Annotated in this window: 49 protein-coding genes and 3 pseudogenes (1 of these 52 only partly in view); 25 read left to right on the top strand and 27 right to left on the bottom strand. The window is 72.5% G+C overall.

The window, feature by feature from the left end; translation table 11 throughout:
• Positions 1-28: the final stretch of a hypothetical protein gene (locus tag ACFV04_RS05320; protein ID WP_380526945.1), read on the top strand. The gene continues 455 nt to the left of window position 1, outside the view; only the last 28 of its 483 coding nucleotides appear in the window; its start codon lies off the left edge, out of view; it ends in the stop codon at positions 26-28.
• A 271-nt stretch (positions 29-299) separates the two neighbouring features.
• On the opposite strand, the gene ACFV04_RS05315 is transcribed toward ACFV04_RS05320, so the two are convergent.
• The 3 genes from ACFV04_RS05315 to ACFV04_RS05305 all read right to left on the bottom strand — a co-directional run bounded on the left by ACFV04_RS05315 (position 300) and on the right by ACFV04_RS05305 (position 2797).
• Complete coding sequence (locus ACFV04_RS05315) at positions 300-1118, bottom strand: glycoside hydrolase family protein (RefSeq protein WP_380526943.1); 819 nt, start codon at positions 1116-1118, stop codon at positions 300-302.
• 73 nt (positions 1119-1191) lie between these two features.
• Positions 1192-1992 (bottom strand): thaumatin family protein, encoded by an 801-nt coding sequence (locus ACFV04_RS05310; protein WP_380526941.1) that lies wholly within the window; start codon positions 1990-1992, stop codon positions 1192-1194.
• A 16-nt stretch (positions 1993-2008) separates the two neighbouring features.
• On the bottom strand, positions 2009-2797 hold the full coding sequence (locus tag ACFV04_RS05305; RefSeq protein WP_380526939.1) for a chitinase: 789 nt from the start codon (positions 2795-2797) through the stop codon (positions 2009-2011).
• A gap of 245 nt (positions 2798-3042) precedes the next feature.
• Between ACFV04_RS05305 and ACFV04_RS05300 the strand changes: the two genes are divergently transcribed.
• From ACFV04_RS05300 to ACFV04_RS05285, 4 genes and pseudogenes are all read left to right on the top strand, one after another.
• The gene (locus ACFV04_RS05300; protein ID WP_380526937.1) at positions 3043-6006 is read left to right on the top strand and encodes an AAA family ATPase; all 2964 of its coding nucleotides are present in this window, start codon (positions 3043-3045) and stop codon (positions 6004-6006) included.
• Between the two features lie 124 nt (positions 6007-6130).
• Positions 6131-8572, top strand: coding sequence for a penicillin acylase family protein (locus tag ACFV04_RS05295; RefSeq protein WP_380526935.1), 2442 nt, complete (start codon positions 6131-6133; stop codon positions 8570-8572).
• 157 nt (positions 8573-8729) lie between these two features.
• Positions 8730-8885, top strand: a complete 156-nt coding sequence (locus ACFV04_RS05290; RefSeq protein WP_380526933.1) for a hypothetical protein — start codon at positions 8730-8732, stop codon at positions 8883-8885.
• Positions 8831-9020 (top strand): annotated as a pseudogene (locus ACFV04_RS05285) (transposase); the annotation flags it as partial. The gene ACFV04_RS05290 and the pseudogene ACFV04_RS05285, both read left to right, overlap by 55 nt.
• Positions 9021-9074: 54 nt before the next feature.
• Here ACFV04_RS05285 and ACFV04_RS05280 read toward each other — a convergent pair.
• Positions 9075-9503 (bottom strand): DUF6210 family protein, encoded by a 429-nt coding sequence (locus ACFV04_RS05280; RefSeq protein WP_380345247.1) that lies wholly within the window; start codon positions 9501-9503, stop codon positions 9075-9077.
• A gap of 103 nt (positions 9504-9606) precedes the next feature.
• Between ACFV04_RS05280 and ACFV04_RS05275 the strand changes: the two genes are divergently transcribed.
• Positions 9607-10197 (top strand): hypothetical protein, encoded by a 591-nt coding sequence (locus ACFV04_RS05275; protein ID WP_380526931.1) that lies wholly within the window; start codon positions 9607-9609, stop codon positions 10195-10197.
• Positions 10198-10410: 213 nt separating this feature from the next.
• On the opposite strand, the gene ACFV04_RS05270 is transcribed toward ACFV04_RS05275, so the two are convergent.
• The 5 genes and pseudogenes from ACFV04_RS05270 to ACFV04_RS05250 all read right to left on the bottom strand — a co-directional run bounded on the left by ACFV04_RS05270 (position 10411) and on the right by ACFV04_RS05250 (position 15057).
• Positions 10411-11094: a hypothetical protein gene (locus ACFV04_RS05270; protein WP_380526930.1), complete on the bottom strand. Its 684-nt coding sequence runs from the start codon at positions 11092-11094 to the stop codon at positions 10411-10413.
• Positions 11095-11401: 307 nt separating this feature from the next.
• Positions 11402-11929 (bottom strand): GNAT family N-acetyltransferase, encoded by a 528-nt coding sequence (locus ACFV04_RS05265; RefSeq protein WP_380526928.1) that lies wholly within the window; start codon positions 11927-11929, stop codon positions 11402-11404.
• Between the two features lie 256 nt (positions 11930-12185).
• A pseudogene (locus ACFV04_RS05260) lies at positions 12186-12980 on the bottom strand (serine/threonine-protein kinase); the annotation flags it as partial.
• A gap of 75 nt (positions 12981-13055) precedes the next feature.
• Positions 13056-13670: pseudogene (locus tag ACFV04_RS05255) on the bottom strand (SPFH domain-containing protein); the annotation flags it as partial.
• A gap of 670 nt (positions 13671-14340) precedes the next feature.
• On the bottom strand, positions 14341-15057 hold the full coding sequence (locus ACFV04_RS05250; protein ID WP_380526926.1) for a DUF6193 family natural product biosynthesis protein: 717 nt from the start codon (positions 15055-15057) through the stop codon (positions 14341-14343).
• Between the two features lie 445 nt (positions 15058-15502).
• Between ACFV04_RS05250 and ACFV04_RS05245 the strand changes: the two genes are divergently transcribed.
• Positions 15503-16693 carry a cytochrome P450 gene (locus ACFV04_RS05245; protein WP_380526924.1) on the top strand — a complete coding sequence of 397 codons (1191 nt, stop codon included), beginning with the start codon at positions 15503-15505 and terminating at the stop codon, positions 16691-16693.
• A 576-nt stretch (positions 16694-17269) separates the two neighbouring features.
• Here ACFV04_RS05245 and ACFV04_RS05240 read toward each other — a convergent pair.
• Entirely contained in the window at positions 17270-18862 is a 1593-nt protein-coding gene (locus tag ACFV04_RS05240; RefSeq protein ID WP_380526922.1) for a hypothetical protein, read from the bottom strand.
• Between the two features lie 211 nt (positions 18863-19073).
• On the opposite strand from ACFV04_RS05240, the gene ACFV04_RS05235 reads away from it, so the two are divergent.
• Positions 19074-19772 carry a glyoxalase gene (locus ACFV04_RS05235; protein ID WP_380526920.1) on the top strand — a complete coding sequence of 233 codons (699 nt, stop codon included), beginning with the start codon at positions 19074-19076 and terminating at the stop codon, positions 19770-19772.
• Between the two features lie 115 nt (positions 19773-19887).
• Here the strand turns inward: ACFV04_RS05235 and ACFV04_RS05230 are convergent, their stop codons facing one another.
• The 4 genes from ACFV04_RS05230 to ACFV04_RS05215 all read right to left on the bottom strand — a co-directional run bounded on the left by ACFV04_RS05230 (position 19888) and on the right by ACFV04_RS05215 (position 27202).
• Positions 19888-21789 carry a TnsA endonuclease N-terminal domain-containing protein gene (locus tag ACFV04_RS05230; protein ID WP_380526918.1) on the bottom strand — a complete coding sequence of 634 codons (1902 nt, stop codon included), beginning with the start codon at positions 21787-21789 and terminating at the stop codon, positions 19888-19890.
• Between the two features lie 226 nt (positions 21790-22015).
• Positions 22016-23059 (bottom strand): aminotransferase class I/II-fold pyridoxal phosphate-dependent enzyme, encoded by a 1044-nt coding sequence (locus ACFV04_RS05225; protein WP_380527031.1) that lies wholly within the window; start codon positions 23057-23059, stop codon positions 22016-22018.
• Positions 23060-23070: 11 nt separating this feature from the next.
• Entirely contained in the window at positions 23071-24411 is a 1341-nt protein-coding gene (locus tag ACFV04_RS05220) for a radical SAM protein (protein WP_380348066.1), read from the bottom strand.
• 337 nt (positions 24412-24748) lie between these two features.
• Positions 24749-27202 (bottom strand): BTAD domain-containing putative transcriptional regulator, encoded by a 2454-nt coding sequence (locus tag ACFV04_RS05215; protein WP_380526916.1) that lies wholly within the window; start codon positions 27200-27202, stop codon positions 24749-24751.
• Positions 27203-27850: 648 nt separating this feature from the next.
• Between ACFV04_RS05215 and ACFV04_RS05210 the strand changes: the two genes are divergently transcribed.
• Complete coding sequence (locus tag ACFV04_RS05210) at positions 27851-28192, top strand: hypothetical protein (RefSeq protein ID WP_380348069.1); 342 nt, start codon at positions 27851-27853, stop codon at positions 28190-28192.
• A gap of 207 nt (positions 28193-28399) precedes the next feature.
• Here the strand turns inward: ACFV04_RS05210 and ACFV04_RS05205 are convergent, their stop codons facing one another.
• Positions 28400-29614, bottom strand: a complete 1215-nt coding sequence (locus tag ACFV04_RS05205) for a HEAT repeat domain-containing protein (protein WP_380526914.1) — start codon at positions 29612-29614, stop codon at positions 28400-28402.
• Positions 29615-30080: 466 nt separating this feature from the next.
• Between ACFV04_RS05205 and ACFV04_RS05200 the strand changes: the two genes are divergently transcribed.
• Positions 30081-30512: a hypothetical protein gene (locus ACFV04_RS05200; RefSeq protein ID WP_380348073.1), complete on the top strand. Its 432-nt coding sequence runs from the start codon at positions 30081-30083 to the stop codon at positions 30510-30512.
• Between the two features lie 18 nt (positions 30513-30530).
• Positions 30531-31139 (top strand): TetR/AcrR family transcriptional regulator, encoded by a 609-nt coding sequence (locus tag ACFV04_RS05195; RefSeq protein ID WP_380348074.1) that lies wholly within the window; start codon positions 30531-30533, stop codon positions 31137-31139.
• A gap of 272 nt (positions 31140-31411) precedes the next feature.
• Here ACFV04_RS05195 and ACFV04_RS05190 read toward each other — a convergent pair whose 3' ends face one another.
• Positions 31412-31918 carry an ArsR/SmtB family transcription factor gene (locus tag ACFV04_RS05190; RefSeq protein WP_380526911.1) on the bottom strand — a complete coding sequence of 169 codons (507 nt, stop codon included), beginning with the start codon at positions 31916-31918 and terminating at the stop codon, positions 31412-31414.
• A 179-nt stretch (positions 31919-32097) separates the two neighbouring features.
• Positions 32098-33318, bottom strand: coding sequence for a hypothetical protein (locus tag ACFV04_RS05185; RefSeq protein ID WP_380526909.1), 1221 nt, complete (start codon positions 33316-33318; stop codon positions 32098-32100).
• Positions 33319-33750: 432 nt separating this feature from the next.
• Between ACFV04_RS05185 and ACFV04_RS05180 the strand changes: the two genes are divergently transcribed.
• Together ACFV04_RS05180 and ACFV04_RS05175 are read left to right on the top strand one after the other, a co-directional pair.
• On the top strand, positions 33751-34236 hold the full coding sequence (locus tag ACFV04_RS05180) for a rhodanese-like domain-containing protein (protein WP_380526907.1): 486 nt from the start codon (positions 33751-33753) through the stop codon (positions 34234-34236).
• On the top strand, positions 34230-34727 hold the full coding sequence (locus ACFV04_RS05175) for a GNAT family N-acetyltransferase (RefSeq protein WP_380526905.1): 498 nt from the start codon (positions 34230-34232) through the stop codon (positions 34725-34727). Before ACFV04_RS05180 ends, ACFV04_RS05175 begins: the two co-directional genes overlap by 7 nt.
• Positions 34728-34862: 135 nt before the next feature.
• On the opposite strand, the gene ACFV04_RS05170 is transcribed toward ACFV04_RS05175, so the two are convergent.
• Together ACFV04_RS05170 and ACFV04_RS05165 are read right to left on the bottom strand one after the other, a co-directional pair.
• Positions 34863-35372 (bottom strand): hypothetical protein, encoded by a 510-nt coding sequence (locus ACFV04_RS05170; protein WP_380526904.1) that lies wholly within the window; start codon positions 35370-35372, stop codon positions 34863-34865.
• Positions 35373-35457: 85 nt separating this feature from the next.
• Positions 35458-35940, bottom strand: a complete 483-nt coding sequence (locus ACFV04_RS05165; protein ID WP_380526902.1) for a DUF6882 domain-containing protein — start codon at positions 35938-35940, stop codon at positions 35458-35460.
• A 319-nt stretch (positions 35941-36259) separates the two neighbouring features.
• Here ACFV04_RS05165 and ACFV04_RS05160 point away from each other — a divergent pair, with 319 nt between their 5' ends.
• Complete coding sequence (locus ACFV04_RS05160; RefSeq protein ID WP_380526900.1) at positions 36260-37549, top strand: alpha/beta hydrolase family protein; 1290 nt, start codon at positions 36260-36262, stop codon at positions 37547-37549.
• A 783-nt stretch (positions 37550-38332) separates the two neighbouring features.
• Here the strand turns inward: ACFV04_RS05160 and ACFV04_RS05155 are convergent.
• The 7 genes from ACFV04_RS05155 to ACFV04_RS05125 all read right to left on the bottom strand — a co-directional run bounded on the left by ACFV04_RS05155 (position 38333) and on the right by ACFV04_RS05125 (position 45594).
• Positions 38333-38773 (bottom strand): hypothetical protein, encoded by a 441-nt coding sequence (locus ACFV04_RS05155; protein WP_380348088.1) that lies wholly within the window; start codon positions 38771-38773, stop codon positions 38333-38335.
• 624 nt (positions 38774-39397) lie between these two features.
• Positions 39398-40099, bottom strand: a complete 702-nt coding sequence (locus tag ACFV04_RS05150; protein ID WP_380348089.1) for a hypothetical protein — start codon at positions 40097-40099, stop codon at positions 39398-39400.
• Between the two features lie 443 nt (positions 40100-40542).
• Positions 40543-41157, bottom strand: a complete 615-nt coding sequence (locus ACFV04_RS05145) for an SMI1/KNR4 family protein (RefSeq protein WP_380526898.1) — start codon at positions 41155-41157, stop codon at positions 40543-40545.
• Positions 41158-41225: 68 nt separating this feature from the next.
• Complete coding sequence (locus ACFV04_RS05140; RefSeq protein ID WP_380348093.1) at positions 41226-41381, bottom strand: hypothetical protein; 156 nt, start codon at positions 41379-41381, stop codon at positions 41226-41228.
• Positions 41382-41595: 214 nt separating this feature from the next.
• Positions 41596-42267 carry a hypothetical protein gene (locus ACFV04_RS05135; protein WP_380526896.1) on the bottom strand — a complete coding sequence of 224 codons (672 nt, stop codon included), beginning with the start codon at positions 42265-42267 and terminating at the stop codon, positions 41596-41598.
• Between the two features lie 644 nt (positions 42268-42911).
• The gene (locus ACFV04_RS05130; RefSeq protein WP_380348097.1) at positions 42912-43844 is read right to left on the bottom strand and encodes a hypothetical protein; all 933 of its coding nucleotides are present in this window, start codon (positions 43842-43844) and stop codon (positions 42912-42914) included.
• A 913-nt stretch (positions 43845-44757) separates the two neighbouring features.
• Positions 44758-45594: a helix-turn-helix transcriptional regulator gene (locus tag ACFV04_RS05125; RefSeq protein WP_380526894.1), complete on the bottom strand. Its 837-nt coding sequence runs from the start codon at positions 45592-45594 to the stop codon at positions 44758-44760.
• Positions 45595-45733: 139 nt separating this feature from the next.
• Between ACFV04_RS05125 and ACFV04_RS05120 the strand changes: the two genes are divergently transcribed.
• The 9 genes from ACFV04_RS05120 (at position 45734) to ACFV04_RS05080 (ending at position 54219) form a co-directional block, all read left to right on the top strand.
• The gene (locus tag ACFV04_RS05120; RefSeq protein WP_380526892.1) at positions 45734-46468 is read left to right on the top strand and encodes an SDR family oxidoreductase; all 735 of its coding nucleotides are present in this window, start codon (positions 45734-45736) and stop codon (positions 46466-46468) included.
• Between the two features lie 23 nt (positions 46469-46491).
• Positions 46492-46986: a nuclear transport factor 2 family protein gene (locus tag ACFV04_RS05115; protein ID WP_380526890.1), complete on the top strand. Its 495-nt coding sequence runs from the start codon at positions 46492-46494 to the stop codon at positions 46984-46986.
• Between the two features lie 343 nt (positions 46987-47329).
• Entirely contained in the window at positions 47330-48040 is a 711-nt protein-coding gene (locus tag ACFV04_RS05110) for a DUF4232 domain-containing protein (protein ID WP_380348105.1), read from the top strand.
• Positions 48041-48499: 459 nt separating this feature from the next.
• Positions 48500-49030 carry an EF-hand domain-containing protein gene (locus ACFV04_RS05105; RefSeq protein ID WP_380526888.1) on the top strand — a complete coding sequence of 177 codons (531 nt, stop codon included), beginning with the start codon at positions 48500-48502 and terminating at the stop codon, positions 49028-49030.
• Between the two features lie 65 nt (positions 49031-49095).
• Positions 49096-50244 carry an isocitrate/isopropylmalate family dehydrogenase gene (locus ACFV04_RS05100; protein ID WP_380526886.1) on the top strand — a complete coding sequence of 383 codons (1149 nt, stop codon included), beginning with the start codon at positions 49096-49098 and terminating at the stop codon, positions 50242-50244.
• The gene (locus ACFV04_RS05095) at positions 50241-50930 is read left to right on the top strand and encodes a cysteine hydrolase family protein (RefSeq protein WP_380526884.1); all 690 of its coding nucleotides are present in this window, start codon (positions 50241-50243) and stop codon (positions 50928-50930) included. Before ACFV04_RS05100 ends, ACFV04_RS05095 begins: the two co-directional genes overlap by 4 nt.
• A complete protein-coding gene (locus ACFV04_RS05090) occupies positions 50927-51862 on the top strand; it encodes an SAM-dependent methyltransferase (protein WP_380526882.1) in 936 nt (311 codons plus the stop codon). The genes ACFV04_RS05095 and ACFV04_RS05090 overlap by 4 nt, the downstream gene beginning before the upstream one ends.
• Before the next feature lie 363 nt (positions 51863-52225).
• Positions 52226-52618 (top strand): nuclear transport factor 2 family protein, encoded by a 393-nt coding sequence (locus ACFV04_RS05085; protein ID WP_380526880.1) that lies wholly within the window; start codon positions 52226-52228, stop codon positions 52616-52618.
• A 107-nt stretch (positions 52619-52725) separates the two neighbouring features.
• Positions 52726-54219 (top strand): FAD-dependent monooxygenase, encoded by a 1494-nt coding sequence (locus ACFV04_RS05080; RefSeq protein WP_380526878.1) that lies wholly within the window; start codon positions 52726-52728, stop codon positions 54217-54219.
• A gap of 409 nt (positions 54220-54628) precedes the next feature.
• On the opposite strand, the gene ACFV04_RS05075 is transcribed toward ACFV04_RS05080, so the two are convergent.
• A complete protein-coding gene (locus ACFV04_RS05075) occupies positions 54629-54802 on the bottom strand; it encodes a hypothetical protein (RefSeq protein ID WP_380526876.1) in 174 nt (57 codons plus the stop codon).
• A 394-nt stretch (positions 54803-55196) separates the two neighbouring features.
• On the opposite strand from ACFV04_RS05075, the gene ACFV04_RS05070 reads away from it, so the two are divergent.
• Both ACFV04_RS05070 and ACFV04_RS05065 read left to right on the top strand, forming a co-directional pair.
• Positions 55197-55610: a hypothetical protein gene (locus ACFV04_RS05070; protein ID WP_380526874.1), complete on the top strand. Its 414-nt coding sequence runs from the start codon at positions 55197-55199 to the stop codon at positions 55608-55610.
• A gap of 1 nt (position 55611) precedes the next feature.
• Complete coding sequence (locus ACFV04_RS05065) at positions 55612-56037, top strand: hypothetical protein (protein WP_380348122.1); 426 nt, start codon at positions 55612-55614, stop codon at positions 56035-56037.
• Positions 56038-57015: the final 978 nt, after the last annotated feature.

The following is a 57015-nucleotide window of genomic DNA, read 5'->3' as shown; positions in this document are numbered from 1 at the left end:
CAGCCACTGGGACATCCTCGTCTACTGACGCCGGCCCCCGGGGCGGCCGGCCACCGCGCCCGCACCGGACTCCTGCGAACGTCGGCCCTGACGGCATCCCGGAAGGGCGGGTCGACGGGCGGGCCGACGGGCCGAGCCGGTCAGCCACGCGGTGTCGCCCGGCGGGTGGTGGACACGGTGATCCACCACCCGCCGGGCTCACCCGCGATCCGAGTCTTCCCTCCCGGGTGACCGGCTTCGCGCCGGTCCGGGCTGCGCGGTCGATCGCGCCTGTCCGCAGGGGCGGGCGGGGCTCGCGCTCAGCCGGCCGCGCGGTAGGCCGTACCCACCCGGTTGGGCGTTGCCCGGTTGTACAGGCCAGTGCCGCCGCGGTCCGCGGAGAGGGTGAACCACGCGTAGCGTTCGACGAAGGGAAGCGCCTGGAGCATGGCGGTCGACTTCGTCACGAACGCGGCCTGCTGTTCCGGCGTCGGATACCTCGGGGTGCCGCCCGAAAAGTCGATCAGGGCGTACTCGGTGAGCCAGATCGGCTTCCGGTAGCGGTCGTAGGTGGCCTGGAGGTAGCTCCGCAGTTGGCTCGTCGCGGCATCGGCACGGAAGTCCGAGCCGTACCAGTGCAGGGGGATGAAGTCGACCTCGTAGCGGCGGGCGGCGGCGCCCTTCATGAACCGGTCGAGCCAGCCGCCCGCGGTGTCGCCGCCGCCGGCCACCGCGGGTGCCCCCAGGCGCATCCCGGTCGACTGGAGCCGGGGCCACAGGTCGAGGGCCTTGGTCACGCTCATGTCGGCCTGCGCCGGCAGGTCGGGTTCGTTGAATCCGAGCAGGGTCGTGCCCTCCTTCCTGGCCGTTCCGAGTTGTGCGTCGGTCACCGAGGCCGCACCCCAGATCATGGGGACGAACTCGACGCCGGCGGGCGACCTGATCTGCTGCCGGTCCGAGGCCCAGGTGAAGTACCAGCCGACCCTGGCGTCAGCCAGTGCCTTGGTGACGTCGGTGAAGTTCCAGGCACTCACGCCCTTCTTCTTCACCGGGGCGGCGGACGCGTCGGCCGGGCTGCCGACGGTGAGCCAGGTCAGCACCGCGAGCAGGACGGTGAACAGGCGTGTTCGACGCGGCACAGCGTTCCTCTCCTTCCACCCCACCGGCATGACGAAGCCGCGGCGGCTCGGACCGGGAACCGGGACCGGTGGCTCACCCGGTGGGCCCGAACGTGACGGTGAAGCCCTTGCAGTGGCTGCACTGCTGCATCACCTTGTTGCCCGGCACCTGGTCCTGCTTGGACCACGTGTAGGCCTTGGGGCACTTCGCGCTGAGCGCGCGGCTGTAGTCGGTGGGGGTGTCCCGGCTGGGGTTGGTGCACAGCATCGGCTTGCCGTCCGGCCCGCGCGTCAGATCGGCGGGCGGGCAGGAGGGCAGCAGGTTCGCCGCGCAGCCCCGCGTGTCGCAGCCCCCGCCGGGCGGAACCGTGGCGTTCACCGGAGTGATCGTGACCGGCAGCGAGAACGCGTTCACGTAGCTCACGTCGTACCAGGGAGCGGCGCCGTCCTTGCTGTCGAAGTTGAACTCCGCCAGACTGGCCGGTTGTTCGCCCGTCGTGCAGTGGTCGGAGAACGGGCCGCAGTCGCCCACCCGGCAGTGGAAGGTGCTGCCGGAGGCGCCACCGCATCCTTGCCGTGCGAAGAACTTTCCACGCCAGTGGAACGGGGCGGCCGTCTCGGGGATCGTCACCGTCGCCGACTGCCCGGGCGCCAGGACCGGTAGCCGGGTGAACTGTTTCGATCCGTCGGCGTTGACGCCGCTTCCGATCCACAGGTTCTGCGGGGAGTGATTCACGAACGTCACCGTGTGGTTGACCGCCGCGGCCGTCGCTGTTGTACCCGTCGCTGCCGAGCCCGTTGCCGTCGCACCCGTTGCCGTGCCTGCGCTCGGCAGTACCGCGGTCAGTGCGGCAGCGGCAATCGCGACGAACAGCCTGGTCAGGAACCTGCGCATGACTTCTCCTTTCCGCTCAGCAGGTCAGGTCGGTGCCGGGGGAGGTGCCGAGGAGCCGTGCGAACCCCTGGTACAGGTTGACCCTGTCCTGCATCTCGGCGGTGTTCCTGCCGTTGCACTCCACGGCGCCGTTGATGCTGCGGATCGTCTGACCGAAACCGGCGCCGGTGACGATCGCCCGGTGTGCCGTCATGGAGCCGGGTCCGGACTGGGTGTTCCAGTACCAGAGTGCGGTCTTCCACGAGACCTCGGGATTGGTCTGGACCAGATGGGGGTTGTGGAGCAGGTCGATGTGCAGGGCGTCCCCTGCCGCCTTGTAGTTGAAGTTCCAGCTGAGCTGGAGCGGCCCCCGTCCGTAGTAGGCCGCGCGTCCCGCCGGGCACCCGTAGGGCCGGGCGGCGTCGCAGTACGTCGGGTAGTTGGCGGTGTTCTGCTCCACGACGTAGCGCAGGCCGCCGGTCTCATGGCTGACGTTCGCCAGGAACGCTGCCGCCTCCCGTCGCTGGAGCGCGTCGTTTCCGGTGTGTGCGAAGCCGGGGTAGGCGCTCATCGCGCCGACCAGCGCCTCGTAGGTGTAGAACTGGTTCCTGTTCGGGAACATCCGGCCGAACTGGGCCTTGCTCACGACGAAGCCGGCCTGGCCCGAGGCCGTCGCCGGTGCCACTCCGGCCTTCGACTCGGCGGAGGTGGCGGCGGGTGTGCCGGCGGGGGTGGAGGTGGCGGCGGTGGCGGAGGTGGGCAGGATGATCGCCGATACGGCTGCCGCTGCCGCGGCGATCCTCAGGGCTGAGCGTCGAAGGGGCATGCAGGGCCTTCCTCGCGTGGTGACGGTGGCGGGTTCCCGTCTGCGTGGCGGACGAGCGCCGATCGCGCAGCGGTGACCGCGCCGGGGCTGCCGGACGATCGTCCGGCAGCGGGATCCGCGGAGACATCCGTGAGCCTCACTGAGATCCCGGACCGCCGTACGGCGTCGGGCCCCGCCCGATCGGTGATCCGGGCGTGACGTGCGCGACGTTTGGCACCCCTCCTGATCCGGTTAGGGTCATGTACATGCTGATTCGGCAGATGGTCGGCGTGACCGGACGGGAAGCCGAACGAGCCGTGCTGGAGGGCCTGGTCGCCGACGTCGCGGCCGGCCGCGGGGGCAGCCTGCTCGTCGAGGGCGAACCCGGCATCGGCAAGTCCGCGTTGCTCGCCGCACCGCTCGCCGCGGCCGGAGCCGCCGGATGCGAGGTGCTGTTCGGGCAGTGCGACGAACTGGGGCAACGGCTTCCGCTCTCGGCCATGACACGGCTCCTCGGCGTGCCCCCGCGATCGTCCGATCCACGGCACGCGCAGGCCGCACCGCCGCGTCGACGACCACCGGACCGCGCGGGCCGGGACCCGCATCCCGGCGGCGCCGATCCGATGGCGGCCGCCACCGAACAGCTGCTGGCCCGGGTCGACCGGCTGTGCGCGTCCGGGCCGGTGGTCCTGGCCCTGGAGGATCTCCAATGGGCCGACGAGGCAACCCTGTTGATGTGGCGTAGCCTCTGCCGAAGCGCGGCTCAGCGGCCGCTGCTGGCCATCGGGACCTGCCGACCGGTGCCGCGCCGCCCAGCCCTGACGCGACTGCGTTGGGAACTCCGTCCCCGGGGCGGGCGGGTGCTCTCACTCGGCGGCCTGAGTGAGGCGAGCGTGTCGGAGCTGGTGGGTGTGCTGGCCGGAGGGACCCCCGGGCCACGGCTCGCCGCACGGCTCGGCTCGGCGGCCGGAAACCCGCTGTACGTCCGGGAGTTGCTGGGCGCCCTGGTGCGCGGCGGATCCCTGGACCGCGCCGCCGGCACGGTGGAGCTGCCCGCGGACGGCCGCGACACGGGGGAGCTGCAGGCCCTCACGGACGTCGTCGCGGACCGGCTGGCCGCTCTCTCGGCCGGGGCCCAGCGGGTGCTGCGCACCGCGTCGTTGCTCGGGCCCGAGTTCTCGGTGGCGGATCTGACGGCCGCGGCGGGAGGCGCCGGCCTCCTCGCGGTGGTGGAGGAGGCTCTGAGCGCGGGCGTGCTGGAGTCGGCCGGGTCCCGGCTGCGGTTCCGCCACGCCGTGCTGAAGGAGGTGCTCCACGAGACCATCCCGTCCGCCCTGCGCGCGGGGCTGCGGCGGCACGCGGTACGGGAGTTGGTCGCCGCCGGGGCGCCGGTCGAGCGCGTGGCCGAGCTGATCCTCCCCGCCGTGCGGGAAGGAGCGGACGGCTGGGAGTGGGAATGGCTCGCCGACAACGCGGCGCGCCTGGTCCACCGGGCCCCGGTGATCGCCGCCGAGCTGCTCGAACACGCCCTGCGGCGGACGGACGCGGACTGTCCGAGGCGTCACGTGCTGGCCAACCGGTTGGCGGCGCTCTACTTCCGCACGGGCCGCGCCGACCGGGCCGGGGAGCTCGCCCGCAGCATCCTGCTGGCGACCTCGGACCGTGAACTCGTTGGCCGGGCCCGATGGTTGCTCACCAGCATCGCGCTGCGGGCCGGCCGCTACCAGGACGTGGAGGCGAACTGGCACGCGGCTCTCGGCGACCCGCGGCTCGCGCCGCCATGGCGGGCAGGACTGCTGGCCCTGCTCGCCACCGCCCGGGGCTTCCAGGGCCGGCTCGTCGCGGGCCGTGCGGCGATGAGCGTCGCACTGGCCGAAGGGGTGCGGCTCGACAACGCCACCACCGTCGGTTACGCCCTGAACGCGGCCGCCCTGATCCGCAGCCGGGAGGGTGACCAGGGCGGTGCGCTGGTCCTGGCCGACCGCGCGCTCGCGCGGATCGGCGACGACCGCGAACTCGTCGACCTGCGGCTCATGTTGCTGGGCCACCGGGCGGTGGCACTGGACAGCCTGGGCCGCCCGCGGGAGGCGGAGGAGTCGCTGGCGCACGCCCGTGCCCTCGCCGAGCGGACCGGACCGGTGCTGCTCTCGATGAGCCTGGTCAGGATCGCCGAGCGGTACTACGAGCACGGTCGCTGGGACGACGCGCAGACGGTCCTGGACGAGGTCACCGACCTTCCGCAGGGCCGCTGGCAACTCGCCCGGCACGGCCTGCGGGCCCTGATCGACGCCCGGCGGGACCGCCTGCAGGAGGCAGCCGGGCATCCGCAGGCCCCGGACACCGAGGTCGCGCCGCCGACCTGGCCCGTGGCGGCCTCGTACCGGATCGTGGCCCGCAGCCTCGCCCTCGAACGGACGGGCCGACCCCGCGAGGCCCTCCAGGTGCTCGCGGCGCTGCTGGCCCCCGCGTACGAGTACGACACCAGGAGGCATCCGGAGTGGCTGGTCGGCCTGGTCCGCCTGGCGCTCGCCGTGGACGACCGGCACACGGCACGGACCGCGGCGCTCGAAAGCCGGCGGCACGCCCACATCGAACCGTTGCCCGCCACGCGGGCCGCCGCCCAGTGGTGCCGCGCACTGCTGCACCACGACCCGGCCCGGCTGCTCGCCGCGATCGACCACCACCGCACCGTGGGCCGGCTCCCGGACCTGGCAAACGCCCTCGAAGACCTCGCCGTGCTCCGGGCCGCGTCCGGCGACCGCGACGCGGCCCGGGCCGCGTTCGGCGAGGCCCTCGCGCTCTACGCCGAGCTGGGCGCGGTCTGGGACGCGCGCCGCGCCGCCGCCCGCATGCGCCCTTGGGGAGTGCGGGCCGGGATCCGGGGACCGCGCTCCCGGCCAGCCTCGGGCCGGGACGCGCTGACCGTGACGGAGCAGCGCGTGGCCGAACTGGTCGTGCAGGGGCTGTCCAATCCCGACATCGCCGCGATGCTGCTGCTCTCGCGCCGCACGGTGGAGACCCATGTCTCCCACATCCTCGGCAAGCTCGGTGTCCGCTCGCGCCGCGAGGTCGCCGCAGTGACCGCGGGCACTGCGGGTACTGCGGGCACCGGGGGCACCGGGGTGGAGTCGCCGGGCCGCGCTCCGGTGACCGTTCGCGGGGCACGCTCCGCGCCGGCCCCGTCCGCGCGGCCGGGAAGTCGACCGAGCCCCTCTCGGAACCGCAGCTGACCCCGGCACCTGCGGGGAGGACGCCGGACTGGCCGGGGGGCGTAATCCCACGGGCTTACGTCGCGCACGAGGTTTCGCCGCCGGGCCGATGCCGGGAAGGTGCCGGCCACGGCACGGTGGTCCCATGGCTCGCACGGAGAAACTCACGACACATCAGCAACGCTCACAGATCAAGCGGTTGGCCTCCGGGGTGGCCGCGCTGTGCCTGGCCTCGGTCATCGCGGGGCTGCTGCCGGCGCCCGCCTCCGCGGCCGACGTGGCCGACGTGGCCGACGTGGCCGACGCGGCCGGTCCGACGGCGGGCGGCGACGGCTACAGTGCGCAGATCCGCCGGACCGAGTACGGCATCCCGCACATCCAGGCCCACGACTTCGGCGGCCTCGGGTACGGCTACGGCTACGCCTTCGCCCAGGACAACCTGTGCGAACTCGCCGACCAGGTCGTGACCCTGCGGGGCGAGCGCTCCCGCTTCCTCGGCCCCGACGCGTTCTACCAGGGCAGGACCACCAACCTGGAGAGCGACACCTACCACCAGGGCCTGCGGCAGGCCGGCACCGTCCGGCGCCTGCTCGACCGGCCGGCCCCGCTCGGCCCGACGGCCGAGCTGCGGCAGATGGTCGAGGGCTACGCGGCAGGCTACAACCGCTACCTGCACGACACCGGCGTGGAGCGCCTGCCGGACGCCTCCTGCCGGGGCCAGGCCTGGGTCGGTCCGATCACCGCCGAGGACATCTGGAGCCTGGTCTACGAGCTGAACACCAGCTCGGGGACCAGCAGCCTCCAGCAGTCCATCGCCACCGCGATCCCGGGCGCCCAGGCCGAGCCCTCGGCGGCCCCCGACGCCGCGGCCGCGCCGGCCGGGGGCCCCGGGCACGGCCCGGACCTCGGCAGCAACGGTTGGGCACTCGGCCGGGACGTCACGCAGAACCAGGACGGGATGCTGCTGGCCAATCCGCACCTGCCCTGGTCCGGCGGCATGCGCTTCTACCAGGTGCAACTGACCATCCCGGGGGTCATGGACGTCTCGGGCGCGGGCCTCTACGGCACGCCGGTGGTGGAGATCGGCCACACCCGGGGGCTCGCCTTCACCGAGACCTCCAGCTTCGCGGACCATGCGACCCTGTACCGACTCCCGCTGGTGCCCGGCGACCCGACCAGCTACCTGGTGGACGGCAAGGCCGTACCGATGGACAGGAGGGACGTCCGGGTCACCGTCCGCGCCGCCGACGGCACGCTGTCGACCGTGAGCCGCACCCTCTACAGCTCCCGTTTCGGCCCGGTGCTGGCCGACCACTGGTCGGGCACCTACGCGTACGCCGTCCGCGACGCCAACGCCGAGAACCTGCGCTCGATGAACCAGTGGTTGGCGCTCGACCGGGCGCAGAGCCTCGGCGAGCTGAAGCAGGCGGCGAACACCTACCAGGGCGATCCGTGGAACTACACGGTCGCCACCGATGCCACCGGGGAGACGTACTTCACCGACGCCTCCAACGTGCCGCACGTGACCGACGAGCAGCTCGAGCAGTGCCGCCTGCCCGAGCTGCACGACCTGCCGACCCTCCTGGACGGCTCGACGGCGGCCTGCGACCCGGGCAGCGACCCGGACGCGGTGGTGCCCGGCATCTTCGGCCCCGCGAACCACCCCGAGCTGGCGCGGACCGACTACGTCGCCAACTCCAACAACAACCCGTACCTCGCCAACGCGAGCGCCCCGCTCACCGGCTACCCGAGCATCTACGGCACCGACCGCGGGCTGGCGCCACGCCCCCAGCTCGGGCTGCAGATGATCGCCGACCGGCGGGACGGCAGCGACGGGCTCGGTGCTCCGGGCTTCACCCTGCCCAGCCTGCAGGCGACCATGTTCGGCGACCGCAACCACGGCGCGGAGCTCGGCCGGGACGACGTGGTCGCGATGTGCCGGGCCAACCCCGTCCTGCCCGCCGGCGACGGCAGCCCGGTCGACGTCGGCGCAGCCTGCGACGTGTTGGCCGGGTGGAGCACGCGGGACGACGCGGACGGTCACGGTGCCGTCCTCTGGGAGAGGTTCTACCGCGGGCTGTTCCGGCACTACGTGGACCCCTTCGTGCGGGTGCCGTACGACCCCGCCCAGCCGCTCACCACCCCGCGCGGTATCAAGGGCGACAGCGTCACCGCCCGACACGCCCTGGCCGACGCCGTCCAGCAGCTCGCGAAGGACGGGACGGCCCTGGACGCCACCATCGGCGACGTCCAGCGGTGGGCAGGTATACCACTGCACGGTTGCGACGGGACCGAGGGCTGCTTCAACGCCGTCGAGGCCTCCGCCACCTCGGGCACCACCGGCGCCGTCCGGCCGGCCGACCTCACCGACGCGTACGGCACCGGCTTCGTCATGGCCACCGAACTGACGCCCGCGGGCCCGCACACCCGCACCCTGCTCACCTACGGAGAGTCCGTGAACCCCGGATCGCCGCACTACACCGACCAGACCGCGCTGTTCTCGAAGAAGCGCTGGGTCACCGAGCGGTACACCGAGGCCGAGATCAAGGCCGACCCGTGCCTGCAGATCACCAGGCTGCACCGCTGAGATCGCCGGTGCAGCTCCCGGTGTGCCCGCCGCTGTTCTGGCCGAGGCTGCCGTGCACCACGCGGCCCGTCCGAGCGTTCGAGCTCGCCGGAACGGTGCCTGCCTGGAGCCGGCGCTGTTCCCGGCAGGGGCGGCACATCCGAGAGCGTGGTGCCGGGTGGCCGACCGGGATGGTGAACTGGTCGGCCACGCCACGTTCGCCCGGGAGTTCTCCACCTGGCAGGCGGCCGAATTCGTCCATCTGGACTGCCTGTTCGTCACCGAGCGGCATCGGGGCATCGCGAGGCGCTCGGCAGGTCCCGGGGCGGGTTGACGACCAAGGTCCACCTGGGTCGACGGCCGGGGTCTGCCGCTGTCGATCGTGCTCAGTGCCGGGAACACCACGGACTGCACCATGTTCTCGTCCGTGATGGACGCGATCCGCGTCCCGCGACCCGGTGCCGGCCGGGTGGGCATTGCGGCACGGATCCTCCGGCTCAGGGCGGGCGACTGATCGCCAGGTTCAGTCCGAGTTGAACCACACCAGCACGGCGGGCCCGTCCGGCGTGATCACCGGCACCCATGCCTCGTCGGCCTCACGGATTCGGCTCTCGTCCAGCCGCAGCGCGTGCGGCTCCTCGGCGGTCCCGTCGCATGCCCAGTACCGGATGGCGCGGATGATCTCGCGCAGCCTGCCCCGCTCGTCATCCGGCCACGGGTAGTTCCAGGTGCCGGCTCCACGGAAGTGCTTCTCGAACAGCTCGCGCAACGAGTCCAGCTCATCAGGGCCGAACAGCGGCACCAGGAAGCCCTCGACCTGCCCGTGCCGGCAGGCGGTTCCGCCGTATTGCTGCTGGTAAATGACTCCCGTCTTCGCCTCGACCATCACATACAGCCAGCCACCGGCACTGCTGCCATCAGGGTCGAGGAAGACGAAGCGTCGAGAGCTCATGGCAGCAGTTTTCCGGCTGCCGTCCACGAGTTCAACGACGTTTCCCAACAGCCTCAAGCAAGATCGACTATGTTGCGGTGTCATGAGAGGCAGAGACCAGTCGGTGGACATTGCTGGACTCGATGGTGCCTGGAACAGGTCGTGGCCCAAGTGCCCGCCGGAGGCCCGCCGTCTGCGTCACCAATTCCCAGAGCGCTGGGTCCGATTCCATGCTCTCCCGGAGGGCAAGAGGTATGCGACCTCGGACGCCGAGCACGCCGAGATCCTGCGGCGTCACCACGCGCTACTGGAGGATCTCCTCGGCGACGTCGCGGTCGGCGGCGGAGGATTGGTGGCGATCACCTGCTCCTGGTCCGCGACCGGTGCCCCGACTCCGCGAGACGCTGCGGTCGCGGCCACCACACCCGGGGCCACGCACTGGCGGAGCGATGACCTGGCCATCGAGCCAGGCTTCCACTCATGGCAGCACCACTACGTCTCCGCGACGGACCTGCACGATCCCGCACTGGACCGGCTACTGCTGTGCGTGGCCGACGACATGACCGCCGGCGTCATTCTGACCGAAGCCGTCTGTGCCTGGGCTGTCCATCCCTATGACGGTGGCGTGGATATTTTCACCGAGAGCACCGAGGTGCGCGACCGACTCGCCGGCAGACATGCCGAGTGGCTGCCATCGACGCGGCAGGGGACGTGAGCTGCAACGGCGTCAGGAAGTTGAGGCTGACCCTTGGCGGCCGGCCGAACCGGTGTGGTTCCTCGGCGAGGAGCCGCACCGGTGGCAGCCGTGCCGGAGGGGGCCGGCCCGGGCCCGGTGCGGGTGCCGTCCTCGCGCCCTGCGGCTTCCGTGCCCGCGCCCTGCGGCTTCCGTGCCCGGGCCCTGCGGGTTCCGTGCCCGGGCGGGTCTGCTTCAGCCGGCCTTCCAGGCAAGGGGCTTGTTGTCCTTGTCGAGCCACACGAGGTACTGGAGGGGCTTGTCGGCCGGGGCGAGGTAGATGGCGCACTCGTGGTCGCTCTGGCCCTTGACGAAGTCCTTGCCGCCGTGGGGGACGTCGCTCTCGCACTTCGGGAAGGCGCTGAGCAGGTCGACCTTGCGGGCTTGGGCGGTGTCGCTGACCATGGCGCGCAGGCGCAGGTTGAAGTAGGGCTCGTAGATCCCGTTGCCACCGGTGTGGGTGTAGGTGACGCGCACGTAGTACGGCGTCTTGCCGGCCATGTCCTCCGGCTTGAGGAAGTCGGCGAGGTCGGTGATGTCGCCCTTGACCACGCTGGTGGGGCCGATGCTGAGGGAGATGTCGCCCTTCTGGCTGTCGGTGAAGGTGCCGTTCGCGGTCCCGGTCGGCGGGAGGGCGTCGGCGAAGCGGCTCGGGGCCGTCGGGGTGGCGGTCGGCGCGGCGGCGGTGATGGTGGGCAGTGCGGTGGCGGCCGTCGAGGGCGAGGCGGTGCCCGGGCTCACGGTGGTGGTGGGTGCCGCGCCGGTGGGTGTCGCGCCGGTGGGGTTGTCGCTGTTGTCGGGGCCGCAGGCGGTCAGGAGGAGGGCCAGCGCGGCGGCGGCCGGGATGGCCGCGGAACGGAGTACGGATGCGGAGCGCAAGGGAAATCCCCCGGGGAGAATCACGGTCGGCCCAGCCGAGGTGGATGTCCCTCGTCGGTGCGGGCGAGCCTGGCGGCGGCCGCGTCGTGCGGCCCTCAGGGATCCTCCACCGGATTGCCCGGGCGCCACATGAGTACGCGTACTCACCTTCGGCACGCACCGGAACCTCCGCTGTCGATGCCCGGGGACACGGATCAGCGACTTCACACGGCCCGCGACGCCGGAGAGCCCCAGGCCCAGCAGGAGGCGGCCCGCCGCCCGGAGGGCAGCGGGGCCGTCGAGGCAGTTGCTGTCAAACGCGGTTCGCTCAGCGGTGGTTGACGCTGGGTGCGGCCTCGCGGGTCATCCGTACGTTCGGCAGTCTTCCTTGCCAGAGCTCTCGCTCGCCCGTGATCTTGAATCCGTGGCGCTGGTAGAAGCGGACCGCGCTGTCGTTGTAGTCGGTGGCCCACAGACAGATGGGTGCGGCTGCGGCCCAGGTGAGGAACTCGGTCATCATGCGGCCGCCGAGTCCCTGGCCCTGGACGTGGTTCAGCAGGTACATCGGTCCGAGGGTGACCACCTCGCTGCGGCGCCCGCAGAGAACGCCGACGATCTCGGTTCCGGAACGGACGACACGGCAGAACAGCAGGTCCGGTTGCTGGTTCGCTGCCTCGATGAACTCCCGCCACTGGCTGATGCCTTCCGCGGTGGCTGACGAGCCGCGGTGCGCACGGATCCAGTCCTCGTCGATCCCCGCCTCCGGGTTGGGGTAGGTCTGCAGCCAAGCCCTCAGCAGCAACGGCCCCAACCGCGCGGAGTCGTCGGGACGAGCAGCTTCGATCACGTAGGTCATGGTGACGATCCTCACCGATCATCCGCTGCTTCGGGGCGCCCGGTCGGAAGATCGTGAAGTGCCTGGTACCGGACGAGCGGTGGGAGCTGTTCCAGCCGGTGGTGCCGGCGGCGCCGACCCGCCCCCGGGGCGACGGGTGGGCGGGGTCGGCACCGATGGAACATCGAGCGGCACCGGTGGAAACATCGAGCGGCACCGACGAGCCGGAGCCGTCAGCGAGGAACTCGTCGTCCCAGCCCGTTCACCGCCGCAGTGCTCAGGGTGCCGAGCTGGTCGCCGGGTTGTACAGGTCGACCATCGTGCGTACGGGGAGCGGCAGCCAGTCGCCGGTCGACGGGGTGCGGGAGAGCAGTTCGAGGACCTCGGTGGCCGTCGGACGGCGCCGGGGATCGTGGTCGAGGCACCCGGTGATGACGTCGACGAACCGGGAGGGCAGCAGGCTGAGGGCGGACGTCAGGGATTCGCCGTCCGGGAGTGGCACGGCTCCGGCGGCGTGGCACAGCACCATGCCGAAGGCGTAGAGATCCACGGCATGCGTGATCGATCCGCCGGTGAGCTGTTCCGGGGCGAGGAACCCCTGGGTGCCGACAACGTAGTTGGTACTGGTGAGTCCGGTGCTGTCGAGGGCTCGGGCGATGCCGAAGTCGATGATGCGGGGTCCTGCGCCGGAGATGATGATGTTGCCGGGCTTGAGGTCGCGGTGGATGATGCCGCAGGCATGGATGCGTTCGAGTGCTTCGGAGACGCCGACCGCGAGGGTGTGCAGGGTCCTCGGGGGCAGGGCCTCTTGTTGCCTGAGAACGTCGTGCAGGGACGGCCCGGGGATGTACTCGGTGGCCAGCCATGGCGGGTCGCCGTGGGGGTCCGCGTCGACCACTGACGCGGTGTGGAACCCGCCGACGAGACTCGCGGCTTCGATCTCGCGGGCGAACCGCCTCCGGAAGGTCGAATCCTCGGCGAGTTCCGACCGGATGACCTTGACCGCGACCAGACGATGCCCGGGCGAGCGGCCGAGATAGACCGTGCCCATCCCGCCCTGCCCCAGCACCGCCGTCAGGCTGTATCGGCCGATACGGCGAGGATCGTCCGGGCGCAACGGACGGTGCCCGGGGGCCAGTCCGGCCCGTACGGGTGGCTGCCGTGTGCCACGCGCCCCTCCGTTTCCGCCGGCCGGGACGATGAGGTTCTCATGCCGGTCGGCGCCGACCTGCTTCGCAGCCGGGCCCGGGACGGAGGTGCGCGGTGCGGCCGCCTTGCACTCGACGCGGTGGACCAGGACACCCCACCGGGCGGTGTCCCGGTCGAACGCACCACGCAGGGCCGCGATGATCTCCTCTCGGGAGGTCAGGACCTGCTCCAGGTCCATGCCGTCGACCGCGCCGCGCAACGTGGCGACCGCGAGCTGCTCGATTGCCTGGACGTAACTGGTGACGTCGTAGGTCGCGGCCCTCGCATCGGACACCCGGTAGGAGACGGCGATGTCGATGTCGACGCACCGGTTGTCCTGCGTGACCACCTGCTGCTGCGGCACCTCCATGACCTGTTCACGCAGGTCGACCCGGAAGCGAAGAGTGTCGACGAACGGGATGACGAAGTTCAGACCGGGCGTGAGCGTACGGGTGTAGCGCCCGAAGCGCTCCACGATGGCAGCGCTGGCCTCCGGCACGGTCTGACACGCTTTGACCAGGGCAATGAAGACCAGCACCACCAGAATGACCAGAACGATTAAGACCGGTTCCACAGCGCCTCTCCCACCCCTCCGGCTCCCCGACCCTGACACCGGTTCGCACCGGTCAGCAGTCTTCCAGATCCACCCTGTGACGGACCCGCGTTCACCACCACCGAGGGACGGGGCCGCCCAGGACGTCGCCGCCGGCCGCCGACACCGCGCCAGGGCCACGATGCAACGGGCGGCCCGCCCCCGCCGTCGCGGACACACCCGGCAGGCCTGCGGTCCTGACCGCTCGCGGTGGCCCTACGTCGCCATCATGTGCCGGTTCACAGTGCGATCACGCTGACGGCGCTGCCCGGGCAGGGCGGTTGAGCGGTCCCTGCCGGTGACGGCGAGCGCAGGTGGTGTGGCGAGCGCGGTGTGAAGCGCCCGGCGAGTGCCGGGGGGTGCCCAGGTCGGCGTGGTCGGCCGGTGCCAGGGCCCGCCGGATCGGCTCCGCGGCGCATCCGGATGGTCGGCCCGGGCCGCGCTCGGCGCCCGTGGGCGGCCTCCTTCTCCACCCGTTTCTCCACCGGCCGTGCCGGCCGAACACCCGGGGCGGCGGCGGGACCCGTGCGTTCCGGGTCCCGGAAGCTGCGCCCGCCGTTGACCTGTGCCTCGGCCTCCATGGCGCCCGGAGCGCCGCCGTGGAAGGCCGTCGGCGTCAGACACCGTCCCTGTGGCCATCGCCGTGCGCGCCTCAGTGTGCCGGGAGGGTGTGCTCAGGCAGTGCGGCCACCGTGAGGGCGAGGGCCTCGTCCAGGCTCGCGGAGTGTGCGACGACGTCTCCCCTGTTCCGCACGACGTACCGTCCGTCAGGCCGTGGATCGATCGAGTACCCGACCCGGGTGTACGGGTACTGGACGCGGGTGGAGAACCAGAGCATGAAGTGGCTGGTGACCGGCATCAGCTGACGGAGCTCCGGCCGGGCGTGGGCCGCCTCCAGGAGCGCGAGGCTGTGGGGGTTGCCGCCCCACGGCGACAGGCGGTGGGAGTCGATCATGTGCCACCAGGCCAGTTCGACCGGGTCGAGCGGCTCGCGCTCGTGGGCGAGGGCCCAGTCCCCGCACCGGATGAACGGGGCGAGCGCCCTGGTCCGTTCCAGATTCGCGCCGCCGATCCAGGCAGCCGCGACCCTGACCGTGGCGGTCAGCTCCGCAGTCGATCCGGCGGCGAGCCAGGCGCCTTTCCGGTGGAGGCGCACCCAGTAGCCGCGCCCGTCGCGGAGGAGGTGCACGACCACGCGCCGGCCGCCGTCGCTGAACTCCGCACGGCGTTCCCAGGTGTCCTCGGGCGCGGGGAGGGAGAGGCCGAGCCGGACGGCCGTGCGGCTCAGGGCGTCCACGAGGGGGCCGTCGGTTTCCGGTCGGTGGTGCGGCGCGGGGTCGGGGACGAGGTCCGGGGAGGAGGGGGTCATGGCCCCAGTCTGCCGGTGGACGGGGGCGCCGATCCAGGCATTTCGCATGCCCGTCGAGGGCGGCGTCAGCTCTCTTGCCCTGTGCCCTTGCGGCAGCCGCGCTCGGACGGATGCACGTCGCTCGACACCCGTGGGGGACCAACGGATGGCATCAGCCGCCGAAACCGTCGAGGCGTCTTCGGCTGCCTGCTCCCCGTCGTTCCCGCCGTCGTGGGCGTCGTGGTGTGGGACCGGTACCAGCCCCGGCGACAGCACCCCGGCTACTGGGCACTGCGCGGTATTCCCGGCACGGGGCGCGCCGGCGCCGGAAAACCGGTGCGGGCAGTGCCACCGGAACCGGCGCCCACACCACCCGCGCCCGCACCCACAAGTGGGGATGTGTCCCCGGTTTGATAGAGTCGAGCCATCAACCGGGGAGCTATCCCCGATTACAGGGGGAACGCGCATGCCTGCTCCGACACTCCAGGAACTCTCTCCCGCAGGTCTCGACGTCACCGTCGACCCGTACCCCGTCTACGCGGCACTCCGCGAGCAGGGGCCGGTGCACCGGATACTCGTCCCGGGAACCGGCGAGACGTGGCTGGTCGTCGCCCGCGACGAGGCCCGCGCCGCCCTCACTGACCCCCGGCTGAGCAACGACATCCGGCACTCCTCCTCATGGGCCGACGACGGCGGCCACGCCCTCGGGGTCAACATGCTCCAGAGCGACGCGCCCCAGCACACCCGGCTGCGCGGGCTGGTCGCCCGGGAGTTCACGGCCGGCCGGATCCGGGCGCTGCGCCCCCGCATCCAGGAGGTCGCCGACACACTGCTCGACGCGCTGACCGGCGCGCGCTCCGTCGACCTCGTCGCCTCCTACGCGCTGCCACTGCCGATGACCGTCATCTGCGAACTGCTCGGCGTACCGGCGGCGGACCACGACAGCTTCCACACCTGGTCCACCGAACTGGTCGCGCCCAGCTCCCCGGAAGCCGCCGGCGCGGCGGCCGGCGCCATGACCGGCTACCTCACGGCCCTCATCGAGGAACGCCGGGCCGACCCGCGCGGGGACCTGCTCAGCGCGCTCGTCACCACGCCGGCCGACGGGCTCTCCGCCGAGGAACTGCTGGGAATGGCCTTCCTCCTGCTCGTCGCGGGCCACGAGACCACCGTGAACCTCATCTCGGGCATGGTGCTCTCCCTCCTCGCCCACCCCGAGCAACTCGCCGCCCTGCGCGCCGATCCCGGGCTCGTCGACGGCGCGATCGAGGAGACCCTGCGCTACGACGGCCCGGTGGAAACCGCGGCCTTCCGCTTCGCCGCCGAACCGGTGAGGATCGGCGACACCACCGTCCCGGCGGGTGACAGCGTCCTCGTCTCCCTCGCCGCAGCCTCACGCGACCCGCGCCACTACCCCGACCCGGACCGGTTCGACATCCACCGCGACCGCGCGCCGGGAGGCCACCTCGCGTTCGGCCACGGCATCCACCACTGCCTCGGCGCCCCCCTCGCCCGCGTCGAAGCCGCCATCGCACTCCGCGCCCTGATCGAGCGCCACCCCCGCCTCGTCCTCGACGCCGACCCGGCTGACCTCGTGCGGCGGCCGAGCACCATGCTGAGGGGGCTGACGAGCCTGCCGGTGCGGCTCCAGGCGTGAACGACCACGTCCCGGCCGCCTGGAGCGGTCGGGGGGGCGGCATCGCCACGGTCGACGGCGCACTCGACCTCGCCCGGCAACCCACCTCTCCACGTCCGGTCAGTCCCCTTCCGTTCGGCGCGTGATCACGGGCAACGTCCGCGTCCGGCTCGCCGACCGGACGGTTCGGTCGTAGCAGCTCGGGCAGCCGTGACGGGCGAGGTCCGGCGGGTACCGGTGCGGGCCCGGACGGCCGCCACGGGTCCACGACCGTGCCCGCCGTGTCGAGTCCGCAGACCGTCACCGCACCTGGGTCCCGTCCTGGCCCGGCGGGCGGCCGCGACCGGCCCGTACACCTCGACCACGCTCCTCGGCACGGGCTGGTGACGATCCGCGAGAAGCCCCGGAGCCGATCCGTTCCGCCGACTCGCCCGGTCCGGTGAGAGCTCAGGGGAAGGCGGGAGCGGAGAGAGCGGCGGGTACACCGTCGGCTTGTGGTGTGACCGGCCGTTCCCGGTTCCGCCGGCCGGCGGGCTGACCACTGACCGGCTGCCCGGGTGAGAGAGCCGCCGTCGCACGCCCTCGAAAGCGCACGACTCAGGAGAAAGGCAATGAACCGGAAAGGGCGGGCATTCGCACGGCCTCGCCGCGCAGCGCCCGCTCCAGCATGCCGCGCAGCCGTTCGTCGTCCAGGACCGCCCGGTAGTCGGCCTTGTCGGACAGCCGGCGGTCCAGCGCCAACACGCACTCCACAGCCGCGCGGACCTCCGGCGGGAGCGGGCCACGCCGGGAGAGCGCCGCGACGGCGGCCATCGCGGCCCGTTGCGGCCGCAGGTCCTGCCACGGCTGGTAGTGCTGAGGCATCCGGCGGAGTCGGCCCACCACCGACTCCGGATCCGGCGTCGCGGACGGGTCGCCGGCGGTGGACAGGCCGTCCCACACCGCCAGGACGTCGGCTCCCCGCCGGCCGGCCCGAACCCGCTCCGTCAACGCCGGGCGCAGGACGTCGGCGTGCTCCGCCAAGGCGATCAGGGCGTCGTACGGCTCGGGGCGGCGTGGATCTCCGCCGATGTAGCCACGGCCCTGCTCCTCCTCCAGCTCCGTCAACTTCTGCACCAGGCCCGGCATCACGCGCGGATCGCCCATCCGGGCCAGCGCCCAGTGCGCGAAGTCCGCGGTGTCGCCGTCCAGCAGGTCGTCCCCGCTCCGGTCGTCCAGCAGTGCGAACAGTCTGTCCGCGAACGGCGCGGCCCGCCGTGCCAGGACGGCCAGCAGGTGGGCGGCTCTCGTGCGGATCCGGGGGTCCGGATCGTCGAGCAGCTCGCCCGCCGCCGGTATCAGCCCCGGACCTGCCGAAGGCCGCATCGCCAGCACACGCCAGGCCGCGTCCAGCGCCGCCACCCGGAACTCGGGCGCGCCGGTGCGGGCCAGCCGGGCGGTGAACCGCGCCGCAACCTCGCCGGGCAGCTCCTCGGCCGCCGGCAGGATCAGGTCCGCGAGCTCGACGGGGTACTCCTCGGCGAGCGGGTTCCACAGCAGATCGACCGACGACGGCGTCGTCGGGCCGGTGAAAACCTCCACCAACTGGTCCACCCGCCCGGCTGCGCCGTCCGGGTCCAACCGGTTCAGGGCCCGCAGCGCCGCCAGCCGAAGGGCGGGAGCGTCGTCGTCGGCCTCGGCCGCCACCGCCGCCCGTGCCTCGTCGTCGGACGGCGCCGCGACCCGGCCCAGCCGCAGCAGGAGCCGGATCCGCAGTGCCGGCTCCGGCTCCGCCCGGAGCCGGTCCAACAGAAGGCCCCGGCGCTCCACCAGCGACACGGCCCATCGGCGCACCGTCGGATCCGGATCCGAGACCAGCGGCTCCGCGGCCGCACGGCAGGCCCGCCAGGCGGACGGCCAGCCCGGGGCGATCCGCTCCTCGGGCTGCGACCGCGCGCACCCGACCAGCATGTGCAGGGCCAGTACCAGCTCCTCGCGGGCCGGAAGCGCCGGGTCGCGGGCGAGGGCCAGCACGAACGGCAGCGCGTCCGGTGCGAGGGCACTCATTCCCCGTCGGTCCGAGTACAACGCATGGAACACCGCCTGCCCGTCGGCCGGTTCACCCCCCGCAAGCCGCCGCAGCATCGCGACGAACTCCGCCGAACCGAGCTGCGACCCGAGCCGCTCCCACGCCTTGTCCACCACCGTCACCGGCGGCATTGTGGCAGGCGTGGACCGGTTGGGCCCAACGATTTGTCGGACGGACGGACAGGCGATCCGCCGCCGACGCGGCCATCGACATCGGCGGCGGTGTCTGCGCGGCGCAGCAGGTGACGGGATCGGGCGGGACCGGGTGGGGCCGGGTGGGACCGATCAGGATTCGAGAAGCCCCGGGCATCGGGCCGCCCGTAGCGTGATGGACATGGGAAACAACGAAAGCACCGCGTCCACCGCGTCCACCGCGTCCACCGCGTCCACCGTGTCCCTCGCGTCCGTCACCCTTGAGGTGGCCGACCTCGGGGCCGCGCAGCGCTTCTACGCCGCGTTCGGCGTGGACCGGCACGTCCGCGTGCGGGAGTCCGGGGCGCCGTCCGTCGGGTTCCGTGGCTTCGCGCTGGCGCTCACGGTGTCCGGGCCGGCCACCGTCGACGCCTTCCTGGCGGCCGCGGTGGGCGCCGGCGCGACGGTCGTCAAGCCTGCGGCGAAGTCGCTGTGGGGCTACGGCGGTTCGGTGCAGGCGCCGGACGGGACGGCCTGGAAGGTCGCGACCTCGGCGAAGAAGGACACCGGCCCGGCCACGCGCGCGATCGACGACGTCGTCCTGCTGCTCGGCGTCGAGAACGTCAAGGCCACCAGGGAGTTCTACGTCGGCCGGGGCCTGACCGTGGCCAGGAGCTTCGGCGGCAAGTACACCGAGTTCGCCTCCGGCGGGCCCGGCGCCGTCAAGCTGGCGCTGTACAAGCGCCGCGCGCTGGCCAAGGAGGTGGGCGTCGCGGTCGACGGCAGCGGCTCGCACCGGATCGTCCTCGGCGGCACCGCGGGTTCGTTCGCGGACCCGGACGGGTTCGCCTGGGAGGCCGCGGTACCGGCCGCCGCGGCCGGCCCGTCCGCCCGCTCCTGACCCGCCACCGACGGGGCGAGTGCGAGGGCGGGGTGTTCGTCGCCTCCGGCGTCCGGGAGGACGGACCCGCAGCCGGTTCGCGCTCGCGGCCGGCTTGCGCCCGCGGCGAAGTGGGTCAGCGGACCGTGCCGTTGCGGTACAGCGCCGTGCGGGGGCCTGGGCCGGGGCCGGGAGCGGCGGCGTCGGGTTGCGGTGGTGACGCGTGGGGCGACGCCGCGCCGATGCTCAGCCGGAACGGCCGGGTGCGCCAGTCCCATCCCCGGCTCAGGACGAGGGCCGCGAAGTCCATCCAGTCGGGGCGTTGCCCGGCGGCGGACACGACCTGCGACCACCCCAGCACCGTTCCGTCGGCCAGCAGCGGGCCGATGAGGTCGGCGAGGCGGGGGTCGGGCCGGTGTTCCTCCAGCAGGGTGCGGGTGCGGTACCCGTCGGTGACCAGGAGGCCCCAGCCGCGTTCGCGGCACAGCTGCTCCAGGGCGTGGTGCTTGGCGCGATTGACGGCGGTGGCCATCTCGAAGAGCGCTTTGACCTCGATCAGGACGCAGCGTCCGTCGGTGGTGGCGACGAGCAGGTCGGGGAAGTAGGTGCGGGCGCGGCCGTCGAACTCGTAGCCGATGGCCAGTGGCTGTTCCTGGTAGTACGCGACCTGCGGGGCGAACGACAGCAGCTGGATCAGGTGGCGTTCGGGCTCCGACTCGTAGGCCACCGCGCGGCCGAGCTTGGGGCAGTGCCACGATCCGGAGCGGGGGTCGTCGTCCTCGGCCTCGCGCAGTGCGGTCAGTTCGCCGAGCGGTGGGGCGCACCCGGGGGTGCCGAACCACGTGATCCGGTCCGCCAGGCGCTGCCACCTGGCGGTGGCCCGCTCGACCCGTCCCTGGCGGGAGGCCTCGCGACGTTCCGCGTCCTGGCGCAGGGTGCGGATCGTCACGGCCTGCGCCGAGAGGCCGTCAGCCGGCACCTTGCGGACTCCGGCGAGGGTGGCAAGAAGGGTGACGGCCTGGCGCAGTGCCATGGCCGGGAGCAGGACCTGCGCCAGGTCGAGCAGCCGTTCGGCGCTGGAGGGCCCGTCGTCGTCCGGCGGCGCCTGATCGAGGTGCCCGAGTTCGGAGACGAGCGTGCGGAGCCTGCTGGTGGCGGGGGAGCCGGTGCGGGCCATCGCGCGTACGGCTCTGTTCTGCAGTTGGCGGATGCGTTCGCGGGAGAGGCCGAAGACTTCGGCGATCCGCTCCTGGGTCCGGGCGTTGTGGTCGGTCCGGGCGTCGTCGTCGCCCACGCCGAACCGGAGGCCCATGATCCGGCGGTCGCGCTCGCCGGGTATCTCGTCGACGGCAGCGGCCAGGAGTTCGCGCAGGAGCAGCGCGGTGTCGTCGTCCCGTTCGGCGATGGCGTTCCACGACGGTGCGAGCGTGGCGGCGCCCGGGCAGCGGCACTCCAGTACCCAGTCGCCCAGGAGGAGCTGCCCGGTCTCCTGCCAGAGGCGTCGTCCCGCGTCCCGGCGCACGGCGGGATCCACGGCGGCGAGGGTGTCGACCGTCGTACGGGTGAGGAAGAGCGCCCGACGCTCGGTGCTGAGGGCGTGTCCGGTCAGCCGCTGCCACTCGGCGAGGACGTCGGCCGGGCCGGTTCCCGGGGGGAGGGAGACGGGGAGGGCATCGTCGCCGGGGTCGGGGTCGGGGTCGGGGTCGGGGTCGGAGCCGGGGTCGGGGTCGGAGCCGGGGGCCGGGGCGTCGGTGGGGCCCGGGTCGTCGGCGGGGCCTCGGGCGGTGCTGCCGCTGTCGTGCGTAGCGGCGGACCTCACCCACTGCAGCAGCCGCTCGTCGGCGGCATCGCTGGTATCGGTGGCGTCGGCGAGTGGAACGTGACGGGCCAGGCGGGAACGGATCGCCCCGACGGTCCGGCCGTGCCGGTCGGCGAGTCCGTCGAGGCCGAGCCCCTGCCGGACGCCCTCCAGCAGCCGGACGTCCTCGGCCTCGGTCCACGGTCGGCCCGACCGCGGAGCAGGCGAATGAGCTTGCACAGTCCCCCCATGGCTTGTGACAACAGGGTGGAGTATGCCCGGGTCCGCGTCACGGGATGCGGAGGGGACCCCACCGGCGTCCGACCGCCGCCGCACGCACCGCCGCACGCACCGCCGCACGCACCGCTGCACGGAGAACCGACGTTCAACGGGGGACGTCCGTACGGCGGCGGCGGCGGCGGCGGCGGCGGCGGCTGCGACTGCGGCTTGCGGCTGCGCAGACGCGTCACGCGAGCCGGTCGGGGTGCGGCCGAAGCCGGGCGCCGGGGACGGTCCCGGCGGTGAGGCTGGTGAGGACGGAGCCGGACCAATCGCTCTCCCCGAACACGCCGACCGGCAGGGCGAGCACGCTGTGGTCGTGCAGGAGCGTCTCCGCCGGGATGTCAACCGGGAAGAAGTAGTTGCCGGGACACGTCCGGCTCGCCGTGGGGATCGCCCCGAGCACCTCGCCCGGCAGCCGTTCGAACAACTGTCGGGCCCGTACGGCCAGTTCGTCGACGACCTGCTGCGGCACGGCAGCGTGCTCGGTCAGCAGGCGGTCGGCGAGCCTCAGCTGTGCCGGCGTCGGCGGATCCGCCCGGAACGCTTCGGCCAGTGCGGCGTGTTCGTCCTGGTCCGGACCGAGCAGGACCACGCCGAAGGTGCGTGGCCACAGCCACCCCTTGGTGACCGAATGCAGCAGCACGGTACGACCGGTGCCCAGCAGCCGCCGGGTCCCGGCGGCGAACGGAGCTCCCAGGTCGTAGACGCTGTCGATCAGCAGACGGCGGCGCGGTGATTCCTCCAGCCACGCCATCGCCGCGGCGCACTCGGCATCGGACAGGTACCGGCCGAGCGGCTTGCTGGGGTTGGCGAGCAGCAGGTACTCCGGCCGGTCCTGCGCAGGCGACCCCGGCAGGGCCGGCACCGGCAGCGTCGGGTAGGAGGAGGGTGCCAGGCCTGCCGCGCGGGCCAGTTCGAAGTACACCGGGTACACGTCGCTCGGCAACCACAACCGCGCTTGTACGGCGTGCAGCCACCGGAACACCACATCGAGTCCGTGCCGGACCCCTCGGCAGACCATGGCGCGGCGGGACCACTCCTCCGGCAGCTCGAACCGCCGCAGCCAGGCCCGGGCGAGATCGCACCGGTGCACCGTGCTCATGACGGTCGGCGGTTCCGGTCGGATCGGAGCGAGTGCCCGGTACAGGTTGGTTTCGGCGGCGTCCAGGAGCGACGGGGACGTGCCGAGCTGCCGCTGTCGGAAGTCCTGGAACTCGTCGAACCTCATGCCGTCGAACCTCATGCCGTCGCACCTTCCGCCACGATCTCGCTGGCCCGGTCCTCCAGGGAGGCGTAGCAGCGTCCGTCGGCCAGGACGTTCCAGCTGCGCGCGATCCCGTTGGTGCGTTCCCAGAGCAGGCTCGGCTCGGTGTAGGCGGCGATCCGCATCGGCCGGCCGTTCCAGCTGCCCTGGTAGACCGGAGCGCCCCAGGGCAGGCGGCTCGCCGGTTCGAAGCCGTGCTGCTCGGCGAACCGGGTGACGACGGACAGCGAAACCTGGTGCTCCCGGCTCCAGACGTTGGCGGCGCGGTCGAAGTAGAGCGATTCGGTGCTGGTGGAGACGTACAGCTCCTTGAAGCAGACTTCCTCGACGCCGAGGTCCGCGGCCCACGAGAGGTAGTCGGCGACGCCGGCCGCATCGGCCACGCCGCCGCGCTGGAGGACGCAGATCAGTCTCGTCCGCAGGCCCGGCCAGCGGTCGCGGTCCGTGCGCCAGGTGTCGATCACCGAGCCCACCGGGGTGCGCAGCATCATCAGCCGCTCGCTGACGGCGTCGTCCTGATGGTGCCGGGAGAGCGCCAGCACGTTCAGGCCCGCGGCGCCCAGGGCGGCCAGCCGGTCGGCCCGGTCGGCGTGCTGTCCCTTCGCCAGGGTGTGCGCGTTGGTGATCAGGACGACCTTCGGGAACGCCGCCGAGCAGGCGGACACCAGCCGCAGCTGCTGGTCGAACGGTATGAGCGTGGGTTCCCCGCCGCCGGTGATCACCGCCCGCTCGGCCCCTGCCGCGCGGGCGCGCTCCAGCCAGTGGGCGACCGCGTCCCACGGGACCCGTGCCGGCGGTTGGTCGCTGGAGATCGACGCCGAGGAGAAGCAGAACGAGCACCGGGCCTGGCAGGCGGCGGCGACGGGTAGGACCGAGACCGAGCGCGGTCGCAGGTCGGCGTAGTGACGCCCGGCCGATCCGTGCAGGCGCAGGGAGCCCGCCATCGCGTCCTCGACGGTCGTCGGGCGCAGAGTGAACTCGTCGCCCACGTGGTCGAGTTCGTGGATCGCTGACAACCGGATGCGGGCCTCGTGCAGCTCCGCGCCGAGGCCGGTCCGCGTGTTGGGCACCAACGCGGCGGGGGCCACCGCGGTTTCCAGCACCAGCAGCCGGTCGCCCGGAATGGCCAGGCGGTCCAGCAGGCGTCGCGCCTTGGTGATGCCGATGCCCAACTCCGAACGGGTCAGCAGGTGGAACCGGTCGGGAAAGGTACTCTCCGGGATCCCCGCCTTACCGTAGGTGAACGCGTACTTGTCGAAGCCCTTCGCGAAGTTCGACAGCACGATGACGTGGAAGCGCTGGTCACTGCGGTTCATCCCGTCATCATATGAACGGACCTCGCGCTGGTCGTTCCTCCCCGGGAACCCTGCTCCGGCACCACGGACTCGACGACCGTGACCTCCGTCTGCCAGGACGCCGATGGTCCGGGGCCGTGCCGTGTGTCGCCGAGGTCGACGTGCTCCCGTTCACGAGCCGATCGTCGGCCCACCGGTGCCACGCATCCATCCAGCCCGCCTATCGTGAACGGATCCGACGCGCTGAAGGGTCCTCATGATGCTTCCTGCCGGCTTCGACCCGCTCGACGTGCAGATCCTGTACGCGCTCCACCTCAGGGCCCGTCACTTCGTCGCGCCGGTTCCCTGAGCTTCGCTCTCAGTGTGGAAACAGCTCGATCTGCCCCATCTGGTTGTAGCCCACGGAGAGACTCGTCAGCTCGGACACCTGCGCGCTCTCATCGCCGAGTTGCTCGGACAGGACCAATGAGGCATGCAGGTCCCGGAGTGCCTGCTCGGTGCGGAAGGCCAGGCCGTGGATGATGCCGATCCGCCGGAGCATCAAGGCCTGGCCGCGCAGGTCGTCGTTCTCCTCGGCGATCTGCAGGGCCAGGTGCAGGCAGGCGTCCGCTTCGCCGGTCCACCAGTACAGGTTCGCGTATCCGAGCAACCCGTGGGCGATCCGCCAGGCGAGGTCCGGGCGGCTGCAGTGCGCTGCCTGCCGGATCGCCTCCTTGATGTGCGCCAGCTCCTGAACGCACCACCGCAGGGCCTGTTCTCCGCTCGTGAAGACCGGCACCGGGGCCGGAGGATCCTCGTCCGCGAACGATGCGCAATGGACACCCGAATCCATTGCGCCGTTGGCGCTGCGCAGCGCTGCCGCGTACCAGACCATCAGGCGGACTCGGGCCGCGTCACGGGCCTCGGAGTCCTCCTCCGCCTCGGCGCGTTCGGCGGCGAACTCGCCCACCAGATCGTGGAGCCGGTACCGCAGGGGGCCGGGGCTCTGCAGCAGGTGGGCGTCGACCAGCAGTTCGAGCAGGTCGGCGGTGATGTCGGCGGGACGACCGATGAGGGCGGCTGCGGACTCGACGCCGAAGACGACACCCGGCCGCAGCCCCAACAGCCGGAACGCCCGCGCCGCCTCGCCCTCCGCCGACTCCTCACCGTCGCCAAGGGCGAGATAGCTGGAGGCGAACGTCGCCCGCACACCCAGATGACCCGCCGAAAGCGCCCGCAGCCGCCCGTCACCCGCGTCCAGACGCTGCGCGAGTGTGCTCAGCGACCAGCCCGGCCTCGCGGTGAGACGGGCACCGGTGATCCGCAGCGCCAGCGGAAGCCCCGCGCAGGCTGCCAGCACCCGCAGGGCGCCGTCCGGATCCTCCCGTACCCGGCCGGACCCGCACAGCGCGGACAGGAGTGAGCGCTGCTCCTCGATGTCCATGGGGCCCAGGGTGCTCTGGACCGCTCCGGGCAGGTCGGCGAGCACCGTGCGGCTGGTGACGACCACCGCACACGATCCGCTGCCGGGCAGCAGCGGCAGCACCTGGGCAGCGTCACGTGCGTTGTCGAGGAACAGCAGTACGCGACGGTCGGCAAGGACGGTCCGCAGCAGGGCGGCGCGGTCGTCGGTGTGTTCGGGAAGCGGCCGGCGCGGGGCATCGGTGTCGTCGGTGTGGCTGAGGTCGGTGAGGAAGCCGGCCAGAATGTCGTGCGGCTCGCGAGGCTCGCCGGATCCGAAGCCGCGCAGATCCACGTACAGCTGACCGTCGGGGAACAGGTTCCGCACCCGGTGGGCGGCGTGGACGGCGAGGGTCGTCTTGCCGACTCCCCCCATCCCGGCAACGACCAGGAGGGCGGGAGTGCCGCCGGCCGCGGCCGACGCCAGACGGTCGGTCAGGGCGTCCAACTCTTCTGTTCTGCCGGTGAAGTCGCACGTGTCGGCGGGAAGTTGGGCGGGAACCGGTCGTGTCCGCGCCGTCCGCGAGGGCACGGAGGAGTCGAGCGGTGCCGACTCGACCTCACCTGCGGCCGTGGCGTCGGCCCTGCTCCTCCCGGTGCCGACGGAGACGGGGTGGACGGACTCGGATCGCCAGAGGAGGTCGGCGTCGGCGCGGAGGACCTGTCGGTGTACGGCGCGTAGAGCCGGTCCGGGATCGACTCCGAGTTCCTCCCTCAGCAGGGTTCGGATGTCCTCGAAGGCGGCCAGGGCGTCTGCCTGGCGTCCGCTCCGGTAGAGCGCGGTGACCAACTGCACGTGGAACGCCTCATGCAGGGGGTGCCGAGCGGTCCAGCGGGTGAGTTCGAAGATCGCGCTCTGGTGCCGTCCAAGACGCAGCTCTGCCTCGAAGTACCACTCGGTGGCCTGGAGCTGTGCCTCCTGCAAGGCGTGGACGTAGGGAAGCTCCTGTTCGGCGAGTGTCGGCAGGTCGTCGAGCGGTGAGCCGCGCCACAGGGCCAGTGCGGCCGCGGTGTGCTCGCTGACGCCGAGCCAGTCGCCCCGGTCGCGGGAGGCGTCGGCGGCGGCAAGCCGGCCGGTGAAGTCCTCCGTGTCCAGTTCACTCTCGTCGATCCGCAGCAGGTATCCCGGCGGGACGGTGCGCACACGGTCCCCGCCGTCCGGTCCGAGGAAGAGGCGCAGCCGGGCGATCTGATTGTTCAGGGCGTGCACGGCGGTCGCCGGCGGCCGCTCCCCCCACAGGGCGCCCAGCAGCCGGTCACGTGAAACCGGCCGGTTCGGCTCCAGCAGCAGCGCTGCCAGCAGCGCCCGGCCCTTGGGTGAGCGCAGTGTCAGGGCTGCGCCCGAGTCGTCCTGGATAGTGAGGTTGCCCAACAGACCAAATCGCACCGACGCCCCCGCGTGCTCCGGGGCGGCTCCGCAGGTCTCTCGCGAGGATCCTGCCAGACCGCCGACCAAGATCCATTATCCACACGTCACGGGCCGGCCGAAGGCGGAGGGCAGGTACGGGTCGAGCCCGAGCGGCCGGGTTCGGGCGTTCGGATGCAGAGCCGCCGCCGTCTTCGTCGGCGTGCGTAGCTGCGCTGCGTCCTCCGGGTGACGATCCGGTTGCCGCCACCGTCGTAGCGGTCCGAGCCCTCGTACTCGATCTCGCTGCAACTGCCGCGGGGGCCGTGGCTGTTCGCGCTGTGCCCGCACGCGACACAGCCCGGCTGGCCCGGCGGGCCGGGGCGATCCGGCTGATCAGGCGAGACTTCAGCCGCACGGGCGCCGCCGACTCAGCCCTCACCCTCACCCTCACTCTCGCGCCCGGCCCCGGGCCCCGCGTCGCGCGCCCGCAGCGCGGCCCGGGGTCGGCTTGGTCGGTGAGGCTCCTTGTACCCTCGGCGGAGCACCGGCACATCCTCCACACCCGGGCCGGACAGCGGGTGGGCGGGCGGGAACGGGTGTGGACGACGGAACGTCCGACGGTGTGCAGGGATTCGCGGAAGCAGACCGGGCGGGAAGAAACGGGGGCGGAACATGGCACGTTGGGCGCTGGTCGTCGAGGAGACGGTGGGCATGGGCCAGGATCGGATCTGGGGGAGCAAGGTGCTCGCCGAGGTCGAGGGAACCCGCCAGGAGGCGGTCGAGGAGCTGAAGCGGCTCGTCCCCTCCTACACCCCGCAGCACCCCTTCAACAGCCGGCGGCGGACGCTGCTCCGTGACGGCGACACCTACCTGCTCATCGCGCAGGGGAGCATGCGCGACTACCACTGCGTGTTCAAGGTGTGGGAGCTGCTGTGGGACAGCAAGCGGCCGGAGGTGCAGGCGGAACGGCTGGCCGAGCTGCCCGGGGAGGGGCCACTGACGGCGGACGGATGACGGCCGGGCGACCAGCGGATCACGGAGGCCCGACACCCCTGACAGGCTGTCGCGCCGGCGGCACTCCAGCTGCTGCGCCCGGCCCGGCGGCGACGACGACCGCCCGCCCTCATGTCCGCATGACCCTGGCCCGTCCTGGACCGCCGACCCGGGCCCGGGGGGCTGTCGTACGGCGGGGTGCTCGCGCGGCCACCGCTGCTCCGGGCGTCAGCCGTGACGGTGTCGGGCCACCTCGTAGAGCAGCCAGTAGTGGGGGGAATCCTCGGCGGCGGGCGGGAGTTCGTCCAGGATCTCGTCGCCTCGTGGATCGTCCCGTAGCGCGAGCCGTACGGCTGCCTCCACACGCACGTCCTCGTCCGGGTCGGTGAGACAGGCGGCGAGTGCGTCCGTGGCGCCCCGATCGTGCGTGGGGGCGGAGGCGAGGGCTCGGCACGCCTGCCTGCGTACCGCCGCGTCCTCGTCCGTCGTGCGTTCCACGGCTGCGGACAGGGCTTCGTCGTCACCCCGTTCGATCGGACGGTGCAGCCCCGACAGTGCCGTGTGCCGGACTCCGCTGTCGACGTGACGGGTGAGCGCGGTGAGCGGCTCCTCGCGACGCGGGTCCTGGCAGTCGGCCAGTCCCGCGGTGAGCGACCGGGCGACCCGGGGGTCCGGCTCGCTCGTCACCCAGGGCAGGAAGAGGTCGACGAGTGGTTCGTCGAACGGCGCATCGTCGCTCTCGTCGAAGAGGTTGATCAGGCGGATGACCTCCGCGCCGAAGTAGCGCTCCAGCGAGTCGGACCGGTCGCGCAGGGCAGCGGCCGCGTTCCAGGTGGTGGGGCCGTGACGTTCCGAGAGCGCGGAGGTCGTCGCCCACCACACCACGTGGTCGACGTCGGGCTCGGCCAGCGCACGGGAGAGCAGTTCCCGGAAGGACGTCGCGATGCCGTACGACCGCTCCAGCTCGGTGAGTATCGCGGCGTGCCCGGTTCTCACGGTCAGGCCGCCCAGGGACAGTTGCTCGCAGTTCCCGTCGTCGGACGAGACGGTTCTGCGATCGACCGGCCCCCGCCGGCCGGTTCTGCGACCGAACTCGGCCACGACGTCCGTCTCGTGCCAGTACCGGGCCAGTGCCAGGGCGTCGCGTCCTTCGGCGTCCTTGATCCACATGTGGGCGCCACGGCTGACGAGCATGTTCGTGATGTGGTAGGCGCCCAGCTCGATCGCGCGAAGCAGCGGGGTGCTGCCGACGGCGTCCGTACGGTCCGGACGCGCGGATGCTTCGAGGAGGGCCTCTGCCATCGGGAGATCGAAGGCGTTCACTGCCAGGCACAAGGCCGGGGTGCCGTGCTCGTCGGCACTGTCGGGGTCGGCGCCTGCTCGCAGCAACGCGTGCACCGCAGCTGCGTTCCCGCTCCGCACCGCGGCTATGAGTGGTTCCACCGTCCTGCCTTCCGTGCCGCTCGGCCAGCCCGTCGTGAACCAGGACGGGCCCGAGGAAGCGTAGCCGCCCCGCGATGAGGGCAGGTTGGCGCCACCGCCCGGGCGAAGAGACCCGCCGATGATCCTGAGCGCGGGCGAAACGGCCGCCCCGTGTCCCGGCCTCGCGGTGCCGAGCGCGGCGTGAGCGCCCCGGCCGCAGTGCGGCGGCAGGCCGTCCAGCGCTGCTGCCGGGAGCCGCCGTCCAGCTGTGCCCGCCGCTGTGGTCGGCGAATCCGCGGTCCGTTGCCACCGGGGCCAACTGCTGTCACCGGCCCCTGCTGACGGTGGCGCGGGGAGGTGGGGGAGGTGGGGGAGCGCTGCGAGTCAGTGGTCTGGGTGTGGACGACGATCCCCGCATGTATGCTTACCGCGTAAGCTTACGCTGTACTCAAACGCGACCGACCTTCACCCCGAAGGGGAATGCTCCATGCACACCATCGCCGTCACGATGCCGCTGATCTGGCTGGCCTGGCTGATGCTCACCGAGTGGGTGCCGATGTTCCCGCTCAACGACCTGAGAGGGGACAACCGCCGCGAGAGACTCGGCGACGCCGCCGTCAACTACCCGATCCCGCTGCTCATCGCCGGCGGCATAGCGCTGGACCACCAGGCTTCGCGGATCGCCGCCCTGGTGCTGTGCCTGCTGGTCCTGGTCGGTCACGTGACCAGCTGGTGGCTGCCCTACGCCGGGATCAGCACGGCGGCGCAGCGGGAGTCCTACGCCCGGGACTACGCCCGCACACTGAAGGTCCTGCCCGTGCAGGGGCACGCAGTGGTGCCCGACGTCCAGCACATGGTGGTCGGTGTCCTCACCCTGGCGATGACGGGCGGCACCCTGGCCGTCACCCTGGCCGGGTGACTCTGTCACGCTGAGGGCATGAACCAGGTATCACGACCCGGCCGGGGAGGCCGCCCCGCGCAGATCAGCGCCGAGCAGATCACCGCCGCGGCGATCGAGGTGCTCGACCGCGAGGGGCTGGAGGCGCTGACGATGCGCCGGATCGGCGCGCACCTCGGGGTGGCGGCGATGTCGCTCTACCGTCACCTCCCGGGCCGTGACGCCATCCTGTCCACGGTGGTCAACCACCTGTTCGCCACCGCGCTGGCCGATCTGGACGCCGGGCCGACCTGGACCGAGGCACTGACCGGATTCGCGGTCGCCTACCGCCGCATGCTGCTCGAACACCCGAACGCGGTGCCCCTGCTGGCCACCCACCCGGTCGACCCCGACACGGCCGTCCCGCTCCTGGCCGTGCTGCTGGAACGCTTCACCTCCGCCGGCGTCGACCAGGACGAGGCGCTGATCCGCATCCAGTCCGTCGGGGTCTACACGCTGGGCCACGCCCTGGCCCAGGTCGGAACACACCCGGGCGCCGACGACACCGACGGCGACGAGGACGGACAGGATCCTGACGCGCTCGCCTACTACCAGCGGTGGTTCGACACGGGCCTGCGGGCCCTGGTGACCGGCTTCGAACACTGCTGAACCCCCGCGCGGGGAGCCGGAACCGCGACGCCGCCGATGCGGCGACCGACCGGGCAGGCGCTCAACGCCCCGGACGACCCGGCGCGGCACCAGGGCACCATCTGCCACGCGACCACGCCGGTCGCGCCGCGGTTCACCGGCCGCCCCGGGCGCCCGCTCGGGGGCGGACCAGCAGACGGCACACCACCAGGCCGTGGCCGACCCGTCCTGGTGGTGCGCGCGGGCGTGTGCCGGGCAGCCGGCCCGCAACACGGTCTCCAGCAGACCGGCGCTCAGGCCCCGGCCTGCTGGTAGAGCGTCACCAGGAGGCCGTGCACCGGCTCGCCCTCCGGGTCCTCCTCCGTCTCGTCGACCAGCCCGGCCAGCGCCTCGGCGAGCCGCGCCGCCTTGGCCGGGCTGAGCCGGAGGTGGCGCAGCGCCAGGAGGTGGTCGGCGGGGGAGCGGTCCAACTCCTGCGCGACGGCGCCGAGTAGCGCGGCGGTGCCCTCGGCCTGCGGTTCGGCGACGAGGAGCCGCTCGGCGGCCCGCCGGTAGTACTTCTCGGTGCCGCCGCGTACCCGTCGCGTTCCCGCGTCCTGGACCAGCCCCGCCTCGCACAGCACCCTGAGGTGGTGGGAGACGCTGCCCTTGTTCACTCCCAGCTGCGCGGCGAGCCGGCTGATCGTCGACGGCCGGCTGCTCAGGGCGAAGAGCAGGCGCTGGCGCAGGGGGTGGGCGAGTGCGGTGTGCTGCCGAGCGGTGCTGATCCGCTGGACGTCTTCGTCTCGTTGGTGGCTCACCGGATCAAGCGTCAAGTGCGTTTGACGCTCTGGCAAGTCGCCGGCCTGCTCCCTGCCACGACCTCCACCACATCAGCACCTGCGTCGGACGCCGTTGCCGTTGCCGTTGCCGTTGCCGTCGCCGCTGCCGTCGCCGTCGTCGAGTCGATCGCCGGCCCGGTCTGCGAGAACCACGTCCTTCAACGGCGCGCGATGGCGGCCAGCATCGGCCGCAGGACCTCGGCGGCGGGGGTGGCGGTGAGGTAGGCGGTGAGTTGCTCGTGGTGGCCGGGCGGGATCCCGCGGGTGAGGCCCGCTGCGAGCAGGGCGGCCACGTAGGCCTGTGCCGCGATCGGGCGCGGAAACCGCTGCCGCAGGTCTGCGCGCAGGCGGTCGGCCTCGGTGTGCCGCTTCTTGCGGTCGGCCGTGAGGATGTCGGCGGCCAGTCGCACCGCGGGCAGTGCTGCGGCCAGCCGGAGCTGTTGCTCCGGGCCCGTGGTGCCGGTGCTGAGAAAGTGCGTCAGATGCGGGCCGAAGCGCCCGGCCCGCTTACGTAACTCCCTTGCGGCCACGGGGAGGTCAGGGCAGGGGTTGCCGGGATTGCACCATCCCAGCCGGGCCTGGTCCTGCCAGAACCGCGGCGGATCCTCGAACCACGCCCAACGCAGGACGGGGGCGAGCCCGGTCACCGGTAGCCCGCTGGTCCGGAAGCTTTGCGCCGGGCGGACGGTGAACTCGGCGCCGTCGTCGGCGCGGAAGACCAGGACGAGCTGCCAGGTGCAGCAGGTACGGCGGATCTGCGCGGTGATGATGAAGCGTTGGGACTCGTCCGGGGCCAGCCGTACGTGGGTGCGGTCGAGGAACGGGCGGGCACCGACACGTCGGCGGGTGAGCTCGTCCACCTCCCAGAGCGCCGGACGTTCCTGTTCGAGGTCGAGTTCCAGCTCGGGTACGCCGCTGACGCCTTGCGGGAGCCGGGAGACCAGTGCCCCGGTGAGCGCCTCGGCCCGGTCGACGACCTGTGCCCGCAGGTCGCGCAGCGTGAGGTGGGTGTCGGAGCGGTTGGTCACGGTGACGGACAGCTCGGTGGTCGCGAAGTCCACGCCGCCGTGCCCGCGTGCCCAGTCGGCCACGTCCTCCTCGCCCGGGCGCTGTCCCGGCAACAGCACCGGTGGGTCGTCCAGCGCCGCGCACGCGGGGATCACCAGCCACTGACCCGGCTCGAAGTACTCGATCAGGACGTCCACCGTCTCGGCGCCCGCAGGCCGCACCGGCCGCGCGGCCGAGTGCACGTGCACTCCGCCGTGCACGGTTCCGGTCTGCAGTACCGGGCCGTTGACGGTGGCCCCGTCGGTGACGAGGTTCTCCACGAAGCTCTCCACGGAGGAGGTCGGCGGCGGGTCCGGGGCATCCTGCGGCATGGCCCCCATGGTCGCAGGCAGGGGCGTGCCACGAGGAGCCTTGCCCGAACTCCCTCCGCTCCGAGGTGGTTCACCATAGGATCCGCCCCACCGACGGTCCGCCACCGGCTGCGGCACGGCAACGCGGGCGAGCACTGCCCTGGGCCGGGGGCGCCATCCGGATCGAGAGACCGCCCTCTTCCGCGGCCGCCGGACGGTGCCACCGTTCCGGGGGTCCTTGGTCGGGCACCACCGGGCGAGGCCGGTCCTCGTCCGGTGGAGCCGGGCCGGGTGCGGATCCTTCGGACGGTTGGCGGGATCTTGGCGGTCTTGGGCGTTTACGCCACTCGTGGGGTGGGGGTCGGCGGCCGGAGGATGGAGTCATCGCCGGCCGGGGAAGCCCGGGCTCGGCCGACCGTCCCCATCCTGACCAGCAAGAACAAGAGGCGCCCCATGACTGCCACCGTTTCCGACGAGATCTCCAGCGCTGTGCTGGGTGTGCCCGCCGCCCTCCCGGCCGAGGCCGCCGCACATTTCGCTGCCCGTCTGGCGTTCGAGGCGGATGTGTCGGATGTCCACGCCGATCTGGCGTCCGGTGTGTCGGGTGTCGTGGTGGTGGACACCCGTAGCGAGGTCGCGTGGGACCAGGGCCGTATCCCCGGTGCCGTGCACATCCCGACCGCGCGGATCGCGGAGCTGGCGCCGCGGTTGATCGACCCGGCCTTGACGGTGGTGACGTACTGCTGGGGTCCCGGCTGCAACGGGGCGACCCGTGCGGCGCTGGCTTTCGCCCGGCTCGGGTACCGGGTGAAGGAGATGCTGGGCGGCTTCGAGTACTGGGTGCGCGAGGGCTTCGCCTACGACTGCGCCACCGGCACCGAGCAGCGTCCCGTCGACGACCTGACCGCCCCGCGTTCGGGCATCTCCTGCGCATGCTGAGCGACACCGTGCGGCCGGGCGGCGCGATCCGCCCGGCCACCGCGGCCGACCTGCCCGCGATCGCCCGCCTGTGCGCGGCCCACGCCGAGTTCGAACGCGCCGCCGGGCCGGTGCCCGCCGACCTCGCCGCCCGCCTGGCGCCGGTGCTGTTCCCGGCAGGGGCGGCACATCCGAGAGCGTGGTGCCTGGTGGCCGACCGGGGTGGTGAGCTGATCGGCTACGCCACCTTCGCCCGGGAGTTCTCCACCTGGCAGGCGGCCGAATTCGTCCATCTGGACTGCCTGTTCGTCTCCGAGCGGCATCGGGGGGAGGGCTGGGGGCGGGCCTTGCTGGACGCCGTGAAGGACGCGGCGGCTGCCCTCGGTGTCGAGCAGGTGCAGTGGCAGACGCCCGACTGGAACACCGACGCGATCCGCTTCTACCGGCGGGCGGGGGCCCGGGCCCGGTCCAAGGTCCGGTTCGCACTGCCCGTCCGCCCGGCAGCGTCCTGACCCGAGCGCCTGTGGTGGGTCACGCCGCCGGGCCGTGGCCGCCCGGAGTGTGTCCGGTCGTGGCCCCGGGGCGGGCCGGAGCCCGGGGGCGGGGTCCGGGTCCGCCGTCGTGTCCGGGCCCGGGCCGCCGGCGAGTCACGGTCCTTCGGGGCAGAGGTGGGTGTGGTCGGTCGCGTGGGCGCTGTACAGCGTCGGAAGGTCCGGATCGTCGTCGATGGTGAAGATGAAGTCGACTGTCACGCCGGGGAGTTCGGCAATGGTGCTCCGCATGGTGAACTGCGGGAGGGAGTGTGCCTCGCGGCGCCGTTCCCAGGGCACGCCGGCGGCGGCGAAGGCGGCGGCCAGGTCCGGGAAGCCGGGTGGGCCCGGGAAGTCGCGGTACGTACCGGGCTCACCGGTGGGGAGGGTGACGGTGTCGTACCACGTGCGGACCGAGACCTTGTTGACGATCAGGCACCGGCAGACGTCGGCCGACATGCACCCGTACTGGAACCACTGCGGCCACGGCAGGTGATCGGCTTGGCGGCCCGACTGCTGGGGCTCTCCGAGAGCGGCGACCGGGAACGCCCCGAGCGGCCGCAGGCCCCCGAGGTCCGCGGTCGCGCCGAATCGGGTCAGAGCGTCCAGCAAGCCCATCGTCTCCATGCGTTCATGATGTCACCGGGCATGGTGCGGAGTCTCCGGCGGAGGGGAAGGACGCTCCGGGAGGGTGCTTGGGCACCCATCGCCGTCATGCAGCGGTGAGCGTCAAGTCATGGACCAGGAAGTGGAGTTGCAGGTCATCGGTGGACTCCGCCCAGAGCCCTTCGGCGTCGAGCACGGATGCTGCGACCATCCGGGCCTCGGCGACGAGTTCGGGGTGGTAGTCGAAGCCCGGCCACGGCAGGACGGGGTAGCCGTTCTCCTCGCCGAACTGCCGGACCTGCTCGATGTCGCCCAGGACTGCGGGCGGAAGCGACTCGTTCGCCCATGACCACAGCCAGGACTGCTGGGGGACGCTGACGCTGCCGATCAGCGTGAGTCGACCGGTGAGGAACACCGTCCCGGAGCGCGACCACGTGATCTGCGCGTCGTCCATCGACCACTGGTACTGCACGTCGCCCGACAGTCCGAAGCGTTCGACCATGAGAGCCTGCCGACTGCGGGCGCGTTCGCGGGCCGCGCGTACGACCCCCTCCCAACCGGAGTGGTCATGCTTCGAGCGGTCGTCCACTATGTCTCCTTGCACCGGAATGATCGGCAAGATCCTCCCATCCGGCCTGGTGGTCCACTGCAGCGGGTTCGATCAGGCGCTGTCCTGACGGGCGGTCTGCCCCATCCGGCAGTGGAGGGGCCGGCCGTCGGGACCGTCGACGACGCGGGCCGGAAGCAACGGGTCAGGCTGCGGTGAGGAGGTACCGGTAGCGCCGAACGCCGTCATACCGGGGTACTACAGCGGGACTTGGCACCCCGGTATGACGGTTTCCGCCCCTCCCCGCCCGTACCGTCGCCCCTGTCCGAGGCGGACACGGAACCGAACGAGGGGAACGGCGATGAACAGGCGAGGACGGGCCGTGGCGGCGGCACTGCTGGCGGCGACGGCGACACTGGGCGTGATCGGCGCACCGGGCGCGGCGGTGGCGGCGGTGGCGGCGCCGGGACGGGGCGCCGAGCAGCAGGCCAGGGCCTGGCTGCCGCAGCCCACTGGTCCGTACCCGATCGGCACGACGTCTCTGCAGCTCACGGACGACCACCGGGACGACCCCTGGAAACCCGGACAGCACCGCAAGCTGATGATCAGCCTCTGGTACCCGACCACCCGGCCCGCCACCGGCGACGACCGCGCGCCGTACATGCTCCCCGCCGCCGCCGACCACTTCGGCAGCGCCGACGGCGTCACCCAGAGCGACAACCACGTCGAGCCCGGCCGCACCGACTGGGCAGGCATCCGCACCCACGCCCGCCCCGACGCGCCCGCCCGGCCCGGCGGCAAACGACCCGTCGTGCTGTACTCGGCGGGCTTCGGCGACCCACGGACCTGGGGCACCGCCCTGGTGGAGGACCTCGCCTCGCGCGGCTACGTCGTCGTCACCGTCGACCACACCTACGACGCCTCCGAGGTCGCCTTCCCCGACGGGGACCTCGCCACCTCCGTCCTGCCCGCGCTGTTCGCCCAGCCCGGCCTCGACACGGGCGCCTTCCTGCGCAAGATCCTGCAGGCCCGGGTCGACGACACCCGCTTCGTCCTGGACCGGCTCGCCGGGCTGCGCCAGGACGCGCAGCTGCCGGCCGGCCTCGCCGCCTCCCTCGACCTCGACCGGATCGGTATGGTCGGCCACTCCGGGGGCGGCTCCACGGCCCTGCAGACCATGCACGACGATCCGCGCCTCAAGGCCGGCGTCAACCTGGACGGCCAGCTGCACTTCCCCGGCCCGGACGGCACCGACGCCCACCCGTCCCTGCCCACCGTCGCCGAGGACGGCCTGACCAGGCCGTTCCTGCTCATGGGCACCCAGGAGTCCGACTCCGGCAGCTACCACCGCCAGCCCGGCTGGGACGCCCTGTGGCAGCACAGCACCGGCTGGCACGCCGACGTGACCCTCACCGGCTCCCGGCACGGGTCGTACACCGACGCGCAGTCCCTGCTCCCGCAGCTGGCCCGGCAGGGCGCGATCAGCCCGCAGAAGCTGGCCGAGGACGTCGGCGACGTCCGACCCGACCGCGCCGAGCAGGCCACCCGCAGCTACGTCGCCTCCTTCTTCGACCGCTGGCTGCGCGGCCAGGACGACCACCTCCTGGACGCCCCGTCGACGCGCTTCCCCGAGATGGTCTACGAGCGGTAGAGCGGCGGTACGAAACCGGAGCCGTCTGCCCGCGCACCCGCCCGGCCCGCACCAGGGCGCGGTGCGCACCGGTTCCACCGACTCGCGCAGCGTGCCGGTCAGCCGCCGCGCCTCGGCCTCGCCGACCGGGACGGCCGGCTCCACGTGCCGCCGCTCCCTTCCCCCGCCCGCCGGCCGCCGCCCGAACCCGGCACCCGCCCGTGTCATACCTGGAGGGGCTGTGTCATCGACCGGCCATCTCCCCAGGCGGGAGCGGTTCACAGCCAAGGCAGTGTCATGTGACTCCAAGGGATAGTTCGCGAGCCAGCACTCTACGACCAGAGGTTACGACTTGTGGTCTGCGAGCCGTTCGAGCGTTACTTTGTGAGGCGACGCCCAGGGACGGTGACCATCGGTGACGAATCGGGCTGTCGGCAGGTCGCAAGCAGGGCGGAGCCGATCGCCCCACCCGAACCCGCAGCGGGTGCCGGCCAGGGTGCGAACACCCCGGCCGACGTGCTGGCCGAGCGGCTGACCGGGATCAGCCGCCGGCAGCACGAGCACCGCGCCCGCACCGCCGAACGTCTGACCGCCGTCCTGGACAGTGGGCTGCTGACGGAAGAGCCGGCCGCACCGCCGAGTCCCTGGCTGGCATGCGCCGCGTCGCCGACGCGGGCGGCCGGCTTGCCTCGCGGGCGCGGCGCGGCGTCGACAGGCCCGTCGTCGGCTGGGACAGGCAAGCGGCCGGTCAGGTAACGCCGACGCCGATCCGGTTGCAGTCGCATCGCCGTGTTGGCAGCGCGGTCAGAAACCGCAGTTCCCCCACGCGCCGCTCCCGTTCCCGCCATCGGAGAAGGTGTGCCAGTTCCCCCGCATGCGCCAGTCGTTGCACAACGCGGTCGACCCGTGGTTGATCTCAAGAACCGGCGTGAACTTCTTGGGCGCCCCGTAGTTGTCGATGGGGACAGGCTGCGAGGTCCACCAGCCCGAGTTCGCGTTGCTGTAGGCCCGGTCGTACCTCCAGCCGGAGCCGTCGGCGTACGGGTGCTCGTCGTCCAGGCGGATGTACCCCACCTTGTTGCTCAGGTCCACCACGCTCCCGTTCTGGTTCCAGTGGAACTCGGCGTACACCTGGCGGCAGTCGGTGTAGTAGCCCAGGTACAGCGTCCCCAGCCGGCGCGGGGCAGGCGTCCACGGGTCGGACCACGCCCCCTTGTCGTAGATGTCCGTGGGGTTGTCCGCCACTATGCGATTGGAACAGCTGGCGGCCTGTGCCGGGACGGCCGTGACCGCGCCGGCTGCGGCGATTGCCGCGACGGCCGCGGCCAGTCGACGCAGCGACGGACGGGCGGTCTTGACTTGACGCGCACACATAGAAGCGCCTTCCACTGTTTCCCCGTCCCCGGTAGCCGAAGCACTGCCGGCCGTGGCTGCGGTCGCCCCCCGGGTCACCACGACTGCCGTTGCAGCCTTGACGATTCCGCGCATCACGCAAGATCCTTCCCCGTGTCGGTGAACAGCGGCTGCGCCAACGGTTGGAGAGCCTAGGGTCCGATCCTGGCGGGGAGACAGGCCATTTTCGGCCCACAGGTCCAGCCCACTCCAGACCACGGCGGGAGTGCGGTTCGGGGCCCGGACCAGATCCGTAGCGGGATGCCGGCGCCGGTGTCGAAGCGATCGTCGGCACGAACAAGCCGCCTCAGCACTGCCAGTAAGTCCTTCGGGGGTTGATCACGCGGCGAGGCGGAACGAGGACTCTTCCTGCGCCCGAATCGAGCAGGCCGGCCGTCGAGCCGTTCGGCGCGCTTCATCTCTTCGCGGGCATACCGGGTGACGCGCTCGGACGCCTCCTGGCGGTTCTCCGAAGGGTCAGGACGTGCCGGTGGTCGAGAGGGCACCCACGACGAACTTGTGCGTCTGTGCGGCTGCTTCGTCGATCGGTACGTGCTTGCCGTCCGGCGGGAAGAAGTCGACGACGCCGATCGCTCCGTAATTTGCCCAGAAGCAGGTCGTCATGGGGAAGGTGTCGCTGACGTTCTGCTGGCACTTCACCACCAAGTCTTTGGTGGTGGAGTACTTGGGCTCGCCCACCGGGTTCCGGCCGTATCCCTTCTCCAGGTCCATGGTGTGGGAGAAGACCTTGTCCAGCGAGGCGGCGGGGTCCGCGACCTTTTCATACAAAGTCGTCCGGGTGGTGAGGTTCGGCGCGGTCGCCCGCATCCCGCCCTTGCTGAGGGTGATGCGCGTCGCGCCGAAGCAGGAGACCGTGTCTTCCCTGGAGTCCTGCTTGATTTGCGGCAGGTCGTCCTCACCGGCGACCGACATGTCCAAGTCGCTGCCGAAGTGGAATCCTCCATCGCCCCTGTCGCAGGTCATGCCGTCCAGTGCAGGCACGCCGATTGCCTTGTACCGTGCTCCGGTGTCGGCAGCAAGCTTCTCCACCTTCGGCAGAGCGTCCTTCTCGTCGCCACCGTCGGATCCGCAGCCTGTGGCGAGCACGCCAACGGCTATGGCGGCGGCCGGAATCCCCCACTTGTTCCTCATTGCCGATCTCCCCTGGTCAGTGATCACCAAGGGATCCTATGGGACGCTCGGGATGTCACTGTGCGGTCGGTTCAGGGCGCGGTGGCGCTGTTGCCGCCGCTCCGTTTCCCTTAGCCGACCGCACAGTGCCACTCGCCGGCACCCCCGAAGACGCCCCCGACTACGCCTGCCGGCACTACCTCACCACTCCCGACATCTGACCAGATGCCCCCACGACGAGGGCCCCGGAGCAACCCCCGAAGGACTTCCGGAGCCGACCACTCAGCGTGACTCGACCGGTGCCCGGACCGCCGCTCGCAAACTACAGCTCGCATTCGCAATCTATCGATCGCAGTCACATGTCATACCGGTGCCCGGCCCGCCGGCCACTGGTGAGTTCCGCCCCGGCGCCTGGGGCGTTCCGCCTCGCCGAAACTCCCCGCCCACCGCAGACATCGCACGTGGTCAAGCGCCAAGCGGGATGGGTCTGATCAGCGGCTGGGAGTGGTGGATTGCCAGGTGAGATCGAGTGCGCCGTCGATTGTGGCGGTGCTGGGTTCCTGGGAGCCGCCGAGGGCTGCGTGGCCCAGCAGCGCGGGCGTGCCAGCCTCCAGCGCGTGGGCGATGTCTTGGAGCATTGAGGTGACCGAGGCCCACTGGGGGACGTCCAGGGTCCAGGTCTCGTGGTCCCAGAGGAGTACCGTGCCGTGGGTGTCACCGGGGCGCATGTCGACGACCAGCCCGTCGCCGCCGGGGCTCAGCGCAATCGGCATGAACTCACGCACATAGCGCGTCTCGGGCCGGCCGTTCTCGTCGAACGAGTCGCCTTCCTGCTCGGCGACCAGGAGCCAGATCTCGTGGGTCTCCAGGGCCTCGTCCAGCGAGACCGGGGCGAACGCCTCCGGAATCCAGTGGCTCGCAATGACGTCGGGCAGCAGCCACCAGGCCCGCAGGTCGGCGGGCAGGGGCAGGCCGAGATCTGCCTCGAACGCGTCCAGGCGGGCGGCATCCGACGCTGGCCTCGCCGGGCCTCGCCGGGTGTGCGCAGTGAGCCAGGCGCCGACGCGGCTCCAGGAGGTCGGGACGTCGTGATCAGCCGTTGTCATGGCGGGCAGTCTGCCTCACCGGGGTGTCAACGGCCGAAGCTGTGCAGCACTCTCAGCAGAGCAACTGGTCAGGCCGCGATCGCGGTGAGAGCCGGTGCGGGGAAGGCGGCCGGTGCGACCCCGCCGATCACGGACGGCGCCGGGCCGCCCGCCACCACGCCCACCGTCAGCCGGGCCCGTCCGTGCGGGAGCACCGGCCACCCCGGCGCCGCGCAACGTGACATCAAGGCCCCCTGTTCCGCCAACGCACGTGGCCGATTCCACTCGCCCACGCGCCGGGACATCACCTGCGTGGAACACGGTGAGTGCGGCAACGAGCGGGACCATCGGGCGCAACGGGATCAAGCCGGCTCCTGCGGAAACGGCCTCCCTGGTCCGCCGGACCATCCCGCCCTTCGGCTCCACCGCCGGCTGAGGCACGATCCCTCGGTCGGGTCGTCAGTGGTGCGACCAGTACGGGTCGTCGGTGGTCGGGGGCACCACGTTCAGCTGGTGCCAGTAGTCGTCCAGCCGTTGGCCGGGCTGGGAGGGGTTCATGCCGTACACCTCGGTGCCCGCGAAGTGGACTCCGCTCATGGAGGCTTGGAGACTCACCCTGGAGGTGTCCATCTCCAGGGTGAGGAAGACGCCGTCGGGTGAGGTCGCGGAGATCTGGCGTTCGTCGGTGGGGAACGGGTCGGTGTCGGTGCCGATGTAGTTCCGGAACTTGCCGACGGTGTAGCCGTGTGCCGTCCAGTACCGGGCGAGCTGGTCGGCGAGGGCCTCGTACTTCGACCGGTCGACCCGGGTCTGGACCGACCACATGCGGTCGACGGTGGAGGTCGGCGTCGGCTCGCCGTCCCAGTGGTCCGGGTCGCGGACCACGTAGTACCAGCCGTCGGAGTGCGCGACCTGCGGGGTGATGGCACCCACGGAGCCTTCGAGGGCGCTCTGGATGCTGTCCCGGGCCTTCCCGGCGTCCGTCCCGGGATCGTCGTGCCTGGCGACCGGGCCGTGACCGTGGTTGAACAGCCACGCCCCGACCGTGACCGTGCCGATCAGGAGGATGGGAAGCAGCGTGCCGAGAACGACCGGCCACCTGCGGGCCGTGGTGCGGTCACTGGTCTGCATCTGCATCGTCCCCCGTGCTTGCGATCTGCCTGCGGTCTTGATCACGACGCTACCGGCGTGCAGTGCCGCAGACCTGAGCACGGGTACTCAGATGTGGGCTCAGCCGGGAGTCGACGACAGCGGCCCTTGTCGCACCCCACTGCCAACGCGGCTCGGCACCTGTCTCCACGGCCCCACCCGGGGGCACCCGGACCCACCCGCGGGCCGCTGCGCCCGCTGGCGCCGCCGACCCCGGCGGTGCGAACGGCGGACGGCCGACGGCGCCGTCCGAGTCGTCCTCGTGCACGGCTGCCCGCAGGGGCGGAGTCCGCCCCTGGGGCCGGTGGACGTCCCCGATGAGGGTGAACGCCGTTTCCCTGAGCGGCCGGGTTGAGCCGGCCCCATCCTGGCCGGCCTGCGTTGAACGGGCCCGCAACCGGCCGGGCCCGCAACCGGCTGGGCACCACCGACGGGACGCTCGAACGCGCCTGCGGGCTCGGGACCACCGACACGCTCGCGCGGGCGTTCCGCCGCCCGCTCGGCATGACGCCCACGGAGTACCGGCGCCGGTCCCGGAGCGTCCCGTCCACTCCCGGGGGTGAACGGACGACGGACGCCCGCGGTCCGGGGACCGCGGGCGTCCTGGGTACCTCAGCGGTGCCGCGTCAGCGGCGGGCGCCCCGACGGCGGGCGATCACCAGCGCGCCCCCGCCGACGGCGAGCAGCGCGGCGCCACCAGCGCCGTAGACGATCATCTGGCTGCTGTTGCCACCCGTGCTGGCCAGGGTGTTGGCCGGCGTGGTCGAGACCGGATTGGCAGTCGGCTTGCCGACCGGACCGGTCGTGTCCGCCGGGGCGGACGGCGCCGGAACGACCGGGGCGGTCGACGGGGTGCCGCTGGACGGGGTCCCGGTGGCCGGCACCGACGGCTTGGCGGTGGTGGAGGGCGAGGTGGTGGCCGTCGCGGTGGCGGTGGCCGAAGGCGTCGTCGTGGCAGTGGGCGTCCCGGTCGGGTGCGGGGTCGCGGTGGCCGTGGGTGACGCCGAGGAGGTCGGCACGGGGACGGTCGGCGTGCCGGTCGGGGTCGGCACGCAGGCCTTGCCGCCGTTCCAGGCCGAGATCAGGTTGTCCGGGAAGAGGCCGTCCGGGTACCTCGGCGCGGGGTTGGCGACGCCGTCGAACTTCTTGTCGCCGTTGTACAGGTCGATCTGGCCGTAGCACTTCGGCAGGTGGGCGGAGACGTCCAGGGTCGCCTGGCGGTTCCCGCTGCGCAGGGTGGTGGTCGCCCAGCCGAGGAAGGTCTGCTTGCCCGAGGTCGCCCAGGTCGGGCCCTCGGTTTCGTAGGAGGCCAGCGAGACCCGGTAGTCGCAGCCGTCCGCGACGTCGCCGACCAGGCGGACCTGGATGACGCCGTGCGGCTGGGACATCCGGCCGTCGGAGATCCAGCCCTTGCCGCCGTCGACGGAGAACTGGACGTCGACGGCGCCGCACCCGTGCTCGGCGTGGGCCTGGGCGGTGCCGGCGGTGAGCAGCGGAGCGCCGACGGCTATGCCGAGGGCGGCGAGGGCCGGAAGGCTCCGGCGCAGGAGTTGGTGCACGAGGAAGCTCCCTAGGGTTGTACACGGTTTGGGTGGGACTCACCGCTCTCTTGGTGGCGATCCGGAGGGACCGTCACCGGACCTGAGCGGACGTGAGACCGCGACCGTACCCGATGGCCCGGCGGCCCCTGACCCCAGGGCGTGAACCTGGCAGCGAGGAAGCCCGCTCTCGTCCGGCCGACGGGCAGCCGCCACCGTCCGTTCCGCGGACGAGGCGCCAAGGTGAACGGGGCGGACAGCGCCGGATGATGCGGCAGGACGCCCCTGCCCCCCGGCCACGTCCGGGCGCGCTGAACGGGCTTGGCTGCTGTCAGGTGCGCCGGGGACCGGCTCGTCGGGTCCTGCGGCTCGCCCTGTTCCGGTGTTCCGTGGCAGCACCGATCCGCGTGCGGTCGCCGATGGCCTGGGCCTGAGTGGTCGGCCGGTTCCGACGGGGGAGCGGAGCTGAGCCGGGGTTCCGTGCCGGTGCGGTCGGTGTCGGTGCCGCGTGGAACGGTCGGGCCCGTCGGACGCGGCGCGTTCGGCGCCTTGGCCGTCAGGGTCGGGCAGGGCGACGAGGCGGCCGGGCGGGTCGTCTGGGTCCGGTGGTGAGGATGTGGCCCGGGTCCGTCCGGTTGACGGTCCGGTCCGGTCAGGTCAGGTCAGGGCCCGGGGCGGCGGGCGACGTCCCGCGGAAGCCACCCCGCGGGAGCCGCTGCGCCGCTCCGCCACCCGGTGGTCACCGGTTCCGACTCCGGCTGTCAGGTGTCCACTTCGTCGGTCCGGTCAGGGCGCGAGCTGTGGAGGGTGTCGGCTCAGGAGCCGATCTGTCACCGGGGTGCCGGGGTGCCGGGGTGCCGGGGTGCCGGGCGGTCGGCGGCCTGGGGCCGGCCGTGTTCGGGTGCTGACGCCGCCGTGCCCGGCCCGGGTTCGGCTACCGGGCCGGCCGGACCGGGGTCGCGTGGAGCGAGCCGAGCAGGCTGAGGGCCTGGGCGCTGGGGCCGCCTGGTTCCGCCTGGTAGACGACGAGTTGCTGGCCGGGAGCGGCGCGCACGTCGAAGGTCTGGTAGGTGAGCTCCAGGGGCCCGACGTCGGGGTGGAGCAGGTGCTTGGTGTCCTGGGTCTTGCCGCGCACGTCGTGGGCGTTCCACAGGAGGGCGAAGTCCGCGCTGTACTCGGTGAGCCCGCAGGTGAGTTCCCGCAGCCGCGGGTTGTCCGGGTCGACGCCGGCCGCCTCGCGCAGGTGGGCCACGGTGGCCTGCGCGGCGTGGCTCCAGCGGGCGTAGAACCGGCGGCCCGCCGGGTCGAGGAAGGCCATGCGCGCCAGGTTGTCCGCCCGTTCGAAGGGGGAATGGAGGGCCCGGGCCAGGGCGTTGGTCGCCAGGACGTCCAGGGTCCGGTTGATGACGAACGCCGGCGCCCCCGGGTAGCCGTCCACCAGCTGGCGGAGAGCAGGACCGACCCGGTCCGTGGTGAGGGCGGGCTTGACGGCCGGGGCGGTCCCCGCCAGGCGGTGCAGGTGTGCGTGGGCGTCGGGCCCCAGGTGCAGGGTGCGGCCGAGCGCGTCGAGCACCTGGGCCGACGGGTGGCGTTCGCGCCCCTGTTCCAGCCGGGTGTAGTAGTCGGCGTTCACTCCGGCCAGGACGGCGACCTCCTCGCGGCGCAGCCCGGCGACCCTGCGCCTGCCGTGGCTCGCGATGCCGACGTCCTGTGGTCGCAGGGCCGCCCTGCGTGCGCGCAGGTACTCCCCGAGGCGGTTGTCGTGGGTCATGTCGCCAGGTTAGGCCGGGACGGCGGTGCGGTGCCCGGGTGCGGTGCACCCAGGCAACGGGCGTCCTGGTCGGCGGTCGCAGTCCCGCCCAGACTCGGTCGAGCAGGACCGATCCGCACAGCGAGAGGGAGCAGCAGGCATGACAGACGCAGGCAAGGTCGTGGCGATCACCGGAGCGAGCAGCGGGATCGGCGAGGCGACCGCCCGCCGGCTCGCCGCCGACGGCCACCGTGTGTTCCTCGGAGCGCGGCGCACCGATCGCCTCGACACGCTGGTTCGGGAGATCGACGCCGCCGGCGGCACCGCGGCGTTCCGGCGGCTGGACGTGACGGATGCGGCCGATGTCGCGGCGTTCGTCTCCGCGGCCCGGGAGCGGTACGGCCGCTTGGACGTGGTGGTCAACAACGCCGGGGTGATGCCGCTCTCGCCGCTCGCCGCCCTGAGGACCGACGAGTGGGACCGGATGATCGACGTGAACGTGCGGGGAGTCCTGCACGGCATCGCCGCCGCACTGCCGTTGATGCGCCTTCAGGGCGGGGGACACTTCGTGACCATCGCCTCGGTCGGCGCGTACGAGGTCTCCCCGACCGCCGCCGTCTACTGCGCCACCAAGTTCGCCGTGCGCGCGATCTCCGAAGGTCTGCGCCAGGAGTCCGCCGGGGACATCCGGGTCACCCTGGTCTCCCCGGGGGTGACCGAGTCCGAACTCGCCGACGGCATCGGCGATCCCGTCGCCCGGGAGGCCATGGCGGCCTACCGCGCCGTGGCGCTGCCGGCCGATGCGATCGCGCAGGCCATCGCCTACGCCGTGTCCCAGCCGTCCGGGGTCGACGTCAACGAGATCGTCGTCCGTCCCGCCGCGAGCGCCCAGTGACCCCCCTCTGCGAAGGAGCCGACATGCCGCACACCGCCGCCGACCGCGATGAACTGGTCCGCAGACTGCGGGTCCTGGAGGACAAGGAGGCGTTGCGCACCCTCATGATCCGCGGCTGGCGGGCGCTGGACCGCAAGGACTGGCAGACCTGGAGCGCGTGCTGGGCCGAGGACGCGGAGCTGGAGTTCGGGCCGTGGGAGACGATCCGCGGGAGGGAGGCGATCCGGGCGACGGTGGAGGAGGCGGAAGCGCCCTACGCGGCCATGCAGCACCACATCCTCAACCTGCACGTCGACGTCGAGGGCGATCGGGCCGGCGGCATCGGTTACATGTGGTTCGTCGCCGTCGCCGAACCGGGGAGTGCCGGCGCTCCCTACTCCATGGGAGGCCCGTACGACTGGGAGTTCCGCCGGGACGCGGAGGGCTGGCTCGTGGTCCGCCAGAGGCTCGGCGTCTGGTGGACCGACGGCGAGGATCCTCTGAAGGCCTTCGAGCCGCGCGGACACGTCGACGGGTGACCGGCGCGCGAACGGGCTCTCCGGCGGCGTCGACGAGGCGACGGCGGATCGCATGCCCGAGCGGTGGTGGTCAAGATCGGGCCGGTCACGGATCTGTCGCAGCGTTCGGCGCGCGCGGGCGGGTGCGGGACGGCGGCGGGAACCGCCGTCCCGCCCGGCCTGCGGCGCGCACCGGCGCGGTGCGCGTGCTGCCGGTGCCCGTCGTGGGCGAACGCTCGTGTCACAGATGTGTCTTGAGGGAGGTTCGGGCGGAACGGTTCGTCCGGCCGGGCGGTCCTGCTCACCAGTAACACCCGGTCGCACCGAGCGGCCGGCGCAGCCACTCGAATCCGGGGAAGTCACGATGCGCGTTCACAAGCTCACCTTCGCGGCCCTGGCCGTTGCAGCGGGCCTTTCGCTCACGGCTTGTCAGAACGACGACGCCGACACGGCCCAGGCCAAGCCGTCGTCCGCGCCGACCGTGTCCTCCGGGGCCGCGTCCGGCGCGCCGACCGCGTCCACCGCGCCGACCGGGTCCGCCCCGGGGGCAACGGCTCCGAGCGGCGGGACGACTGCGGGCGGCGGCGGGACGGTGGCCGGCGCGACGGCTGCCCCCGGTGCGAAGGGAACGGCTCCCGGGGCCGCCTCCGCGGCGGGCGGCAAGTGCCGGACCGACGACCTGGCGATCACGGCGGCGGACCGCACCATCGACGGTGACCGGGACCGTACGGTCGTGGTCGAGCTGAAGAACCGCAGCGGCCACGACTGCGCGATCTCCGGATACGCGGGCGTCGACCTGAAGACCGGCGCGGGGTCACTGTCCGCCCAGCGGTCCGGTGAGCCGGTCGTCGCCGGCGTCCTCAAGGCCGGGAAGTCGACCTTCTTCGGGATCAGCTACCCGGCCAACACGTCGGGAGGGTCGGGTGTGCGGATCACCGGGCTGGTCGTGACCCCGCCGGACGAGACGACGTCGGTCACCCTCCCCTGGCCGGGCGCCGCTACCCTGCCCGTCACCGACGGTACCGGCTCGCCGGTGAAGATCGGCCCGATGGGCAGCGCCGGCCAGGGCAACTGAGCCGGGCCACCACCCCGCCCGCTGCGCCCGCTGCGTGGCGGGCGGGGCAGCAGGACGTCCCGTGGAGCGTGCGGCCGGTTACGGGGGAGCGGCCACGGCAGCCGCACGGCCGTCCGATTCCCCGGGGTCGCCCGCGCCGACCCGGTGGCCGCCGGTGAACCGGCCGCCGGCTCCTGCCCTGAGCAGCCCGTTGGCCACGATGTCGACGCCCGGTCGGCGGGAGACGTGCAGGGCCCGGGCCGCGAGGGAGCCCGCCTGGGACGCGCCACATGTACGCCGCAGGCGGAGCGAATGTGAGCTCATCTGAATAGATCACTCTTCCGAGTGAAGATCGGCCCCATCGGTCGGTCAGCCGACCCGGTGCAGCCGAGGGTGGAGGACGGCCCGGGGCCGCTCGCCCCGGCCGGAGCCGGACCGGGGCCGTCCCGGCCCGCACGACCTGTGAGGAGACACACGCCGATGGGAACCGAAGCCGTGCAGCGGGCCGCACTGGTGTTCCGGCTGTTCGACGCCAACGGGAACGGGGTCCTCGACGCCCAGGACTTCGAGCTGATGACCGAGCGGGTGCTGGCCGCCGCCCCCGACTCGGGAAAGGGCGCCCGGAAGGCGTTCGCCGACAGCCTCCGCCGCTACTGGGAGGGGCTCGTCCAGGGGCTGGACACCAACGGTGACGGCGTGATCAGCCCGGAGGAGTTCGAGGGCTTCGTCCTCGACCCCACGCGGTTCGCTCCGACCGCCGCCGAGTTCGCCGACGCGCTCGCCGCCCTCGGTGACCCGGACGGCGACGGTCTGATCGACCGGGCCCGTTTCCTCGGCCTGATGACCGCGATCGGCTTCGCCGTGCCCAACATCAACGCGCTCTTCGACGCGTTCGGCCCGGACGCCGGTGACCGGATCGCGGTGGCTGTCTGGGCCGACGGCATCCGCGACTACTACACACCCGGCGCGAGCGGGATCCCCGGCGACCGACTGGTCTCGCTGCCGGCCTGACCCACGCCCGGCACCATCCGCCGCCCCCGAGGAAGCCCCCCGAGGAAGCCCCCGAGGAAGCCCCCGTGAACGCTCCGCGTATCGCCCTTGCCGTCGGCCGGGGAACCGGACCCGAACTCGCCGCCGTCTTCGAGCGCGTCCTGCACCGGATCACCCGGCTGCACGGTGTGGAGGCCGAACTGGTCCGCTCGCCCCGGTACTACCACTCCTACGCCTCGCTGCGCGCCGAAGCCGGCGGTACCGAGGAGGCCGCGCGGCTCACCGAGCAGGACGCCACCCACTACGAGCGTTTCTGCCGGGAGCAGGCAGCGGCGGGGGTACGTGCGGTGTTCCGCACCGCCGTCAACGCCCAGTCGCTCTACCTCGTCCGGCAGCGGCTGGCCGCCGTCAAGACGGAGGCGCTGACAGCGGACGGGGCGAGGCTATTCCTGGTCCGGGACCAGGCACAGGGTTTCTACACCGGTGAGAACCGGCACACCCCGGGCCGGGTGGTGCGCACGATGGAGTTCAGCCGCGCCGTCACCGAGCAGGTGCTGCGCCACGCCGTACGCGCGGCCCGCGAGCAGTGGCCGGACGAAGGCCCGGCGCGGGTGCTGATGGCCTACAAGTACCACCTCCTGGACGGGGCGCTGGACGACTGGACGGCGGGCCTGTCCACCGAACTCGCAGTGGGGATCGGCGTGTTCCAGCCGGACACGGTGAACCGCAACCTGATCGCCCGCGGGCTCGGGGACCGCACCGTGCTCGTCGCCGGGAACGAGTGGGCGGACATCATGCACGTCGTGCTGCTCGACCGGTACGGCTCCGAGCGGCAGGAGAACCGGTGCACCGAGAACGTGTACCTCCACCCGGATCTGAACGGCCTGACGGAGTACCAGACCGTCCATGGCTCCGCCGACGACCTGGCCGGCCGTGATCTGGTCAACCCCGTCGCCACGGTGCGGGCCGCCGCCCGGATCGCCGAGCGGTACGCGGCCTGCCCGGGAGCGACGGCCGCGGTGGAATCCGGCCTGAGGGCCGTGCACGCGCACGGGGTCCGCACCCCGGACCTCGACGGGAAGGCCTCCACGACCGAGGTGGTCGAAGCGCTGCTGGCCGAACTCGGCGCGCCCACCGGCGTGCCCGCCCCGGCCGTGCCCGCGCCAGCTGTGCCCGCCCCGGCCGGGCCCGCGTCGGCCGGGCCCGCGACTGCCGGCACGGCGGTCCCGCGGTGAGCACCCCCCGGCCCACGGCGCCGCTCACCGAGGATCCCGGCATCGGAACCGGCACCGGCACCTCCGCCACCGCGCTCGTTGTGGTGGACCTCCAGAACGACTTCTGCGCCGGGCCGACGGCCGCGGCCCGCTATCCCGGCGACCCGGCCCGCCTGACCGTCACCGCCGCCCGCTGCGCCGCGGCGGTCGACGCCGCCCGGGCCCGGGGCATCGAGGTGCTGTTCGTCCGCTTCCTCGGCGACCCCGCTCACCAGGGCGCCGCCTGGCGGCGACGCGACGCCGAGCTCGGCAAGCAGCCGAAGTGCCTGGAAGGGAGCCGGGGCGCGGACTTCCACGCGGTGAGCCCTCTGCCCGGCGAAGCCGTGTTCACCAAACGGGCCTGCTTCGACGCCTTCCTGGACCCCGAGTTCGAGCCCCACCTGCGGCGGCGCGGCATCGAACACCTGGTGCTGGCCGGCCTGTTCACCGACGTGTGCGTGGACTCCACGGCCCGCACCGCGTTCCAGCGGGGCTTCCACCTCACGGTGCTGCGCGACTGCACCACCGCACTGCACCTCACCGACGCCGACATCCTGCGTTTCATGGCCCGCGTCTACGGCGCCCGCATCACCACGCTCTCCGACCTCGCCTTCGCGGCGCCACCGCCGGCGGCCGGCTCGTCCGCAGCGCCGGCAGGCAGCCGATGACCGCGCCCACCACCCCCGATCGGGGCATCACGGCCGGCGTCGGCCGGACCGCACTCCTCGTCGCCGCCGCCCGGGCCATCGAGAACCACCGGCCGGATGCGGTGGCCCGTGACCCCTACGCGGAGCATTTCGTGCGGGCCGATCCCGGCTGTGCCGACTGGCCGCTGCACCCGGCCCAGGTGTCCCCGGCCGATCCGCTCTGGGGCCGGCTGGCCGCCTACTTCGCGCTGCGCACCCGTGTCCTGGACGATCACCTCCTGGCCTCGGCCCGCTCCGGTCTGCGCCAGGTGGTCCTGCTCGGGGCGGGACTGGATACCCGTGCCCACCGGCTGCCGTGGCCGCCGGGTACGACGGTGTGGGAGCTGGACCGGCCCGAGGTGCTCGCCCACAAGCAGCGGGTCCTCGACGCCCTCGGCGCGGAACCGGCCGCCGATCGCCGCACCGTTGCCGCCGATCGCCACACCGTCGCCGTCGACCGCCGCACCGTGGCCGTCGACCTGCACGACGACTGGCCGCGCGCCCTGACCACCGCCGGACTCGACCCGGCCGAGCCGGTCGCCTGGCTCGCCGAGGGCCTCCTGCTCTACCTGGCGGCAGTCGCCGAGCGTCGCCTGATCGCCACCCTCGACGGTTTCAGCGCCCCGGGCAGCACCCTCGCCTACGAGGCCAAGCTCGGCCTGGAGAACACCGCGGTCCGTGCCAGTGCGACCTATGCGGCGGCCCGGGAGCGGATCGGCCTGGACCTGCTCGCCCTCTTCGCCGCCGGCCCCCGCCCCGATACCGCCGCCGACCTCGCCGGGCGCGGCTGGCACACCCGCGTCCACACCCCGTTCGATCACGCCCTTTCCCATCCCCGCGCGCTGCGCCGGGAGCAGGACGACTGCCTGGCCGCCAACCGCTGGGTCTTCGCGACCAAGCTGCCGCCCACCTGACCGGTGGTCGGCCTGCCGGACGCGCTGTGCCAGGCCCGGTGACGACGGCCGCAGCCCCGTCCGGCGAAGTCCCTCCCGGGGGCCCGCGGCCCGCTGCCGCGCCGTGTGCCGTGCTCCGGTCCCGGGGTGTCCGCCCCGCCGACCGCGGGCCCGAGCCTGCCCCGGGTGCACAGGCGTCACCCCGATGCCCGAAGGGGTGGGCGGTGTCCTTCCCGGTCGCCTCCGGCGTCGCTCCGTTCGTCGCCCCCGGGATTAGCGTGCGCCGCGCACGCTTTTTCTGCTACGGTAAATGCGTGCTCAAGGCACGCACTTCCCGCGTCGCGCACACACCGCGCGGGCACTGTCTGCAACCGGAGGAATCCCATGAACCGCACCGACGCACGCGCCGCCCTGACCGACCTGCTGCTCACCCCCGGGCTCGACCTCGACGAGGCCGCCGACCGGCACTTCGCCCCCGACTACCGCCAGCGCACCGACGGCGAGTGGGCCGACCGCACCGAGTTCCTCGACCACATCGCCCACCTGCGCACCGTCGTCGCCGACGGCTCCGTCGAGGTCCACGACGAACTCTCCGACGGCGACCGCTACGCCGACCGCCACACCATGACCATCGTCAAGACCGACGGATCCACCGTCCGCATCGAGGTCTACCTCTTCGCCGAGTTCGCCCCCGACGGCCGCTTCCGCCGCATCGAGGAGACCACCCTCATGCTCGAAGGCGCCGACGGCGACCGGAACCTCGGCAGCGCCCGCTGAGCCACGTCGTCCACCCGACGCCACGACGCCGTCCGGGCCCAGCCCATGGGCGCGCCGTCGTCGTGGCGCATCGTCCATCGTCCCAACCCCGAGAGGGAGTGGTTGTCATGCTCGACGTGCTCATCGCCGGGGCCGGCCCGGTCGGGCTCTGGCTGGCCGCGGAGTTGCGCCTGCACGGTGTGGAGGTGACCGTCGTGGAACGCAGACCGGCACCGGACGGACGGTCGCGCGCTGTCGGCATGCAGGCCGGCACCCTGGACACCTTCGCCACCCGCGGACTCGCGCAGCGGTTCATCGAACGCGGCACCCCGGTCCCCACCGGCCACTTCGGCGCGGCGACCACCCGGCTCGACTTCTCCACGGTCGGCGCGGTGCACCCGTTCATGCTGGCGCTCGGTCAGTCCGTCACCGAACAGCTCCTGGAGGAGCACGCGATCGCCGTGGGTGCGCGGGTGCTGCGCGGGGAGGAGGTCGTCTCCCTCACCCAGGACGCGGACGCCGTCGAGGCCGTGATCCGCTCCGGCGGCACCCACCGGACCGTGCGGGCCCGCTGGGTCGTCGGCTGCGACGGCACCCGCAGCGCGGTGCGCCACGCGGCCGGTATCGGCTTCCCCGGCCAGGACACCACGATGACCGGGTGGCTCGCCGACGTCGAACTCGACGATCCGCCCACCGCCCCGCTCGCCGCCACCGGGCCGGCCGGTTCGTTCCTGGCGGCTCCGATCGGCGACGGCGTCCACCGGCTGGCGGGCCTGTCCACCGCCACCGTGCACCGCGGCGTCGGCGAACCGCTGACCCTGGAGGAGGTGCGCGAGCAGACCCGCACGCTCGTGGGACGGGACCTCGGCATCCGCAACCCCCGCTGGCTGTCGCGCTACGGCAACGCCACCCGCCAGGCCACGCGGTACCGGGCCGGACGGGTGCTGGTGGCGGGGGACGCGGCGCACATGTTCTTCCCGGCCGGTGGCCAGGGCATGAACCTCGGCATCCAGGACGCCACCAACCTGGGCTGGAAGCTGGCCGCCACCCTCCAGGGCCGGGCCCCCGACGGTTTGCTCGACAGCTACGACACGGAGCGCCGGCCGGCCGCCCGCGCCGTCATCGACAACACCCGGGCGCAACTCGCCCTGTTCGCCGCAGCGAGCCCGGAGCAGATCGCGCTGCGCGAGGTCTGGTCCGCAGCGCTGGCCGAACCGCGGACCAACCGGCAGTGGGCCCGTCGGATCGCCGGCTTCGACGACCCGCTCCCCGCCGGCACCGCCGGCACCGCACCCGGCACCGCACCCGGCACGCACCCGCTGATCGGCACACGGCTGGCCGGCCTCGCCCTGGACGCGCCCGACGCACCCACCGCCCACCCGCTGATGCATCACGGCCGGTTGCTGCTGCTGGACCTCGACGGGACGCGGACGCCGTGTTCCGTGAGCGGCCTGGAGCAGCGGGCAGCCACCGTCCGCACCGAGGCCGCGCATCCGATCTGGCGGGACGTCACCGCGGTCCTGATCCGGCCGGACGCCCGGATCGCCTGGGCCGGCACCGACACCGACCCGCAACGCCGGGCCGCCGACTGCCTCACCACCCTGCGCACCCTGTGCCGCTGAACCCCGCTCGGTGAGCCCACCCGCCGGTCCCCGCCGGGCGACCCCCTCGCACCACGGCACGGTCTCCGCCGCGGGGGCACGCTCAGGCGACCGACGGCGCCGACCTGGCCCGCTGGTCGGACGGAGCAGCGGGGCGGACGAGTCGCACACCGTGGACGGCTGCGACGCGCCCGCCCCGAATCCGGCGTCCGTCCTCGCCGCCCCGAGAGGAGGGGCGGGTGAGCGCGTGGTGGCCGCCGCCGGAGGTGATCTCCACGATCAGGTGTCCGTCGCCGCCGCCGTACAGGGGTGTCCGGCGGGGCGGAGGCGTTCGGTGGCCGTGACACCGGCAGGGCGTCGACCGTGCCGGTGGGCCCGCGCAGCCACAACGGGCAGCACGGTTCGGTGCGCGCCGGGGAGGCGTCCGTGATCAGCGGCTGACCGGGGTGAAGCCGAGGATCCGGCCCAACACACGGGCGGCACCCGACGCGTGTTCCCGCTCCGGGGTGGGACGCCCGGTGCCGCGGAAGGCCTCGATGGCCGCGCGTTCCTCCGCCGCGAGGTCCCGGTCGGCCGGCGGCGACCCGACGGTGCGGCCGGTCACCGGAGCCGGAACGGCCGGGTGAGGCACCCCCGACCAGGGCGGTGCCGTCTGACCACCCGTCGACGTCCGCCTCGCCGCCGTGCTCATCGGCGATCGGCTCGGTTCACTCGGAACCTCGGTCACCGACACCGCCCGCGAAGTCGGCCGCCACCGGTTCGGCGCCGGAGGTTCGGCGCGCGAGCGTACTTGACCCACTGGGGCGCGCAAGCTCCGGTCGTCTCGTAGTCGCGTTCGTGTGGGATGAGGAGCACAACGCGCTTTACGGCATCGGTCTGTGACGCTGCGGGGAACCGGAAGCAGGATTCCTTCTTGTGCTGGACATGATGCGTGCTCGGGGCCGCTGCACCAGACTCCGCCGTGGCGCCCCCGAGGGCCGGGGGCGGACGGGAGAACCATGCGAGTCACGAAGCGCCTGGCCGCGAGCGGAGCGACCGTCGGGTTGCTCGCCGCCGGCCTGGTGGGCTTGACCGGGACGAGCGCGCAAGCCTACAGCGGCTGCCAGGAGCTCGACAGCTACAACGGCGCGCGGATCAACGTCTGCGCGTCCCGGGTCAATCCGTGGGACGTGACGCTGCACTACGACGTCATCCGGCGGGGGAGCACCGACGAGCGCGTCTGGTTCACGCTCTACACGCCGGGCTGCGGGAAGGGCACCTACACCGATGTCTCGGGGAACGACTACTCCGAGCCGTCGAAGAATTTCGAGGTGGTGTGTGCGGCTTCGCAGATCACCTGGGCCACCGGCTGGATCTCCGAATCGGGCGGTAACACGTCCGTCGGCGGCGTCGGCGACACCTGGAGCTGGTGACATGGCGATCGTGAAGAGGCTCGCTTCGGTGGGCGCGGCGTCGGGTCTGGCCGCCGCGGGCGTCGTCGGGCTCGGAGCAGGCCCGGCGCAGGCCGCGCAGCACTGCACCACGCTCAGCACCACGCACGGTGCGCTGATCTCCATGTGCGCCAACGAGATCAACGCGAACTACCTCCAGATGACCTACAACCTGCTTCAGCGCGGGAACACGGACGAGCGCGCGTGGTTCATGGTCATCTCGCAGTGCGGGCAGTACCCGGGCGCGGAGGGGTCCAGCTACGACTGGATCTCCTACAACGACTACGACCGCACCTACGACACCCCTGAGAAGTGGTGCGGGGTGGCGAACGGAGGCTTCGGCGTCGTGGTCAAGGTCACCGAGTCGGGAAACATCTCGGACTACCAGGGGGCCGTGACCCTTCTCTGATCCCCGGACAGCATCAGCAACCCCTGGTGTCCCGTCGGGGGCCGCAGACGTGGTCGGCCCGCCCGGTGGCCGGCGAGCGCGCCGACCACATCGGCTGCGTGCAGGTGTCGAGCATGTCGGCACACCGAGTCCTGCCGCCGACCGGACGGTAGGCCACCCGGCGCCTACGGCTCCGTCCATCGCACGGCCTCCCGCCCCGGCTGCTGAGCGGGTGCCAGATCGGCGCGGCCGGGCCGATCCGGACAGCTATGGGGACAGTTACGGCCGTCCCTGCCGGTCCGTCGGCTGGGGACCGGCGGTTCGAGCGCAAGGAGTTGCCGCGCGATTTCGAGCGTGTTGACCGGTCCTGGCCGCCGATCACGGCGGCAGTGGCGGCCAGGAGAAGTGTTCCTGTGGCCACCTACGACTCGCGGAGCCTCCGAAGGGCTTTCCCTGGCATAACGTCGGCGGCGCGTCGCTGGCACGCTCGCGTTCGGCCCTGACCAGCCGTCCCCGGAGTAGTCACTCGACCTCCAGGCAGGGCTCCACACACCGAACGCCTGCCTGGCGATGAACGCCCAGGTGTCCTCGTGGCTCACCAGCGTCAGGTAGGAGACACCGGCGGCGATCACCATCGCGGAGTTGTGCTCCGCCAGGCCGACCGTGTTCGCCGCGACGGCCGTCTGAACGGCCTCCCTGTCCTCCTCCTCCCGCCAACGCTTCTCCTGCTCCCACTTCTCCCCGGCGATCCGGCGCTCCAACTCCTTGCCGGCCACGTACTGCTCACGCCACGTCGCGAACGTCGACCCTCCAACTCCCGCAAGGACCACGCTGTGTAGGTTGGTTATGGCTGTGCGCAACGGTTCTCCCGGTGGGCCGGGGAGGTCGGCGCTCCGTTGCCGGCCGGCCTCGTCAGCCGGCCAGCAGCCCGGTGGCGATCCGGGCGCGGTGCGGCGCCAGCTCGGCGGCGATCGAGGCGCCCTCGGCGGCGGTGACGGT

It is taken from the genome of Kitasatospora sp. NPDC059599 (assembly GCF_042735125.1).
Taxonomy (GTDB): domain Bacteria; phylum Actinomycetota; class Actinomycetes; order Streptomycetales; family Streptomycetaceae; genus Kitasatospora.
This window is presented reverse-complemented; position numbering and strand designations above follow the sequence as displayed.

What these genes read in the sequence shown, in the direction of transcription:
- ACFV04_RS05065 (WP_380348122.1), top strand. Translation starts at nt 55,612, where the DNA reads ATGGCGATCGTGAAGAGGCTCGCTTCGGTGGGCGCGGCGTCGGGTCTG.
- ACFV04_RS05105 (WP_380526888.1), top strand. Translation starts at nt 48,500, where the DNA reads ATGGGAACCGAAGCCGTGCAGCGGGCCGCACTGGTGTTCCGGCTGTTC.
- ACFV04_RS05185 (WP_380526909.1), bottom strand. Translation starts at nt 33,318, where the DNA reads ATGCCGCAGGATGCCCCGGACCCGCCGCCGACCTCCTCCGTGGAGAGC.
- ACFV04_RS05295 (WP_380526935.1), top strand. Translation starts at nt 6,131, where the DNA reads ATGGCTCGCACGGAGAAACTCACGACACATCAGCAACGCTCACAGATC.
- ACFV04_RS05070 (WP_380526874.1), top strand. Translation starts at nt 55,197, where the DNA reads ATGCGAGTCACGAAGCGCCTGGCCGCGAGCGGAGCGACCGTCGGGTTG.
- ACFV04_RS05145 (WP_380526898.1), bottom strand. Translation starts at nt 41,157, where the DNA reads ATGACAACGGCTGATCACGACGTCCCGACCTCCTGGAGCCGCGTCGGC.
- ACFV04_RS05225 (WP_380527031.1), bottom strand. Translation starts at nt 23,059, where the DNA reads ATGAGGTTCGACGAGTTCCAGGACTTCCGACAGCGGCAGCTCGGCACG.
- ACFV04_RS05250 (WP_380526926.1), bottom strand. Translation starts at nt 15,057, where the DNA reads ATGACCCCCTCCTCCCCGGACCTCGTCCCCGACCCCGCGCCGCACCAC.
- ACFV04_RS05135 (WP_380526896.1), bottom strand. Translation starts at nt 42,267, where the DNA reads ATGCAGACCAGTGACCGCACCACGGCCCGCAGGTGGCCGGTCGTTCTC.
- ACFV04_RS05310 (WP_380526941.1), bottom strand. Translation starts at nt 1,992, where the DNA reads ATGCGCAGGTTCCTGACCAGGCTGTTCGTCGCGATTGCCGCTGCCGCA.
- ACFV04_RS05265 (WP_380526928.1), bottom strand. Translation starts at nt 11,929, where the DNA reads ATGACCTACGTGATCGAAGCTGCTCGTCCCGACGACTCCGCGCGGTTG.
- ACFV04_RS05235 (WP_380526920.1), top strand. Translation starts at nt 19,074, where the DNA reads ATGGGAAACAACGAAAGCACCGCGTCCACCGCGTCCACCGCGTCCACC.
- ACFV04_RS05115 (WP_380526890.1), top strand. Translation starts at nt 46,492, where the DNA reads ATGCCGCACACCGCCGCCGACCGCGATGAACTGGTCCGCAGACTGCGG.
- ACFV04_RS05140 (WP_380348093.1), bottom strand. Translation starts at nt 41,381, where the DNA reads ATGTCACGTTGCGCGGCGCCGGGGTGGCCGGTGCTCCCGCACGGACGG.
- ACFV04_RS05245 (WP_380526924.1), top strand. Translation starts at nt 15,503, where the DNA reads ATGCCTGCTCCGACACTCCAGGAACTCTCTCCCGCAGGTCTCGACGTC.
- ACFV04_RS05090 (WP_380526882.1), top strand. Translation starts at nt 50,927, where the DNA reads ATGACCGCGCCCACCACCCCCGATCGGGGCATCACGGCCGGCGTCGGC.
- ACFV04_RS05300 (WP_380526937.1), top strand. Translation starts at nt 3,043, where the DNA reads ATGCTGATTCGGCAGATGGTCGGCGTGACCGGACGGGAAGCCGAACGA.
- ACFV04_RS05125 (WP_380526894.1), bottom strand. Translation starts at nt 45,594, where the DNA reads ATGACCCACGACAACCGCCTCGGGGAGTACCTGCGCGCACGCAGGGCG.
- ACFV04_RS05195 (WP_380348074.1), top strand. Translation starts at nt 30,531, where the DNA reads ATGAACCAGGTATCACGACCCGGCCGGGGAGGCCGCCCCGCGCAGATC.
- ACFV04_RS05080 (WP_380526878.1), top strand. Translation starts at nt 52,726, where the DNA reads ATGCTCGACGTGCTCATCGCCGGGGCCGGCCCGGTCGGGCTCTGGCTG.
- ACFV04_RS05180 (WP_380526907.1), top strand. Translation starts at nt 33,751, where the DNA reads ATGACTGCCACCGTTTCCGACGAGATCTCCAGCGCTGTGCTGGGTGTG.
- ACFV04_RS05175 (WP_380526905.1), top strand. Translation starts at nt 34,230, where the DNA reads ATGCTGAGCGACACCGTGCGGCCGGGCGGCGCGATCCGCCCGGCCACC.
- ACFV04_RS05170 (WP_380526904.1), bottom strand. Translation starts at nt 35,372, where the DNA reads ATGGAGACGATGGGCTTGCTGGACGCTCTGACCCGATTCGGCGCGACC.
- ACFV04_RS05280 (WP_380345247.1), bottom strand. Translation starts at nt 9,503, where the DNA reads ATGAGCTCTCGACGCTTCGTCTTCCTCGACCCTGATGGCAGCAGTGCC.
- ACFV04_RS05085 (WP_380526880.1), top strand. Translation starts at nt 52,226, where the DNA reads ATGAACCGCACCGACGCACGCGCCGCCCTGACCGACCTGCTGCTCACC.
- ACFV04_RS05220 (WP_380348066.1), bottom strand. Translation starts at nt 24,411, where the DNA reads ATGAACCGCAGTGACCAGCGCTTCCACGTCATCGTGCTGTCGAACTTC.
- ACFV04_RS05305 (WP_380526939.1), bottom strand. Translation starts at nt 2,797, where the DNA reads ATGCCCCTTCGACGCTCAGCCCTGAGGATCGCCGCGGCAGCGGCAGCC.
- ACFV04_RS05160 (WP_380526900.1), top strand. Translation starts at nt 36,260, where the DNA reads ATGAACAGGCGAGGACGGGCCGTGGCGGCGGCACTGCTGGCGGCGACG.
- ACFV04_RS05210 (WP_380348069.1), top strand. Translation starts at nt 27,851, where the DNA reads ATGGCACGTTGGGCGCTGGTCGTCGAGGAGACGGTGGGCATGGGCCAG.
- ACFV04_RS05120 (WP_380526892.1), top strand. Translation starts at nt 45,734, where the DNA reads ATGACAGACGCAGGCAAGGTCGTGGCGATCACCGGAGCGAGCAGCGGG.
- ACFV04_RS05110 (WP_380348105.1), top strand. Translation starts at nt 47,330, where the DNA reads ATGCGCGTTCACAAGCTCACCTTCGCGGCCCTGGCCGTTGCAGCGGGC.
- ACFV04_RS05200 (WP_380348073.1), top strand. Translation starts at nt 30,081, where the DNA reads ATGCACACCATCGCCGTCACGATGCCGCTGATCTGGCTGGCCTGGCTG.